Source organism: Roseobacter sp. OBYS 0001 (assembly GCF_019654895.1).
GTDB lineage: Bacteria > Pseudomonadota > Alphaproteobacteria > Rhodobacterales > Rhodobacteraceae > Roseobacter > Roseobacter litoralis.
The window spans coordinates 173,015-230,685 of the sequence record NZ_BPES01000003.1; the positions used below are offsets into that span (position 1 = coordinate 173,015).

The following is a 57,671-nucleotide window of genomic DNA, read 5'->3' on the forward strand; positions in this document are numbered from 1 at the left end:
AAACCTCCAGCAATACCGCTCCTCAGATTTGTAACCGAATAGTTACACCAGTAAGGCCCCGTTGCCTTCAGGATGTCAACGCGCCCGCGGAAATCTCGTTTGAACGGGCATTGCAGCCTCCGGGGAGCGCGACGCAGAGCGGTGGCTTTATCAGGAATGTGATCAGGCATCGGCAAAAATTACCTTATACTGATTGCTTAGCGGCTAAATGACGCCTAATTACGAGAGTACACTCGGCGCGGGTCGTCGGGAGATAACAAGCGTGGTGCACCCAAAAGCGCCCGAAATGAACACGTGGAGGAAGATTTTATGAAAACGCCCGCTATTATTGTGGCAACAGCCTTGCTGAGCCAAGCTGCATTTGCCGATGGTCATGAAGACCGCACGGGATGGCCCGAAAGCTTTACGGTTGCGACCGCGTCTCAGGGCGGCACATATTTCGCATACGGATCGGGCTGGGCGAATCTGGTCGCAGAGGAATTGGGCATTAGTGGCGGCGGTGAAGTCACCGGTGGCCCCGGTCAGAACATGGCGCTGGTGCACACGGGTGACGCGCAATTCGGCATGACGACCATGGGTCCGGCAGCCGAAGCCATCGCGGGCGAGAGCCCGATTGCACCGGGGCTGCAAATGACGAATTCATGCGCGATGTTCCCGATGTATCAAACGCCATTCTCGGTTACGACACTTGCATCCTCCGGAATTACGGCGATTGCCGAAATTCCTGAAGGTGCGCGCATCGGGTTTGGCCCCGCGGGTTCAACGTCTGACACGTATTTCCCGCGCATGATGGACACACTTGGCGTCAACTACGAGCGCCGCAACGGATCCTGGAGCGATCTGGGTGGTCAGCTTCAGGACGGTTTGCTGGACGTTATCGCTTTTGCGGCGGGCGTGCCCGTTCCTGCGGTCAGCCAGCTTGAAGTGCAAACGGATGTGAACATCATCGAGTTCACAGCAGAAGAGCAGGCAACCATTATGGAGACCTTCCCGGTGGCGGCCTATGCGATTGCCGAAAGCACCTATTCAACGCTTCAAGCCGATGCACGCTCGGTTTCGATGTGGAACTTTGCGATTGCCAACTGCGATCTGCCCAACAGCTTTGTCAAAGCGGTGGTCGATATCATCATGTCAGACAATGAGCGTATGATGAACATCCACAAGGCCGCTCGCACGACTGTGCCTGAAAACTGGGACAAAAACGGCGGTGTGATCGCTTGGCACCCAGGTGCCGCAGAGTGGTTCATTGAAAACGCCGGGGCCGACATCCCCGCCGATCAAATCCACAGCAAGTAAACCCACAGCCCCTGAGCTGCGCCGCTGGCGTGGCTCAGGCCGGCCCAAATTTCCTGCACGCATCTAAAAAACCGATGTCGTGCAGACGTCGCTCACAGCGAAATGGAGCCCAGCCATGGTCAGCACCCCCCAGCCAGACAGCGCGGTCGAAAGCCCGATCAACACGCAAGGGGTCGATGACGAACCGCTTGGCAGCAACCAGCGCGTATTCGAGGGGCGCACCAAATTCCTGATCGCTGCTTTTGCGGGGGTCTATGCGTTGTTCCACATGGCGGTTCTGAACGGTTGGTCAATTGGTGGCTGGACGGGTGTTTACATCCCCTACCTTCCCGTTTTCCCGATGGAGACGTGGAACTTCCGGATCGTGCATATCGCCGGGGCGCTGACGCTGGGCTTTTTGCTCTATTCTGCGCGGGGCTTCTCGGACCAGCCACAGCGTCGCAATCACCCGCTTGATATCGTCGCATGTATCGCGCTGCTACCCGCGCTTTATGCCTGTTTCACCGCTTTCGGTTTCGCGCGCGATATCGCGGGTGGCACCATGTGGAACGGCATTGATCCGGCGATCAGGTCCGCTGAAATCTGGCATTATGGCGTGCCTTTGATTGTTGCAACCAGCATTGGCGTTCTCGTCGGCTGGATGCGTGCGCCCGAACGGGGCAGGCTGTCTCCTGCGGACCTCGTGCTGATCATCTGTGCGGCTGGCGTCGCAATTTACCTGATCACGATTTTTGGCACCTTGATGCGCAATGCAACGGGCACCCCCTTTGCCCCCATCGGGATGAGCCTTGCCGCCGTCGCTGGCACCGTTCTTATCATGGAGATGACGCGCCGGGTTGCGGGTCTCGCCCTGATCGTGATTGCCGGTATTTTCCTCGTCTATGTCTTTGTCGGAGAACGCCTGCCGGGATTCCTCAATGCGCCTGATATCACATGGCAGCGGTTCTTTAGCCAGGTCTATACGGATGCGGGAATTCTGGGGCCGACCACGGCTGTGTCTTCGACATATATCATTCTGTTCATCATCTTTGCCGCGTTCCTGCAGGCGTCCAAAGTAGGCGAATACTTTGTGAACTTTGCTTTTGCCGCAGCGGGGCGCGCGCGCGGTGGCCCTGCGAAAGTGTCCATCTTTGCCAGCGGTCTGATGGGGATGATCAACGGAACGTCTGCGGGCAATGTGGTCGCTACTGGTTCACTAACGATCCCGCTGATGAAAAAGGTGGGGTACAAACCGACCACTGCGGGCGCGGTTGAGGCTGCGGCCTCGACAGGCGGTCAGATCATGCCGCCGATCATGGGCGCAGGTGCCTTCATCATGGCCGAGATTACCGGCATTCCTTACACGGACATCGCCATCGCCGCGATCATTCCGGCCGTCCTATATTTCGTGTCCGTCTATTTCATGGTGGATTTTGAGGCGGCGAAACTGGGCATGCGCGGCATGCGTGAAGATGAGCTGCCCAAGTTCCGCGACATGGTGCGCCGGGTCTTTCTGTTCCTGCCAATCATCATCCTGATCGCTGCCCTTTTCATGGGGTATTCGGTCATTCGTGCAGGCACGCTTGCCACAGCCGCCGCCGCCGTGGTGAGCTGGTTTACACCCTACCGGATGGGGATCAAATCGGTCTCGAAAGCCTTTGAACTGGCAGGGATCATGTCCATCCAGATCATCGCGGTCTGTGCCTGTGCGGGTATCATTGTCGGGGTCATTTCGCTGACGGGCGTCGGGGCGCGGTTCTCTTCTGTATTACTGAGCATCGCAGACACAAACCAGCTGCTCGCGCTGTTCTTTGCCATGTGTATTTCGATCCTGCTGGGCATGGGGATGCCGACGACTGCGGCCTATGCCGTTGCCGCCAGCGTCGTCGCACCCGGGCTTGTGCAGCTGGGTATTCCGGCCCTGACGGCGCATTTCTTTGTGTTCTACTTTGCTGTCGTTTCGGCCATCACGCCGCCTGTTGCCTTGGCCAGCTATGCGGCGGCAGGTATCTCGGGCGCAAACCCGATGGCCACATCTGTCGCCTCTTTCAAGATCGGGATTTCAGCCTTCATCGTGCCGTTCATGTTCTTTTACAACTCGGCTTTGTTGATGGATGGCACATGGTTCGAGGTTCTCAGAGCAGCGGTCACAGCCGTTTTGGGCGTCTACCTATTGTCCTCCGGGGTGCAGGGCTGGTGGGCTGCAAAACGTGCGAATGTCGGGATACGAGTCGCGCTGATCGTCGTTGCCTTGTTCATGATCGAAGGCGGGCTTGTCTCTGACCTGATCGGTGTCACCGGGGCGGTTGCGTTGTTTTTTGTGTCCCGTTTTACGGGTCAGAGCACCGCGAATAAGGAAGCGTAAAGCGCAAGCAGTAATCGATTTTCGTCAGGTTTTTCTTGAATGGCGCGATAACGCGCTAAAAATGCGCGTCTGATTCTGATATGATGACATAAATTCGCGTTGGACGTGTGCGGGGCTGGGTCGTTTCGACAATCGCGTTTTTTCTACCGAGAACATTGCGGGACGCTGAGGCCCGCTCCCGACTTAATTTCCCGAATTGCCGGAACCCGGCGGGCCGTACCGCCCTTTGTGCTGGATCACGGTGACGCGTCCGGCGTATGCGATGCTTTTTAAATGCCCGGCCTAAATAGCTAAATGCTTGGTCGACTTCACCAATCAAGCGTACCGCAGATACCGCACTGCCGGTCATCTCAAGGAAACCCTGCGCGCTTCGCAGGTGAGGCATCTACACGCATAAGTCGAAATTACGACTCTTCGTTAAAAATAGCTGCGTGCCAAGGCCTTCAAACGATGACTTTTAGTCAGACGTCACGAGGCGAAAGCCGGGAAATTGGTTGACAGAAGCTTAAGGGCGATGAAGTCTATTAACCAAATTTGGGGCTATTTTCAGGCCCCGCTAGGTTTTTTTGTCCGCATTTAGGCGGATCCAGATATTTTATGAGGGCCCCATGAATTCTCCTTTGACGCCAGAACAACTTGTCAACAGCTTTACCGTCGGAAATCAAAACGAAGCGCGGGTCGAGACACTGGCTGATGGCAGCTATGTGATTGTTTGGGTGTCGACGGGTCAGGACGGGGATCAGGACGGTATATTTGCGCAAAGGTTCTCAGCGCAGGGCGAACGTATTGGCGCGCAGACCCTCGTGAATGAGACAGCCAATGAAATTCAGCGCGACCCGTCGATTGCCGCGACGGATGACGGCGGGTTCGTGATCGTCTGGGAATCCCGCAATCAGGATGTGCCGGGCTCCTTTGACTTTGGCATCTACGGACAGCGCTTTGCGGCGGATGGGTCCAAAGCGGGGGGCGAGTTTCAGGTCAATGCGGTGAACATATCTGTCACGCAGTTTGATCCTGAGGTCGCAGGCGTGCCCGGTGGCGGCTTTGCCGTCGCCTTCACGGATGATTCCGGGGATGGCAGCAGCGATGGAATCCGCGTGCGTTTCTATGACGCTGCGGGCGCGCCTCTTGGTGATGACGTGCAGGTCAATTCGGAAATTTCGGGAAATCAGGGGGAGGTCTCGATTGCTGCTATTGCGCCAAGTGCTGGCGCTAATGGGCTGGCCGCTGGCGGTATTGTCGTGACCTGGACCAGTCCTGCGTCTGGCACAGCGGGCGATGGATCAAGTCAAGGCGTTTTCGCACAGCTTTATGAACCGAACGGCACCGCGATTGGCAGCGAGTTTCTGGTCAATACGACAACGGCGGGCGCGCAGCAGGACTCTGCCGTCTCAGGGTTGGACAGTGGCCGGTTTGTGATTGTTTGGGAAGACACCAGCGCGGCAGATGGCAGTGGCTTTGGTATCTTCGGGCAGGTCTATGAGGGGGACGGTACAGCCGTAGGCAGCGAATTCCAAGTCAATGTTGAGACATCCTCTTCACAATATGATCCGGAGATCACCGCAACAAGCGACGGCGGTTTTGTGGTCACATGGACATCCGCAACCAGCGGCACGGCTGGCGACGGCAGCGGTGACGGCGTTTTTGCCCGACGTTTTGACGTCGATGGCGTCGCCGTGTCGGGTGAGATCCTGTTGAACGAAGAAATAAGCGGCTCTCAGCAGCGGGGCGATGTCTCAGCCCTTGCCAATGGCGATTTCGTGTCCGTCTGGACCTCTGACACATCAGGTGATGCGGGCGACGGGTCAGTGCAGGGTGTGTTCCAGCGTATTTTTGGGGATGAACTGACATTCTCAGCCCCCTCTGCACGGCCTCTGGTCGAAGCCTTTTCCGTGACGCGGACGTTCTCGGAAACGGATGTAAACGCAGCGCCACAACGGTTGGATGTCGATGGCGCGGTCGCGTTTTCGGATGCGGATTCAACGAATTTTGCGGGGGGGCGGATTGTCCTGTCCTCCATCGGGCAGTCTTTGTCCGAAGACGGTTTTTCCGATCAGGATGCCGATGCACAGTTGCAATTGGGATTGGACGGCACAGGGGCTGTCGCGATCAGCGGCACGAACGTTTCTGTCGGTGGGACACTTATCGGCAGCATCAGCAGCGACGGCGCTAATGGTACAGCCTTTGTCATTGACCTGAACACTGCAGCTGATGCCGCAGCGGTCGAGGTCTTGTTGGAACATTTGACCTTTGGCATTGCCTCGGACGACCCGCGCGCGCAGACGACGCTTGAGCTGTTGGTCGAAGATGGCGATGGCGCGACATCTGATCCCGTCCTGATCAGTGTCGAGGTGACACCGGAATCCGACACCGATGGGTTTGTCGGAACCGAGCGGCAGGTCAATACAGTCACGGTTTCAAGCCAGTCGGACTCGGCGATCTCGGCTCTGGCGGATGGCGGTTATATCTCCGTCTGGACGTCGCAGAACCAGGACAATTCGGGCGACAATGACTTGGGCGTTTTTGCACAGCGTTATGATGCGGCGGGTGGCGCAGTTGGCCCGGAATTTCAGGTGAACACGACGGTTACCTCGTCGCAGTTTGACGCGGATGTTGCCGGGCTCAATGACGGCGGATGGGTTGTTGTCTGGGATGACGACACGATCACCGGTGTGCGCCTGAATCGCTATGATGCGTCCGGTGCACTGATTGCCAGCGAGGTGCAGGTTGAGACCGAAACCTCAAGCAGCCAGTTCCAACCACAGGTCACAGGGCTGAGCAATGGCGGCTATGTCGTCACCTGGACCTCGGTGAATTCCAGTACGGCCGGGGATGGCAATTCAAACGGTGTCTTTGGCCAGTTGTTCAATGCTGCAGGCGCGCGTGTCGGCGGCGAAATTGCGATCAATGAACAGACAATCAGCGCACAGGATACCGCTGCGGTTGCGGCCCTCAGCGGCGGTCGTTTTGTTGTGGCTTGGGAGGAGAATGACGTTGCCAATGGGGATGGGTCCTCATCATCCCTATCAGCGCGTATTTTCGATAGCTCTGGCAGCCCGGAAGGCGCGGAATTTCAAGTCAACTCCTTTGTGAACAACGCGCAGTCGGTGCCCAAAGTTGCAACGTTGGACAATGGTGATTTCGTCGTTGTCTGGCGCTCTGAGGGTCAGGATTCCAGTTCTGGCGGGATTTACTATCAGCGCTACAGCGATGCAGGGGTCGCAATCGGTGCCGAAACCCGCGTGAACGATACGGTGATCGGGGACCAGACGTTCCCTGATATCATCGCGTTGGATACAGGTGGCTTTGTCATCGGCTGGACGGATACATCCGTGCCCGCGCCGGGCAATGGTCAGGATGTGTTCGTGCAGGTGTTTGACGCGGATGGGACGCGGCTGGACAGTGAGACGCGGGTCAATACCGAAGTCCTGTCGACGCAAAACGAAATTGCATTGGCCGCCTTGCCCAATGGAAATTATGTCGTTCAATGGACGTCGGAAACTTCGGGTACGGCTGGCGACGGCGATAGCCGCGGTGTTTTCCAGCAAATCATCGGGGATCCGGCCGAGATATCGCAATCTGCGGCTCCTGTGCTTCAAGGATTGCCGCTGATCATCGATATTGACGAAGATGTTGCAAATGTCGGCAGCCAGCTTGTTTTGACGGGTGGCCTGTCTTTGACCGACGCGGATTCCAGCGATCTTGAGGGCGGGGTCGTCCGTCTGAGCCGCGTTGTGACGGAGCCGCTCGCGGACCGCTTCAATGCACCCGATGATCTGTCACAGGATTCGGTGTTTGTCGCTGTTGGCGGCACAGTCACGCAAACCGGCGCGACGCTGCGGGTCGATGGTGTGGCAGTTGCAACGGTGTCTTCCGATGGTTTGAACGGCGCTGATTTGGTTTTGGACCTTCTTGCAGGTGCTACGCCGGACCGTGTTCAATCGTTGCTGAATGCTCTGTCGTATCAGACGGATTCTGATAATCCGCGCGATTCCCGCACGTATTCGCTGTTGATCGAGGATGGCGATGGCGGGCTGACCCAGCCGCGTTCGCTGGAAATCCGCATCAACCCAGTCGCCGAGGCAGGTGCGCCGATGCCGGTTGGACCCGAAGAGCAGGTGAACAGCTTTGTCGCCGATGCGCAGGACCAGCAGGAAGTGGCGGCGCTGACGGACGGCGGCTGGGTTGTTGTCTGGGACTCCAACGGTCAGGACGAAAGCGGTGAAGGTGTCTTTGGCCAGCGGTATAATTCCGAAGGCGCGCGCATTGGCGGTGAATTTCAGGTCAACACCTTAACCTCCGGCAATCAGGCAGATCCGGTCGTCACCGGGCTGGAAGACGGCGGTTGGGTGGTCGTCTGGGAGTCCGGCTTCCTCGATGTGCCCGAAAGCAGCGACCTCGGGATTATTTCGCAACGCTATGCGGCAGACGGCACGCCTGTTGGAGGCGAAACAGTTGTCAACACGACGGTGATATCCACGCAGTTTGACCCCGCCGTTGCTACCATCCCGACCGGCACACCGGGCTTTGCAAATGGCGGGTATGTCGTTGTCTACACTTCCGACGGTGGGGACGGCTCTGCGGATGCCGTTCTGATGCAACGCTTTGCGACAGACGGCACGCCCGTCGGGAGCGAGCTGGTCGCGAATACGACATCCGCCGGCAATCAGGGCACGGCAGATGTGGCCGTCCTGACCGATGGCAGCATTGCTGTAACCTATTTCTCCGGTAACACGGCCTTCGTGCGGGTGTTCAATCCCGATGGCACCGAAGCAGTCGCAGAAACTCAGGTTGGCATTACATCAAGCAGCACGTCTGAGGCGGATATTGCAGCGACGGCGGATGGTGGTTTTGTCATTGCATGGACGGATACGAGCGGCCTTGATGGGTCCGGTCAGGGTATCGCTGCGCAAAGGTATGACGCTTCCGGTGCGCCCGCAGGTGACGTTTTCATAGTCAATGACAGTTTTTCCAGCACCCAAAGCGAAGCCAATGTGATCGGGCTGGACGATGGCACGTTCGTCATCGCGTGGCGTAATTTTGCAGGGAATGCGGATGCAAGCGGCGATGCGGTGCTCGCACAGCGCTATTCGGCGACTGGCGAACGTCTCGACGGGGAGTTCCTGCTCAATCAGGAAACCTTTGTCAGCAGCCAGTTCTCACCTAAATTGGCGGCCTTGCCGGGTGGCAATTTTGTGGCGACCTTCTCATCGGTGACCTCCGGCACCTCGGGCGATGGCAGCAGCAACGGTATCTTTCAGCAAATCTATGGCAACCCGGCAGATTTCACACCCGGTGCCGCGCCAGTTATACAAGGGTTCTCAGACACCGCCGTCTTTGACGAAGCGGATATCAACGCGGGCCTGCAACGTTTGGACGCCGATGCGACTGTTGCGTTTGGGGATGCGGACTCAAATGACTTTGACGGGGGTGTGCTCACGCTCGCGGTTGCGCAGACTTTTGACGATATCGAACAACTCAATCCGGGTGATGATGAAACGCAGGACCAGCTTGGTCTCGTGGCCGGGGATGTCGGAAATGGCGATGTTCAGTTCTCTGGCCTGAACAGGGGTGACACAGTTACGGTAGACGGCGTTACGGTTGGTACGATCACAAACAGCGGGCCGGTTTTTTCAATCACGTTGAATACAAACGCAACCGCTGAGGCCGTTGAGGCTTTGCTGGGCAATCTTGCATACGGCAATGGTTCGGATGCGCCGGTGGCAGCCCGACGCCTGAGTGTCGACCTCACCGATGGCGATGGGCAAAGCACACCCACGCAGCTTATAGAAGTAACAGTGGTTCCCGATGTGGATTCCACACTTGTCGCGAGCGTCGAGCGCGGTGTGAACGCGCACACAGAAAGCAATCAGGACAATGCGCAGGTCGCTGAACTGACCGGTGGTGGTATCATTGTTGTCTGGCAGTCAACCAACCAGGATAACATCAGTGATTTCAACACGGGCGTGTTCGGCCAGCTATATGATGCGAACGGAATTCCCTCAGGTCCGGAGTTCCTCGTCAATGATGTAACTCTAAGTGCGCAAAGTGCGCCCAGCGTTACGGCGACCGCCGACGGCGGCTTCGTCGTTGCGTGGCAATCGACCAATCAGGATAATCCCGGCGACTTTGATCAAGGGATCATCGCGCAGCGCTTTGACGCGAATGGTGTTGAGCAAGGTTCTGAAATTGTCGTAAATACAGCAGTGGCGCTATCGCAGTTCGCACCTTCGGTCGCATCCTTTGCCGATGGCGGATTTGTCGCCACCTATGTTTCGGATGACGGTGATGGCAGTCAGGACGCAATCCTCAGCCAGCGATTTGACGCAAATGGGGTTGCTGTCGGTGCCGAGATCACGGTGAACACGGCGACCGTGACGGGCAATCAGTCGCAACCAGATGTCGCAACGCTAGTGGACGGGGTTGGCAACAATGATGGCCATGTGGTCGTCTTTACGTCCTTCGCGAGCGGGGCCGAAGGGGACGGGGATCGCAACGGTGTTTTTGCGCAGCGCTTTGACGCAAACGGTGCTGCAACCGGCGCGCAGTTTCAGGTCAACACAACAACGAATGATGATCAGTCGCAACCGGCGGTGATTGGTTTGGACGGTGGCGGTTTCGTCGTGGTCTGGACTGATGACCTGCTGGACGGGTCCGCTGGAGGTGTTTTTGCACAACGCTATGACGTCAATGGCGTTGCCGTTGGCGGCGAGTTCCGCGTCAACACGGACCGGCTCAACAGCGAAAGTGATGCGGATATCACGGCCCTGAGTGATGGGGGCTTTCTGGTCAGCTGGACCGCGGGCAGCAATCAGGATGGCAGCAGCGACGGTGTTTTCGGGCAGCGTTTCGACGCCAACGGTGACCGCATAGACGGTGAAATCCAACTGAACGTTGAGACATCATCCCAACAATTCCAATCCGCCGTCACGTCCTTCAACGATGGCTTTGCGGCGGTCTGGTCCTCCTTCACCAGCGGCAATTCGGGCGATGGATCCAGCTATGGCGTCTCGTTGCGTACATTTGAATCCGCACCGAGCGCGAACAACTCTCCTGTGCTTGAAGACGTTGAGCGAGATGTGCAGCTGTTTGCAGATGACATTGTGGGTGGCGCGCAAATTCTGGATGATGGCATCGGGTTTTCTGACCCTGACAACGCCAATTTCAACGGTGGCACACTTGAGGTCTATTACACCGCTGGCAGGACCGCGAGCGATCAGCTGAGCATCGCAACCGATGCCGCCGTCACAATTTCGGGCAGCACGATCAGTATCAATGGCACGGCAATCGGGACCATTGATGCCGCGCAAAACGGGGTCAATGGGGAACCCTTGCGGATCGATTTCAACGCGGCGGCGGATGCGGCAGCGGTCAAGGTGATCATGGAGCATTTGGCCTATGGTTCTACCGATACCGCCCTGAACCTGCAGTTCACCAACCGTGGCATTGGGTTCACCGTGACGGATGGGAATGGCGGTCAGACTGAGCCGGATTCGATCTTTGTGCGGATTGGGGCAGGGGCCTCGACAGCCACCGGGCTTACACTGGATGACTTTGCCGATCCCGAAAACGAAGCGACACAACTTGATGACACGCCAGCGCGCAGCGAGGCTGATCTGTTTAATGCCCCACAACTCATTGATGCAAATATCGACTTTGACGATCTGGCAGGCACGAGCTTTGACGGTGGCTTCTTACAGATTTCGGAAGTGTTCAATTCTTCGGCAAACAAACAGATATCTGTTCAAAACCAAGGAACTGGCGCGGGCCAAATCGGATTTGACGGAACAAATGTGTCCTATGAAGGGACCGCCATCGGTACGATCAACGCGACGTCGAACGGTGTTAACGGCGCGACCTTGCGGGTCGATCTGAATGCAAATGCATCCGAAGCCGGGATCGAGGCCCTCGCCGAAGCGCTGACATTTGGGATTACCGGCGGGTTGAGCAGTACAAATCGCCTCGGCTTTGATCTCACAATCGGCAATCAGGCCGGGAACCAGACCGGTTTCACCCGGATGGAGCAAGAACTTATCCGCGATCTGGTGACGATTGATACCGGCCTCGGCGTCGAATCGCAGGTGAATTCCTTCACCGCCAGCACGCAGCAGGCCCCGCGCATCGCGGAATTGAGCGATGGTGGCTACATTGTCGTCTGGAATTCGACGCAGCAAGACAACCCCGCCTCGGGTAATCGCGGAATCTTTGCACAAAGGTTCAATGAACAAGGCCAGCAGGTCGGCGTTGAGTTCCAGGTGAACGATATCGCTGTCGGTGATCAGATCCAGCCGCGGGCCGAGGGTCTGTCCAATGGGACGTTCGTGCTGCTTTGGAATGATAACACCGGGCGGGATGGCAGCGGGCAGGGCGTCTTTGCCCAGGTTTATCAGAATGACGGCACTGAGGTCGGTTCTGCCTTTCAGGTGAACGAAGAGTTTTCATCGACTCAAAACCAACCAGAAGCGGTTGATCTCGGTGCTGGCCGGTTCATGGTTGTCTGGACGTCAACGGCCTCCGGCACCGCAGGTGATGGCAGTAGCAATGGCGTGTTCGGGCGTGTTTTCGATGCCTCTGGTGCCCCGGAAGGCGGCGAGTTCCAGATAAACTCGACGACGGCTGGCGCACAGCAGCGCGCGCAGGTCACCTTGCTGGACAATGGCGATGTCATGGTCGTCTGGGAAGAGCAGGGCGGCAGCGATGGGTCGTCCATCGGCGTTTTCGCACAGCGTGTAGATACAAACGGTCAGTTGGTGACCTTTGATGGAACCCTCGCCGGTGCAGATGAGCAGCAAATCAATACGACAACGGCGGGCAGCCAATCTCGTCCGGATGTGGCTGCTCTTGGTGCCAGTGCAACACTGCCAAACGGTGGGTTCATCGTCGTATGGCAAAGCCCTGACGCGAGCAGTGATGGCATCTTCGGTCAGGTATATGACAGTAATGGCGTGGCACAGGGCGCTGAATTCCAGGTCAATACATCAACGATTTCATCCCAAGCCGACCCAATTGTCGTGGGCACGCCGGGTGGCGGCTTTACCGTCGCATGGTCAGACTCCAGCGGTGTTGACGGGTCCGGCGTTGGTGTGGTCGCGCAGCGTTTCAACGCGGATGGCTCTTTCGACGGCAATGCGTTTTTGGTGAACGAAGAGATCTCGTCGACGCAAAACCAACCCGACCTCGCCGTGTTGAGCAATGGCACACTGGCTGCTGTTTGGGCCTCGCAGACCTCTGGTACAGCCGGGGATGGGTCCGGGATCGGTGTATTCCAAGCGTTGTTTGATCAACCGACGCCACCCGCGGGGTCGATGGCACCGGTTCTGGCGGGTGTTGAGGAAACAGTGACCTTTGAGGAAAATGCCGCGAATGCGACCCCTCAATTGCTTAATCAGGACGGTGCGCTGTCGCTGACGGATATGGATTCCGCCGATTTTGATGGTGGCAGCATCCTCGTGCAGCGCATCGTGGGCAGCAGCCTCAATGAGGAACAACTGCGCGGCCCCGGCGAAGGCATTGCGCAAGACCTGCTGGGTGTTCTGGACGGCAATGGCGTCAGCGTTTCCGGAACGCAGGTCTCAGTTGGCGGCAGCGTCATCGGGACGATTGTCCAGGACGGCAGTGGCGGCAACCCATTGCAAATTGCGCTCAGTAGCGCATCGGCAACACCGGAAGCGGTGGAAGCGATCATTGCGCAGCTATCCTATCAGAACCTATCAGACAATCCGCTTGAATTACGCCAGGTCGCTGTTCAGGTGACGGATGGGGATGGCGGCTCAACCGGATCTCAAGTCATTGATATCATAGTAAATAGTGAAATAGACAGCACAGTTCTGCCGCAGGGCGACGAAGAGCAGGTCAATACATTTGTGACCGGCAGCCAGAATGACGCGGCTACGTCAGAGATATACGATTCCTCCGGTGCGCAGATCGGATATGTGGTGGTCTGGGTCAGTGCGGATCAGGACCGTGTGCAAGATGCCAGTTCCGGGATCTTCGGCCAGCGCTACGATCTGAACGGTGATCCCGTCGGTGGCGAGTTTCAGGTCAACCTGCATACCGAATTCGCGCAAAGCGATCCCACAGTCACCGGCCTGCCGACGGGTGGTTTTGTCGTCGGATGGAGTGATAACAGTTCTGCGCATCCTGCCGGAGTGCCCGCAGGAGAAGTCGGCGTGGGCACTTTCGCGCAGGTATTTGACGAAGCCGGCGTGCGGGTGGGCGATGAGTTCCTTGTGAACGACATCACCGCAAGCACGCAAGACCAGCTTGATCTCGCCGCGCAATCAGACGGTACGATTGTTGCTGTCTACTCCGACGCCAGCAGTGCGGATGGAAGCGGCTTTGGTGTTTTCCTGAGGCAGTTTGATGATACTGGCGCGCCCCTTGGTGCTTCTGTTCAAGTTAATGAAGAGACCTCATCGACCCAAAATGATGCGTCCGTTACCATTCTGAGCGGTGGGCGGATCGTTGTGACGTGGACGTCTTTCGCCTCTGGAACAGCCGGCGACGGCAACGCAAACGGCGTTTTTGCGCGTCTTTTCGAGGCGAATGGCACAGCGGTTGGCGGGGAATTCCAGGTCAATACTGCCACGCTCAGCAATCAGGACTCCGCGCAGGTCGCGGCCCTCGCAGATGGGTCCTTTGTTGTGGTCTGGGATGATGACAGTGGTGTGGACGGTAGCTCCACCGGCATCCAGATGCAGCGCTTTGACGCAAATGGGGTGGCAATCGGTGGCGAGACGCTGGTCAACGAAACCACTGTGAATGCGCAGTTTGATCCCTATATTATCGCGCTTGATACGGGCGGCTGGGTCGTGGCCTGGTCGGACAACGGCGGGAACGATGGAAGTGGAACCGGCGTATTTGGCCAAATCTATGCAGCTGACGGCAGCCGCATCGACGGTGAGTTCCAGTTGAACACCGAATTCAGCTCCACGCAGAGTGAAGCGCGTCTGGTTGCATTGCCCAATGGTGGTTTTACCGCTGTGTGGACGTCCTTTACGTCGGCCACAGCGGGCGATGGCAACAGCAATGGAATTTTCCAGCAGGTATTTGCCAACGCAGGCGACGTTCAGATCTCTGAGAACCCGGTTCTTGTTGCATTGGATGCGAGCGTCACGCTGGACGAAGCAGATGTGAACGCTTCAGGTCAGTTGTTCGCCACCGCCGCGGGCTTGGGAGATGCAGATTCATCTGATTTTGATGGCGGCGCATTGACGGTGTCGATGGTTGTTAACGATGTGATCCAATCGCAGTTTGCGGCACCGGATGACGCATCGCAAGACAGCCTCGGGTTCGATACGAGCGGTATTGTGTCCATCGCCGGGTCAACACTGTCGGTGAACGGGACTGCCATCGGGACAATCACTTCCGATGGTGCAGATGGCGCCGAACTGGTTGTGCAACTCAACGGTGCAGCCACGCAGCAGCTGGTTCAGGACGCAATCCGGTCCTTGACGTATGCGAATTCCTCGGACGATCCCGAGACGTCGCGTCTTGTCTCTATTCAGGTCAATGACGGTGATGGCGGGCACGTGCGCGAGCTGGTCCAGATTAACATCACGCCAGAAACCGACGGCGCGGTTCCGGTCGGCGACGAAGTCCAGACGAACTCTTTCACGACCAACAATCAATCCGACAGCAAGGTCGCATCGCTTGCTGATGGGGGATACGTTGTCGTATGGTCCTCGGCCAATCAGGATGCTACCGGTGATAACGATCTCGGTGTTTTTGCCCAGAGGTATGACGCTTCAGGTGCACCGGTCGGTGGCGAGATTCAGGTCAACACAAACGCTGCTTTTGCACAAAACAATCCCGATGTGGTTGGTCTGTCCACGGGCGGTTTTGTCGTCGCCTGGGAGGATAACTCCGGCCTGATCGGTGTCGACAATGACGAAGAACTCGCGATGCGGGTGTTTGATGCCAATGGCCAGCCCGTTGGCAGTGAAATCGCAGTGCCGAGCACGACGCATTTCGACGCGGATGCCCCTGCACTTGCAGCATTTGACAACGGTGATTTTGTCCTTGTCCGCAATGGCCGGGATGCGACCAGTCCGTTCATCGATGAAATTTATGTGCAGCGCTTCAATGATCAGGGCGGTGCGGTTGGCACGGAAACTGTGATTGCTCCACTCGGGTCTTCGAGCGCGGTGACACCGGATGTTGCGGTACAGTCGGACGGTACTTATGTCGTCGTCTTTACCGCGACAAATGTAGATAATCCGGGCGACAACGACACTGGTGTTTTCATGCAGCGTTATGCAGCGGACAACAGCCAGATCGGCGGACCGGTGCAGGTCAACACGACCGAGCGTTTCTCGCAGCTTGCGCCAAAGATTGCCGCAACCGAGGATGGCGGCTATGTCGTCGTATTTGAATCTGACGTGGCGGATGATTTCGGGTTTACCACATCCGCGGGCATCTACGCACAGCGATTTGACGGGTTTGGGAACCGTGTCGGGGAAGAGTTCCTTGTCAATGAGGTCGTGGATAATGCTCAGTCCGCCCCTGATGTTGTTGCGATTTCCGGAGGCGGGTTTGCGATAACCTACTCCGACAACAATGGCACAGACGGCAGTGGTGTGGGCGTGTTCCTGCAACAGTACGACGCGCAAGGAAACCGGATTGATGGCGCATTGCAGGTCAATCAGGAATTCAGTTCCACCCAGAACGAAGCCTCCATCGCAGCACTGCCGGGTGGAAACCTTGTGGTGTCCTTTACCTCGCAAACCAGCGGCACGGCTGGTGATGGGAGCAGTGGCGGCATATTCCATCGCATCATCGGGGACCCCGCAGATTTCGCCAGCGGCGGCGACCCGGTCGTCGAGGGGATCAACCGCGAGGTCACATACCTCGAAAACACGCTGAATGGTGTGCCTCAGCTGATTGACGCGGATGGAGCTGCGGCCGTGTCCGACGCGGATTCAGCTGACTTTGACGGCGGGTCCATCCTTGTCTCAAACCTGATATCTTCGGCGCCGTTGATCAATCAGATCAATGCACCGGATGACCTCACGCAGGACCAGCTCGGTCTGCGTCAGACGACCCAGATCACGATTGCCGGTACGGCGGTCTCGGTGGATGGGACAGAAGTGGCCCAGATCATTCAGAACGGTCAGGACGGCACACCGTTTGAGTTGCGCCTGAATGCCAATGCAACGGCCGAGATTGTGGAACTGTTGGTCGAGAACCTGACCTATCGCAACATTTCCGATGATCCGCTGGCGACGCGGGATCTGCGTATTCAGGTGACCGATGGCGATGGCGGCGCGTCAGAGCCGCAGGTCGTCACGATCACCATCACGCCAACGCCGGATTCTGCTCAGCCCGTGGGTGCGGAGCAGATCGTGAACACGACTGACACGGGAAGCGAAGATAACCCGGAAATTGTGACCTTGCCGGGGACCGGTGGCGATTTCATCGTCACATGGACGAGCTTTGGGACGGATGGCAGCCGAGAGGGTATCTTTGGCCAGCGCTTTGACGTGAACGGCAATAAGCTGGCACGCGACGGGACGGGTCTTGCCTCAGGTGCAAGCGATGAGTTCCAGATCAACACGACCACCGCACAAGATCAGGCGTCGCAGGAAATCGCCGCCTTTTCGAACGGTGGCTGGGTTGTTGCGTGGGTGGACGACGCGCTGGACGGAAGTGGCAGCGGCATCGTTGCGCAGGTCTTCAACCCTGACGGGACGCTGAATGGCAGTGAATTTGTTGCAAACGATCTGGTGAGCAGTACACAGTTCAGGCCCGACGTTGCCGTATTGAGTGACGATACATTTGTGATCACCTGGGAATCCGCGAATTCAGCCGGTGCGGGTGATGGCAATGGTAGCGGCATCGTCGCGCGGCATTTCCAGGCGGATGGCACGCCGATCAGCAGCCAGTTCGTCGTAAATACGGAAACGGTCAGCACGCAGTCGGACCCTGCGGTCACTGAACTGAACGATGGTGGCTTCCTCGTTACTTGGCAGTCGTTCTCCAGTGCCGGATCTGCGGACGGCTCCGGCTTTGGTATTTTCGCACAGCGCTATGATGCCAGCGCAGCACCTGTGGGTGCTGAGTTCCAGGTCAATACCGCGACGCGGAGCGACCAGACGGACGCCGAAGTGACTGTTCTGAGCGACGGAAATGTCGTCGTGACATGGACAGACTCTGTCGCGGACCTGAGCGGGACTGGCATTTACGCCACGATCATCGCCGCTGACGGTACACCGCTGGTGGACGAGTTCCGCGTCAATGACCAACGTTTGTCCACGCAGAACGACCCCGTGGTCGCTGCATTGGACAACGGCGATTTCGTTATCGCATGGGTCGATCACGCCGGAACGGATGGATCAGGTCAGGGCGTATTTGCGCAGCAATACGATTCCAGTGGTGCGCGTGTGGACAGCCAGTTCCAGGTCAACACAACCACAAGCGGGTCGCAAAACCAGCCTGATATTGCCGGTCTGCCCGGCGGTGGTTTTGTGATCACGTGGAACGGGTCAGTTCTGATCCAGATCTATGGCAATGATGCGCCGTCGATTTCGCCGGTATCTGCCAATGGCGACGAAGATACGGCGATTGTACTGGATGCCGCGATCTTTGAGGCTGGCTTTGTTGACCCGAACGGCAACACGCTGGAAGAAATCCGCATCGAAACCTTCCCGGTGAATGGCGCATTGGCGCTGAATGGTGTGCCGGTGATTGCAGGTCAGGTTGTGTCGCGTGCGGATTTGCTGGCGGGTAATCTGATTTACACCGGTAATCAGGATTTCAATGGCCTTGATAGCTTCCTGTGGACGGGTTCTGACGGGATTGCCTTCTCGCAAGATCCGCCCGTTGCTGCGAATATTACCGTTGATCCGGTCAATGATGCCCCCGGTCTGGAGGCCGGTGCAGATACGAGTGTCGGTGAAGGCGCAAACCTGAACCGCACCCTGACGCTGACGGACCCGGATACGGACTCGCGTTCTTTCACGGTGGATTATGGTGATGGTTCGCCCGTTGCGACGTTCACCACGTCGTCGCTGTCTCCTGTGCTGAACCATGTTTTCGCGGGCGAAGGCACCTTTACCGTCACGGTGACGGTGGATGACAATGCGGGTGAGGTAAATTCGGTTGAGACCGATACATTCGAAGTGACGGTGGTGAATGCCAACCCGAATGCCACGAATGACTTTGTCAACGTCAGCGAAGACGGCCCCGCAGTGACAGGCAACGCCCTGACCAACGACAGTGATCCGGGCGGGGATGCGCTAACGGTCAGCGCGGTGAATGGTGTTGCGGCAAACGTCGGGCAGCAGATCACGCTGGCGTCGGGGGCGCTGGTGACACTGAATGCGGATGGCAGCTTTGACTATGATCCAAACGGTCAATTCGAAGACCTCGCGGATTTCCAGACCGCTACCGATCCGCTGTCTTACGAGATTTCGGACGGGGAAGGCGGCACGGATACGGCCACGATCAACTTCTTTGTACGGGGTGAAAATGATGATCCCGATGCGGTTGATGATGCCTTTGCCGCCAATGATGACAACCCGATCTCAGGCAATGTGCTGAATGACAACGGCAGCGGCGCTGACAGCGATGTGGACGCGGTCAACACCCTCACTGTGTCCGAAGTCAACGGTCAGGCGGGCGATGTTGGCAACCAGATCACTCTGGCGTCTGGCGCGCTGTTGACGTTGAATGCGGACGGCACCTTTGATTATGACCCGAACGGCGCCTTTGGCACCGGCGGCACCGATAGTTTTGACTATACGCTGTCAGACGGGCGCGGCGGCACAGACACGGCGTCGGTTACGATCTCGATCAACGGGACCAATCCACCTCCGACAGCGCGCGACGACAGTATCGCCGCGGATGAAGAGGTGACAGTCAATGGCGATGTTCTGGCCGATAACGGCAATGGCGCCGATAGCGATGCCGGTGGCGATCCGATCACCGTAACGCAAGTGAACGGCAGCGCCGCCAATGTGGGTGTGGCCGTGCTACTTGCGGGTGGCGGGCAAGTCACCCTGCAAAGCAACGGTCAGTTCAGCTTTGACCCGAACAACGGCTACGAAGATCTCAGCGTCGGAGATACCGCGACCGAGACCTTTGAATACACGATCGAAGATGGCAATGGCGGCAGTGACACAGCGACCGTGACGCTGACGATTGCAGGTGTGAACGATGCGCCGCTTGGCGTAAATGACACGGCCAGCACGGATGAAGACAGCTCGACCTCCGGCAATGTCCTGAGCAATGATACCGATATCGATGCCAACGACACCCTTGTGGTCACCGAGGTTGGGGGATCGACCCTCGCGGTGGGCGTCGCCACCACAACCAGCAGCGGCGGCTCTGTCACATTGGGCTCGGATGGGCAATTCATCTATGATCCTGGCACGGCGTTCAACACGCTGAGCGTGGGGCAGACGGCGACGGATTCGATCAGTTACACCGTGGCGGATGGCAACGGCGGCAGTGCGACCGCGACCCTGTCAATTGTCGTGAACGGTGTAAATGACGCGCCGGTTGCAAATGATGATGCGCTGGCGGTCGGTGAAGACAGCACCCTGTTTGGCAACCTCACGGCGGACAATGGCAACGGGGCCGACAGCGATCCGGATGCCTCTGACGTGCCCTTTGTCAGTGCTGTCAACGGGCAGGCGGCGGATATCGGGCAACAGATCACGCTGGCCTCCGGCGCTTTGCTGACCGTCAACGGATCGGGCACATTCAGCTATGATACCAATGGGGCGTTTGACACGCTGAACGCGGGCGAGACGGCCACCGACAGCTTTGTCTACACCTTGTCGGACGGGAACGGCGGCACGGATACGGCCACGGCGACCATCACGATCAACGGCGATGCAGATGCGCCGGTTGCTGTTGATGACAGTGCCGCGACGGATGAGGCCACGGCGGTCACTGGTGACGTGCTCGCCAATGACACGGATGCAAATGGCGACACGCTGCTGGTCAGCGCCGTCAATGGCGCGGCGGGCGATGTCGGTGTGCAAGTGGCGCTGGCCTCCGGTGCATTGCTGACGTTGAACAGTGACGGCACGTTCGACTACGACCCGAACGGGCAGTTTGAAACCCTGTCTGCGGGCCAGTCGGGAACCGACACGTTTGACTACACGGTCTCTGACGGCAACGGGGGGGCGGATACCGCAACGGTGACCGTCGATATCTCGGGTCTGAACGATTCACCCATCGCGCAGGGCGACTTCTTTACCACAAGCGAAGACGCCGGACTCGTCGGGGTGGACCTGTTTGCCAATAACGGCGGCGGGGTGGACAGCGACATTGATCAGCTGGACATGCTGGTTGTGACGCAGGTCGACGGGCAATCCGCAAATGTTGGCACGCAGGTCCAACTTGCCTCGGGTGCTTTGCTGACGGTGAATGCCGATGGCACGGCTGACTATGACCCGAACGGCGCGTTCGAGTTCCTGAGCGTTGGCGCGACGGCGACGGACAGCTTCACCTATACCATCAGTGATGGGAACGGCGGCACCGACACGGCCACGGTCAGCATTGGCGTGAGCGGCGTGAATGATGCACCGGATGCGGTGGATGACAGCCGTGGCGTAAGCGTCGATGGCGCGCTCAGCGGCAATGTGCTGAGCGACAATGGCAATGGCGCGGACAGTGATATTGACGGCGATACGCTTTCGGTGACCGCGCTGAACGGCTCGACAGTGGCGCTTGGGGTCGCGACGACGCTTGCATCCGGTGCCATCGTGACGCTGAACGCGGATGGGACGTTTGACTACGACCAGAACGGCAGCTTCAGCGGTCTGGGCGCGGGGACAACTGCGACGGACACCTTCGACTACACCATCAGCGACGGCAACGGCGGGACGGATACCGCGACGGTGACGATCACCATTGGCGGGTCGAACCTGCCGCCCGTGGCGATTGATGATGCCTTTGATACCAATGAGGATACGGCCTTTACCACCGGCTCGGTTCTGGGCAACGATGATGATCCGAATACTGATCCATTGTCTGTCACCGGCTTTGATGACACCACGACTGTTGGTATCGTCACAAATAACGGCGATGGCACGTTTGACTATAACCCCAACGGGCAATTCGAAACACTTGGGGTCGGTGAAACGGCGGTTGATACGTTCACCTACATGATCAGCGATGGCAATGGGGGCGTCGATAGCGCGACCGTCAACATCACGATCAACGGCGTAAACGATGCGCCAGTGGCGAGCGATGATGCGCTTGCTGTAACCGAAGATACATCGGGATCAGTGGTCGCTACCGCGAATGACACCGACATAGATGGTGACGACGTCGAGATCACATCGGTGGATGATCTTGCGACCATCGGTGCTGTGCTGGTCGAGGCGGATAATGACACCATCACCTACGATACCAATGGTCAGTTCGAAACACTTGCCCAAGGCGAAACCGCGACAGACAGTTTCAGCTACACGGTGACGGATGGAAACGGCGGCACTGCCACTGCGACTGTCGATGTGACGATCACGGGTGTGAATGACGGACCTGTTGCACAGGATGATACCGTAACGACGGACGAAGATACGGGCATCATTGGCGGCAGTGTGCTTGCGGATAACGGCAACGGGGTCGACAGCGATGTGGACAACGGCGCGGTTCTGAGTATCGCTGCTGTCAACGGGCAGGCGGGCGATGTCGGATCACAGGTCACGCTGGCCTCTGGGGCTTTGCTGACACTCAACGCGGATGGTACGTTTGACTACGATCCAAACGGTGCCTTCGAGGCCCTCGCGCTCGGAGATGTCGGCAGCGACAGCTTCACCTATACCCTGACGGATGAGTTCGGCGCAACGGATGACGCGACGGTCACTGTGTCAATCGACGGGGTGAATGATGCACCTGTTGCACAGGACGACAGCTTTGCGACGGATGAAGACACCGGCGTCAGTGGCAACATCCTGAGCGATAACGGCAGTGGCGCTGACAGCGATGTGGATGCCGGGGATACGCGGGTGGTATCGGCCATAAACGGCACTGCGGCGAGCGTCGGGGTGCAAATCACGCTCGCCTCAGGTGCGCTTTTGACTGTGGGTGCCGACGGTGCACTGGACTATGACCCGAACGGCGCGTTCGAGTTCCTGAGCGTTGGCGCGACGGCGACGGACAGCTTCACCTATACCATCAGTGATGGGAACGGCGGCACCGACACGGCCACGGTCAGCATTGGCGTGAGCGGCGTGAATGATGCACCGGATGCGGTGGATGACAGCCGTGGCGTAAGCGTCGATGGCGCGCTCAGCGGCAATGTGCTGATCGACAATGGCAATGGCGCGGACAGTGATATCGACGGCGATACGCTTTCGGTGACCGCGTTGAACGGTACGGCAGCGGCGCTTGGGGTCGCGACGACGCTCGCATCCGGTGCCATCGTGACGCTGAACGCGGATGGGACGTTTGACTACGACCAGAACGGCAGCTTCAGCGGTCTGGGCGCGGGGACAACCGCGACGGACACCTTCGACTACACCATCAGCGACGGCAACGGCGGGACGGATACCGCCACGGTGACGATCACGATCAGCCCAGAGGGTGGTGATGTCACCGCAGGCAACGATGCATTCGTTGTGTCCGAGGGCGAATTGACGGCTGCTGGCCGTAGCCTGTTCCGGCTTGCTGCAATCGACGATCGGACAGACCTGCTCGAAAACGACACGGGCGCGAACAAGATCATCTCGGTCAATGGTGCGCCGATCAAACCGGGCATTCTGTTTGCCGGTGACAACGGTGGCCAGTTCCGTGTGTTCGAAGGCGGCGTTCTCGACTTCCAGAATCGGGGGGATTTGGTTGCGCCCGGTGATACAACTGGTTTTACTTACACGGTCAGTGATGGCAACGGCGGTACGGACACAGCGACGGTGACCTTGACGATCGGGCCCGACATTGCCGCGGATGATACGTTTGACATCACCGAGGGTGAGTTGAGCGCCGAAGGCCGTAGTCTGTTCCGCCTTGGGGCGATCAATGACCAGACGGACCTGCTCGAAAACGACATCGGCGCGGACAAGATCATCTCGGTCAATGGCGAGCCGATCAAGCCGGGCATCCTGTTCGCGGGCGACAATGGCGGCCAGTTCCGTGTTTATGAGGGGGGCGTGGTTGATTTCCAGAACCGTGGTGACTTCGTGGCTGCGGGGGAGTCCACCGGCTTCACCTACACGGTCAGTGATGGCAATGGCGGCACGGATACCGCGCGGGTGACCTTGAATGTCGGACCAGATATCGCGGATGATGACGTCTTTATGGTGTCTGCGTTCGACCTGGACGATGCTGGCCGCAGCCTGTTCCGCCTTGGGGCGATCAATGACCAGACCGATCTGCTGGAAAACGACTTTGGTGCCGACGAAATTATCTTTGTGAACGGTGAGCCCATTGAACCGGGCATCCTCTTTGCTGGCGATAATGGCGGCGAGTTCCGGGTTTACCCGGGCGGGGTCGTTGATTTCCAGAACCGGGGCGATTTGGTTGATCCCGGAGACACGACCGGCTTTACCTATACGGTCAGTGACGGAAATGGCGGGACCGATACGGCAAGGGTCACGTTGGAAGTGGGCTTACCGGTTGTGACGGAACTGTATATGTATCACAGCTCATCAAGCATGAGCGCAGTAAATATTGTCGTAGATTTCTTTACAATCGATGATCTCACTGACCCATACACTGAGTATTCGTCTGGCTTGACGGTGCCAAACCTTCAACACGACGAGTTGGTGTTCATTGATGCCTATTAAAGCGTCATGCGAAAAACCTGAATCACGTAACGCTGCCTGAAATCAAAGATTTCAACGCGTTACGTGATACTTGATGTTTCAGGTATTTCGTCAGACGCTCTAAAGCACCGCAATATTCTGCCGCTCGTCTGCATGCTGTAAAGGTATACTGTTGGTAAAATGCTTCGACTTGCGGGCCGTGATCAAGGCCCGCAAGATCATTCTACGACGCCCGGTTGATGCCGGTTATTTTAACCGGACTGATCACTCTGCAGGGCAATGACACCTTAGGCAGGCTCAGCAGTATCCTTCCACACCCGGCCATTGCTCTGGTGCGTATCTGTCGCCATGGGCCCATCCAATCGGCAGGATGTCGTCTATGGCGTCTTTGATTTCTTGGGTCATCTCAAACGAGCACCCCTCGACGCACTCGGCCAAATGGGCTGCGCTGCGCGTTCCGGGGATCGGGATGAGGTGATCGCCCTGCGCCAAACACCACGCAATCGCCAGAGTTGCCGGAGAGGTATCAAGCGCCTGCGCGAGCGACTGGAACTGCGATATGAAGGTCATGTTGTGGCCGAAATTTGGCTCTGAAAAACGTGGTGTGCCGGTACGGAAATGACCTTTTTCAAAGGTCGCGGGATCAGGCGGCGTTGGCGTAAACATCCCGCGCCCGAGGGGGGAGAAGGGCACAAAGGCGACGCCGAGTGCTTTGCAGGTTTGGATCATCCCCATTTCAGGTTGGCGGGTCCAGAGCGAGTATTCGCTTTGCACGGCGTCAACGCCCCCCACCGCATTTGCACGTCTGAGCGATGCGGGCGAGATTTCCGAGAACCCAATCCCTCCGATCTTGCCTTCCGCCTTGAACGCCAACAGCGTTTCCATGACGTCTTCAATCGGAATATCCACATCACGGCGGTGCATGTAATACAGATCGACCTGCTCAAGCCCCAGCCGCGACAGGGAGCCTTCAAGCTCGGTACGCAGATAAGCTGCTTGGTTGTTAAATGTACGTGCGCCGGTTGCCGGATCACGCGAGATGCCCGCTTTGGTCGCGATGGTGAAACTGTTCTGGTTGGCCTTTAAGTAAGAGCCGATGACGCTTTCTGACACGCCCATGCCATAGACATTTGCCGTGTCAAGGAAATCGACGCCAAGATCCCGTGCCGCAGACAATGTGCTATGTGTCTCGGTTTCGGTTGTGGGGCCATAAGAGCCCGCAAAACTCCAACATCCCAAGCCGAACGCTGAAACTTTTTTCCCGTCCTGGCGCAGTTGTCGAAAGTGCATGTCTGACCTTTTGGTTTGTGTCGCGTTGGAGATGAGAAGACATTGTTTAGCCAGTCGACTGCAAGCGCAATCAGCAATGGTGCACAAGTACAAGACCGTGGTTCAAGCTGCACGCCTGCCCCATACATCGACTGCCAAAATGGCCGCCTAGTCCTTGGCTTCCTTTAAGGGAAACAAAGTCCGGATTGTCACATAGAATACAGGCGTGAAGAAGAGGCCCAAAAATGTCACGCCTGACATGCCGAAAAACACTGCCGTACCAAGCGCTTGGCGCATCTCCGATCCAGGCCCGGTGGCGATCATCAGGGGGACAACACCCAGAATAAACGCAAATGCGGTCATCAAAATTGGCCTCAGCCTCAGCTTGCTGGCTTCAAGGGCCGCCTCAACGGGGGAGAGGCCGCGTTCTTCCTGGGCCTGTTTGGCAAACTCCACGATCAGGATGGCGTTCTTGGCTGCGAGACCGACGAGCACGATCAGCCCAACCTGCGTCAGGATGTTATTGTCCATACTGCGATACATGACACCGGCCAAAGCCCCCAGAACCGCAAGCGGCACAACGAGGATGATGGCAACGGGCAGGGCCCAGCTTTCGTAGAGGGCGGCGAGGAACAAAAAGGCGAAAAGGATGGAAAAGCCGAAAATATAGGCGGCTGTATCGCCCTGATTACGTTCCTGCAAGGCTAGTTCAGTCCATTCAAAATCAACGCCCGGCGGCATCAGGGATGCGGCCATTTCCTCCATCGCGATAAGCGCTTCACCGGTTGACACACCCGGCGCCGCAGAGCCTTGGACGGGAACAGATACTTGCTGATTGTAGCGCTGCACCAACGCGGGGCCTGCGGTATCAACGATAGACACCAATGTGCCCAGCGGGACCAGTGCACCAGTTGCGGTGCGCACCCTGAGCGCGGTGATGTCTTCTTCGTCCAGTCGGAATTGTTCGTCCGCCTGCGCGCGCACCTGAAACAGCCGCCCCAAGGCGTTGTAATCGTTCACATAGGCAGAACCGAGGTTGATCGCGAGTGTTTCGAAAATTTCGCCAATGGGCACGTTCAGCATCTGTGCTCTGACGCGATCAATCTCCAGATAGACCTGTGGCGAGCTTGCGGAAAACGTCGTGAACACGCCCTGCACCTTGTCGGACTGCGCAGAGGCCCCCATGATGGCATAGGCCGTGCCGAGCACGCGCGACATGTCCGCGCTTTCGTTCTCGCGCAGTTGTAGCTTAAAGCCGCCACCGTTGCCAACGCCGCGCACAGCCGGAGGGGCAATCGCGATGATGAACGCTTCTCTGAGGGATTGCATGCGCCCGAATAGCTGACCGACGATTGCGCCTGCGTCCAGCCCTGATTCAATGCGGTTTTCAAAGCTGTCGAATGTGGTAAAAATCACCCCCTGATTGCTGGCATTGGTAAAAGTTGCCCCTGAGAAACCTGCAAAGGCGACGGCATTTGTCACCCCGGGTGTTTCAAGGGCAATTTCGGTTGCTTGCCGTATGACAGCGTCCGTGCGTTCCAGAGAGGCGCCATCGGGCAATTGCACCACGACAATGGCATAACCTTGATCTGCGTCTGGAATGAAGCCGGTCGGAACCTCCTGATTGATCCAATAGGTCACCCCAAGCAGCCCGGCAAAGGCTACAAATGACAGCGCCAGCATTTTGTATGATCGCACAAGTACCGAGACGATTGCGACATACCCGTTTGTCAACTTTTCAAACCCGCGATTAAACCCATCGGACAGCGGCCGTGTCAAAAGCGTCAGCGGGTTGCGTGACGGTGTGTCGCTGTGGGGCTTTAGGATGCTGGCAGCGAGGGCAGGCGACAATGACAGGGAATTTATCGTTGAAATCACTGTCGCCACGGAAATCGTAACAGCGAACTGCTTGTAGAATTGTCCGGTGATGCCGGGCACCAATGCGGCGGGGACAAACACCGCGATCAGAACCAGCGTTGTGCCGATGATCGCACTTTGCACTTCGTCCATTGTGCGTGCCGAGGCCTGCCGGGGTGTCATCCCGTTCTTGATGTTGCGTTCGACGTTCTCGACGACCACGATTGCATCATCGACCACGATGCCGATGGCAAGGATCAGGCCAAAAAGCGTCAGCAGGTTCAGCGTATAGCCAAGGGCAAACATCACCGCAAAGGTGCCGATCAATGATACCGGGATGGCAAGCAGCGGTATGATGGCTGTGCGCCAGCTTTGCAGAAAGATAAGAATAACCACGACCACCAGTAATATCGCCTCAAACAGGGTCTGATACACGGCGTTGACGGATGCCGATATGAATTCGGTCGGGTTGTAGACGACCTGATATTCAAGCCCGCGTGGGAAATCCTCGGCCAGTTCATCCATGACCGCTATGATCTCATCCGCAGAGGCCAGCGCATTTGAGCCGGGTCGTTGAAAAATGCCCAAGGCCACTGCCGGTTTGTTGTTGAGGTATGAGTTATTTACATAAGACCTCGCGCCGATTTCTACGCGCGCCACGTCCCGCACGCGCACCACGCGGCCGTCTTCGGAGGCTTTTACGATGACGCGGCCGAACTCACGCGGGCTTTCAAGCCGTCCTTGCGTGGTGATGGTGACCTGAAACGCGCTGTTCGTATCGTTCGGGGGCGCGCCGAGCGAGCCGCCGGATACCTGCACATTCTGCTCGCGCAGGGCATCAACCACGTCAGCGGCTGTCAGACTGAGCGAGGACAACCGATCCGGATCGAGCCAAACGCGTGCTGAGAACTCCCGTTCGCCGAAAATCAACAGATCGCCGACACCATCAAGACGTACCAGACGGTCGCGCACCCGTGCCCGTGCGTAGTTCGACACATAAAGCTGATCAAAGGTCTCATCCGGTGACAGCATATGCACGACCATCATCAGATCGGGTGAGGACTTGGTCGTTGTGACACCAAGCGCACGCACCTCTTGCGGCAAGCGCGGTTCAGCGATGGCGACACGGTTTTGAACGAGGACCTGCGCGGCATCAAGGTCGGTGCCAAGCTCGAACGTAATGCTCAGGCTCATCGACCCGTCTGCCGTGGAAAAGGACGACAGATAAAGCATCCCTTCCACACCGTTGATCTCTTGTTCCAAAGGTGTGGCGACGGTCGCAGCGATGGTTTCGGCATCTGCACCGGGGTAGTTCGCACGCACAACAATCGAAGGCGGGGCAATTTGCGGATATTGCTCAATAGGCAGCTGCGTGTAGGCGAGCATGCCGACAATCGTCATGATAACGGACATGACGATGGCAAATATGGGTCGGCTGACGAAAAAACGGCCCATTCTAGTTTTCCGCAACCAGCGGTAATTCCACCCGTTCCGGGGTGACCACGCTGCCGGGGCGGGCGCGAATGATGCCTTCGATTACGATCAGTTCGCTGCCGTCGAGCCCTTCGCGTATCACGCGGTAGCCATCAATGCGCGGCCCGGGACGTACAGGGATGGGCGTGACGTTGCCCTCTGCATCCACGCTCATCACGAGGCGTCTGTTTTGGTCCGCGACGATTGCCGCATCGGGCACCAATATACCCTCGTAGGGCAGCGACCCCGGCACGTTGACACGACCAAACAAGCCCGGCGTTAGCACTTCATCGGGGTTGTCCAGAACTGCGCGCACCCGCATCGTACCGGTTTCTGCGTCGATCCTGTTCTCAGAAAAGTCGAGGTATCCGTGGATCGGGGGGATGCTTTCGTCTGACAGGGACACTCTGACCTTCAACTCGCCGCCGCCCTCTTGCAAGGACGCACCGCGCGCGCGCGCATCGCGGGCGTAGGCAAGAAAATAACGCTCATCAATGTCAAAAAAGAAATAGATGGGATCAGAGGATACGATTGACGTAAGCTCTGTCTGATCGGCGAGAACGAGGTTGCCGGGGTCGACATGGGTCTGATCGATCCGGCCTGACATCGGGGCTGTGATTTTAGTGTATTCAAGGTCCAGTTGCGCCAATTCCAACGCTGCCCGCGCTTGCTCAAGCGCCCCTTGTGCGGCGAGATATGCCTCTCTGCGGGAATCGACTGCGCTTTGCGAGATGTTGCCATTCGTAATCAGGGCTTCGGCGCGTTCCAGTTGATCCTGCGTGAAAATATAGGTGGCCTGTGCCACATCGATCTGAGCCTGCGCCTGTCGCAATGCGGTCAGGAATCGGCGTTGGTCAATTGTGTACAAAAGCTGACCTGCTTCGACCCGGCTGCCGTCATCGAAATGCACCGTTTGCAAATACCCCGAAACGCGGGCGCGCACGATCACTTCGCCTTCGGCTTCAAATCGCCCGACAAACTCATCGTCTTCGATGATGGTTTTGACAACGGGGGTTGCCACGGTGACCGGCGGCGGTCCGTTTTGAGCGTTTGCGCTTACTCCGGCAGAAACAACAATGATTGAAAAGAAAAGTCGCGCCAAGAACGGCATAGGGCAGTGCCTCCGGTTATGCGGCGAAGCTAAACCTATCCCACAGCCCGTCAACGCTTTTTCTATTCAATCTGAAACAGCGGGCTGCGGTTGTGTTTTCTAACGGTTGAATCTGGATAAAATACGCACAAGATGCGATTTAGACAACTTACATGGCCCAAATTACGGATAACTACCTTAGCCTTGTCTTATTCTGGCGGCTCTGTTGCGTCGCAAACATCAAGAAATGCATCGGAAAAGTCGCTCGCGAGCTCAACCCACATTGGCAGATGGTCGCTCATTTTATACGTGCGCCAGTTTTTGTAAGATTGCTCAGAGCGTTGCGGCTGATACGTCTCGCGCTCATCCAGACGGTACACGTGGTCGAAAAAGTCAAAGACGTTCGCGCCATGCACCTTTACATGCGCATACCCCCGGCTGCGTTTCGGTTCCCAGAACGCGATTTGGTCGTAGGCTTTTGACTTATCTACATTCGATCCGGGGATTTGCTTTATTTTCTCTGGCACTTCGAAACCGTTTGCCTCCAGAGCCTGCATCGTTTCGTGTTCCGGGCTGATGATGTTGAAGTCACCCAACACGGCAGTCACGACCGCATTTTCGGGGTTCTTTTTCATCTCTTTTGATGCCCGGTTTCCGATGGCCTCGGTTAGTCTGACAATCTCTCTTCGACGCTGCGCCAGCAGTTTGTCGTCTTCGTTTGAGCCAAAGTAGATGTGAACGGTGGCAAGATCGATTTTTAACCACCCTGCCTGAAAGCTAACCAGAAACGGGGTGCGCGCAAACTGCTTGAAACTCTGGTCGAGGGCATTGCCCGGAAACCTGAGCCGGAATGCGTCGCCTTGGACTACGTCCAGTGGAACATCAACGTTCACTTGACCGCGTGTGTTGGGTGGGCGGGTAACCTCGGTGCCTTTTGTTACTGCCAGCCCGCTGCCATCGGGCAGTTGCAGCATCGTGCCGTCGGGCAAAGGAATTTCCACATCCTGATCCAAACGTACTGTGCTGTTCTTGCGCAGGGACCGTGCGCGGTAGATGCCGGATAAATCCGCCCCTGCGGGGAGTTGCAAGGCGATCCCGTTTTCCAGCTTGATACGCTCTCCGAAACTCGCCAGAACCTTCTTGCCTTCGGGCAGCGTCAACTCACCCGCGATGTTGCGAAACCGCACGCGATTTCGGTTGAACATAAAGACCATCCGCTCGCCGTTTCCGGCAGCGCCATCCGTCACATCTGTCGCGATATAATCCCAATCGGGTCCTAGAATATCCAGCAGTTGGGTGAATTCGCGCATGTCATCGCGCACCTCCTGTATGGCGGCAATATCAAAGTTCGAGATGATCTCGGCCATGTAATAAAGCGGCTCATACGTATCGCGCCCGTCGAATTTTGCATTGCCAAACTCGCGGATGTTCCATGTGCCGATGCGAACCGTCCCCATGCGATCTGTATGGGTCGGAAAATGCTCAGCAAGCGCCAAGCGTAGTCGCCGAATACCGGCAAGCGTGCGCTTTCGCAGTACTTCTTCGGGAGAACCAGCGGGGTAGCTTATGCGTAAATTGCTGTAAAACGGCACGGTGCACGCCTCTCAAAAACCAATGGATAGAATATCCATCAGCCTAGAGATATCTGGTCACAGGTCCAATGTTTCCTGAACAGCCGGAGGGCTGTGGGGAATTCTGGTTAAACCGCAGCGCAGCACGCGCATAATTCAGGACGGCGCGCGGGCCAGAATTGTCTCGATGATGGCCTTGGCGTTATCTGATGCCCAATCTGCGTCGCCGCGCAGCCGTGCAACCTCTTTCCCCTCAGGGTCAATCAGAACGGTGATCGGCAGGCCAAAGATCGCCATCTGGCTTGCCAGCGCCTGTTTCGGATCCTGATGGCGCGGCAGGTTATTGATGCCGATCTCTTCGAAGAACTTCTTGATCCCGGTAGGCGAATTGCGTCCGGTCGCGATGGTGAGGACTTCGAAATCATCTCCGCCAAATTCTGTCTGTAATTCAGACAGGTGGGGCATCTCAACCCTGCAGGGCGCACACCATGTGGCCCAGAAATTCAGCAATACATATTTGCCCCGATAGTTTTCCAGCGTCGTCGTGCCTGCGTCATCGGCCAGAAAGAACTCCGCATTCGACGTGTCCTGCGGGGTCGCATGAAACACCAGTTTCTTCATGTCGCCTTCGCGCATTTGTGCTGCGGCCGCAAGATCGGCATGGGCCGCCGTGCCCACGGTGATTGCACCCAAGGAAAGGGCCGTATAAACGAGCGCGGATACCAGTTTTTTCATTTTCCCTCCAAGGGGTGAACACAGATGACAGACACGCAGAACCCGAAATCCTCCAACCAAATGTGGGGCGGCCGTTTTGCCGACGGGCCCGATGCGATTATGGAGGCAATTAATGCCTCAATCGGGTTCGACAAGCGTATGGCTGCACAAGATATTGCAGGGTCGCGTGCGCATGCCGCGATGCTGGGCGCGACAGGCATCGTTGAGCCTAGCGATGCCGAGGCGATGGGGGAAGGGCTTCTCACGGTCTTGTCAGAAATTGAGACGGGAAATTTCGCTTTCTCGACGGCGTTGGAAGACATTCACATGAATGTGGAGGCGCGTCTGAAAGAGATCATCGGTGAACCGGCGGGGCGACTGCACACGGGCCGCAGTCGCAATGATCAGGTCGCCACCGATTTCAAGCTCTGGGTGCGCGATCAGTTGGATGCGTCTGAGGCTGGATTGCTGGCGCTGATCCGTGCGTTGCTGGATCAGGCCGAGGCCGGGGCGGATTGGGTCATGCCCGGTTTCACGCATCTGCAGACAGCCCAGCCTGTGACATGGGGCCATCACATGATGGCCTATGTTGAGATGTTTGGGCGTGACCTTAGCCGTGTGCGCGACGCGCGTGCTCGCATGAACGAAAGCCCGCTGGGGGCGGCAGCGCTTGCGGGTACGTCCTTTCCGATTGACCGCCATATGACCGCAGAAGCGCTGGGGTTTGACCGGCCCGCCGCGAATTCCCTCGATGCGGTGAGCGATCGCGATTTTGCCCTCGAATTCCTGAGCACGGCCAGCATCTGTGCCATGCACCTGAGCCGTTTTGCCGAAGAACTTGTGATCTGGTCCTCCGCACAGTTCCGGTTTGTGGCGCTGTCGGACCGCTTTTCCACCGGTTCTTCGATCATGCCGCAAAAGAAGAACCCGGACGCGGCTGAATTGATCCGTGCCAAGGTCGGTCGCATTTTCGGTGCCAATACGGCGCTGATGATGGTGATGAAGGGCCTGCCGCTGGCCTATTCCAAGGACATGCAAGAGGATAAAGAGCAAGTCTTCGACGCTGCTGATAACCTCATGCTCGCGCTGGCGGCAATGACCGGCATGGTCAGCGACATGACAGCCAACCGCGAAAGCCTCGCGCAGGCGGCGGGTTCGGGGTTCTCAACGGCCACAGACCTTGCGGACTGGTTGGTGCGCGTACTTGGCCTGCCGTTTCGCGAGGCCCATCACATCACCGGTGCGCTGGTTGCGCTGGCCGAAGCGCAGAAATGCGATCTGCCCGATCTGACGCTGGAGGATATGCGTGGGGTGCACGCAGACATCACAGCGGACGTCTTTGATGTGCTCGGGGTGGAAAACTCGGTTCAAAGCCGTATATCTTATGGAGGAACGGCACCCGTTCGGGTGCGCGAACAAATCGCTCGATGGAGGGCACTGATCTGATGACCCGATGTGTCGTGATGTTGATGTTGGCCGGTACACTGGCCGCCTGCGGTGTTGACGGTGAACCGGTGCGCCCGACAGTCGGTGCATCTGTTGCGGTTGGCTCAGGCGGTGTGAATTCGAACGTTGGGGTTGGTTTGAACCAAGGCCCGCTTTCGATATTCTTGGGGCTTTAGACGCTGTGATGATGCGGCTTGCCCTGATCTTGTCCCTTATCCTCGTATCCGGCTGTACTGGTTCGCAGGTCTCGCATCGGCAACCGGTCGCAGAACCTGCGCAAAAAACGGGTGTAAGCATTTCCGGGTACGCGCGGTACGGCGTGGTCAAAAGGGGCTGAACCAGATATGTTGCGTGTCGTTTTCTTTGCACTGGCGATTTGGGGGTCCATTCACCCCATGTATTATTTCATCAGCTGGTTCAACGCCAACGGCTATGACCTGATGGCCATGGTCGATGCATGGCATGTCAACGCCGCGACAAGCGGTTTGGTCTGGGACCTCACGATCGCCGCCGTGGCGCTGACTGTCTGGGTGCTGGCTGAAACTTTCCGCACGCGCCGTTGGCTGGGCCTGATTGCCATCCCTGCAACCTTTTGCATCGGTGTCAGTTGCGGCTTGCCGCTGTATCTGGCACTGCGGATGCAAAATCGCTGAGGGCTGAGGCTGCATATGCAACTGCCTGTTGGGCCGAAACGCCGCGCGCAGCAAAGGCTGATTGATCTTGTCTGCGCTTTTGCGTAGAGCGCGCACATGGATCATTTTCTCTATCGCGATGGCGTTCTGCACGCCGAAGATGTACCGGTGCCCGAGATAGCGGCCACCGTGGGCACGCCGTTTTACCTCTATTCCACCGCAACGCTTTTGAGGCATTTCCGTCTGTTTGATGAGGCGCTTGATGGGATGGACCACCTCGTGTGCTACGCCATGAAAGCGGCCAGCAATCAGGCGATCCTGAAAACCCTCGCACAGGCCGGGGCGGGGATGGACGTGGTGTCGGGCGGTGAGTATCTGCGCGCCAAGGCCGCCGGGGTGCCCGGCGACAAGATCGTGTTTTCAGGTGTCGGCAAGACAGCCGCTGAAATCCGCCTCGCGCTCGAAGGGGGCATTCGACAGTTCAATGTTGAGTCCGAGCCGGAGATGGAGGTGCTGAATGCCACGGCGCTTGCGATGGGTGTCACAGCGCCGATCACCATTCGTGTGAACCCGGATGTCGATGCCAAAACGCATGCAAAGATTGCCACCGGAAAGTCCGAGAACAAATTCGGGATCCCTATTTCGCGCGCCCATGAGGTTTATGCGCTGGCCGCCTCGTTGAAGGGGCTGGAGGTGATCGGCATTGATGTGCATATCGGCAGCCAGTTGACCGATCTGGCCCCGTTTGAAGCCGCCTACGACAAGGTTGCGGAGTTGACCGAGCAATTGCGCGGGCAGGGGCACAACATCCGGCGTCTGGACCTCGGTGGGGGTCTCGGTATTCCTTACGCGCGGGACAATCAGGCGCCGCCTTTGCCGTCCGACTATGGCGCGATGATCAAGCGCAAGCTGGGGCATCTGGGATGCGAGATCGAAATCGAGCCGGGTCGGCTGATCGTCGGGAACGCCGGTATCATGGTCTCTGAGGTGATTTACGTGAAATCCGGTGAAGACCGCGATTTTCTGATCATTGACGGGGCGATGAATGATCTCATCCGCCCGGCCATGTACGAAGCCTATCACGATATCATTCCGGTGGTTGAGCCTGATCCTGGGATTGAACAGGTGAAATTCGATATTGTCGGCCCTGTGTGCGAATCGGGCGATACCTTCGCGCGCGCGCGGGTCATGCCGCCGGTCGCCGCCGGAGAACTCGTCGCCTTTCGCTCTGCGGGTGCATATGGCGCAGTAATGAGCAGCGAGTACAATTCTCGCCCACTTATTCCCGAAGTTTTGGTGCATGAAGATCAATTTGCGGTTATTCGCCCACGTCCAACCTTTGACGAAATGATAAAACGAGATACCATTCCTAATTGGCTCTGATGGACACTATGCATCCGAGCCTTTGGCAACGGAGCATGACATATGGCGTCTTTTTCCCGACATGATGCGGAAAAAACATTAAAATCAGTCAGATGGCCCCTGCGGTTGACGTGGTTGGGACTGCTGACCGAAGCCGTTGTGCACAGTTTCTGGCCATTGCTGACGGTATGTCTGCTTGTCATGTCGGCGCTGATGTTGGGGCTTCAGGATATTGTCGGCGTCGAAATTGTCTGGGGATCAGCGGTAATTTCCGCTCTCTCGGTCATTGCGGCGCTTATTTACGCCGCCCGAAATTTCCGCATGCCGACAAGAGACGATGTGATCCTGAGGCTTGACGCGAGCTTGCCGGGCAGGCCGCTGCAGGCGCTCACGGACACGCAGACCATCGGGTCCGGGGATGCGGCGTCGACGGCAGTCTGGCGCGCGCACCAGACGCGCATGGCTGCGCGGGCGGTATTGGCCAAACCCGTTCCGGCAGATTTACAAACTCCCAAGCGTGATCCTTATGCGCTGCGTTACATGGCGCTGTTGGCGTTCGGCATTGCCCTGTTGTTTGGATCTATATGGCGGGTTGGTTCCGTGTCCGAAATGACTCCCGGTGGGGCCGGTCTTGCCGCAGGGCCGGTCTGGGAAGGGTGGGCCGAAAGCCCGCGCTATACCGGGCGGCCGACCATTTACCTCAACGACATTGACGCGGGCGAATTGGCGGTTCCGGCGGGCAGCTTGATTACAATGCGGATGTACGGTGAGGTCGGCGCGCTGACCCTCTCGGAAACCGTGTCCGGGCGTACAGATGTCGCTGCCGTTTCCGACCCGGCACAGGATTTCATCGTCGTACAGGATGGGGATATCACCATCAGCGGTCCGGGCGGGCGTAGCTGGCAAGTGGTTGTCATTCCGGATCAACCGCCGGAAATTACGGTTCTGTCTGACCCCAGTGCCTCGGCCATGGGTGAGATGACGTTGCCGTTCTATGCGGTCGATGACTATGCGGTAGAGGCCGGAGAGGCGCGGTTTTCGCTTGATCTGGCCTCCGTCGATCGCCGTTACGGTCTGACGATTGACCCTGAACAACGCCCCGAACTCATCGTGCCTTTGCCAATGCCGATTTCCGGCAGCAGAGCCGAATTTGAAGAGAACCTTATCGAGGATTTCTCTGAACATCCTTGGGCAAACCTGCCCGTGCAGGTCAGCCTGTCGGCGCTGGATGGCGCGGAACAGCAGTTTGAAACAGAACCACGTGCCATCGTGCTGCCGGGCCGGCGGTTCTTCGACCCGGTCGCGGCCGCGGTGATAGAAGCGCGGCGCGATCTGTTATGGTCGCGGGCCAATGGGCCATCCATCGCGCAGGTCATGCGCGCGGTGTCCTATGAGCCACAGGACCTGTTCCGTAAAGAGACCGATGCGTTACGCCTGAAGCAGGTCATCAAGGCGCTGGAAATACACGCAAAGCATGGGATTACGGACGAGAAGCAGCAAGAGCTTGCGGATGATATGTGGGACCTCGCGCTGATCCTCGAAGAAGGCGATCTGGCAGATGCCGCTGAGCGGATGCGCCGGGCGCAAGAACGTCTCAATGAGGCGATCAAGAATGGTGCATCGGACGAAGAGATCGCCGAGCTGATGCAGGAGCTGCGCCGCGCGACCGAAGACTACCTGCAGCAATTGTCCCGTCAGGCGCAACGCGACCAGCAGCAACAGCCGCCAGGGCAGCAGGGCGATCAGCAGAATTCGATGCAGATGACACAGGATGATCTGCAACGCATGATGGACCGCATTCAGGAGTTGATGGAGCAAGGGCGCATGGCCGAGGCGCAACAGGCGTTGCAAGAGCTTCAGGAGATGATGGAGAACATGCGCGTCACCCAAGGGCAGCAAGGTCAGGGCGGTCAAAGCCCGGGCGAACAAGCCATGGAGGGTCTGTCGGAAACGCTGCGCGAGCAGCAAGGGCTGAGCGATCAGGCGTTCCGCGATTTGCAGGAACAGTTCAACCCGAATGCACAAGCCGGCGAAAATCAGGGCAACGAAGGCCGCAATGGCGGTCAGGGGCGCGGCACGGAACATGAAGGCGAAGGTCAGGGGCAGGGCGGTGAACAGGACGGACAAGCCCAGAATGGTCAGCAAGGCGAGGGCGGTGCGCAGGGAAGCATTGCAGACCGTCAGCAAGCCTTGCGCGACGAGTTGAGCCGCCAGCAACAGAACCTGCCGGGTGCCGGGACACCTGAAGGGGATGCCGCGCGCGACGCGCTGGATCGGGCCGGGCGTGCGATGGATGGGGCAGAGGATGCACTGCGCCAGAACGATTTGGCGGAGGCGATCGACAATCAGGGTCAGGCCATGGAAGCGCTGCGCGAGGGCATGCGCGCACTTGGCGAAATGATGGCCGAACAACAGCAAAATGGCCAGCCGGGTCAGGGCACGCAAGAAAGCGACCAGCGTGCCGAGAGCCGCGACCCTTTGGGACGTGAGGCGGGCAATTCGGGTGTGCAGGGCGAAAACAGCCCGCTCGCGCTGAACGATGACGCCTATGGGCGCGCGCGCGAATTGCTGGATGAGATCCGCCGCAGGTCAGGCGACACAGAACGGCCTGAGGTCGAACGCGATTATCTGAACCGTCTGCTGGACAGGTTCTAGACGCCGCGCCGCTTGTTAAGGTGTGCTGCTGCTGCCTGAAACCTGATCAAGCCAGGTCAGCAATGCTTTGACCTGAGTGTCCAGCCAGACACGCCACCCGTCGACCGTCTCTACATAGCCCATCAGTGCGGGCTCTGCCTGCGGTATTTGCTGTGCGATCTGCGGTGCGTAAACATAGACCAGCACGAGACCTGCGACCAAGGCGGCGGCAAGAACGAAACCACGCCGGGCGCTTCGTTTTTCCTGCACCTCGATCTGGGCAGTCTGTCCGGGGTCCGTACTGGCAGAGCGATCACTGTTAGAGCGCAGCGTCGAATTTATCTCTTCGATATCCGGTAACAACTCGCGGCGGCTGGATATGGCTGATGATGCGGCTTTTGCAAAGGTTGCCTCATCCTTCTCGGGATTGGGTGCCGGTCGCGTCTTTTGCTCAGCTTTGCTGTTGTCTTGGGTGCGGCGTTTTTGGGGGGCATCGTCAAGGCCGAGGTCAGGTTGGCTTTCAAGGCTGGACTTTTCAGCCTTGCGCGCTTGTGCTTCCAACTCAGCCTCGGCGCGCAACACGTCCTCGACTGCCGGGTCCAGCGCCCGGCGCACCGGAGGCGTGGGCAGTTCGGGCGTCTCTTCCGGTTCTTCGCGGGTCTGTGCAGGTTCCGGTGTTTTTGGCAGATCAAGCGTTTCTGTCGGCGCATCGTCCGGTGCGTTCGGGTGCTCCTGAAACCACGTCTGGCCACAGTTGGAACACTGCACATCGCGGCCATCCAGCGGCATCACATCTTCGGGCACTTCATACTGTGCGTCGCAATTGGGGCAAATCAACCGCATACTGAACCCTGCTGCATGGTTTCCATGGACCTTTTCATTTTGTGACACCCTATGTGACAGGTGTTTCAACGAAAAGTCTTAACTGAGCATAAACTCGGCAAGTGATGCATTGAAACCAGACCAGACCTGAGGCACAAGAGCCTCAGGCAAGGACCCGGAGGTCACGTGATCGAGCTGGACAACGTCGCTTATAGTTATAGTGGTGGCGCATTATTTTCGGATATATCCCTTACACTTGCGCCGGGCTCTTTTCATTTTCTGACAGGTCCGTCAGGGGCAGGAAAGACCACGTTGCTCAAGCTGTGTTACGGCGCTTTGTTGCCGTCGGTCGGGCAGGTTAGCGCCTTTGGCGCAGATCTCGCAGGTCTTGATCGCGGACAGATGGCCCTGTTGCAAAGGCGCGTCGGTGTTGTGCATCAGGATTGCCAGTTTCTGGATCATCTGTCGGTGGCGGAGAACATTGCACTACCGCTGCATGTGACCGGGCGTGGGGCAGAGGGTGCGCATGACGACTTGATCGAGCTCATGGGCTGGGTGGGCCTGACCCACCGCGCCACGGCAATGCCGCCAGAGCTTTCAGGGGGCGAACGCCAACGTGCGGCTCTGGCACGCGGGGTGATCATGTCACCCGACGTGATCATCGCGGATGAGCCGACCGGCAACGTCGACTGGGAGATGTCACAGCGTCTTTTGCGCCTGCTGATCGAATTGAACAAAATGGGTAAAACAGTGCTGATCGCGACCCATGACCTCAGCCTGATCCGGGCGGCGAAATCTCAGATTCAGGCCCGTGTGCTGCGGATTGCAAACAATCGGGTGCAGCTTTCCGGGGCGGATCTGTGATGGGCGTCAAGGAAATACTGCTGGGGGATCGCGGCGCTGACCGCGTTGTGCCACCCTCAGGGGTCACGGCGCAGCTTATCGTCTTTGCTTCGGGTGCCATGGCCTTTCTGGCGGTGTTCGCACTGGCCCTCAGCCTTGCATCTGGCCGGTTGGCGGCGCGCTGGGGGGATGAGTTGGCGCAATCTGCCACCATCCGCATTGTTGCCCCGTCAGAGCAATTGCAAGACCAGACAGCACTGACGCTGCGCATCCTTGAAACCACGGCTGGCGTTGCCTTTGCCCGCGCGCTGGATGTTGAAGAACAACGCGCTCTGCTGGCGCCATGGTTCGGGCCTGAACTGGACATTGATACTCTGCCGGTGCCGCAACTGATCGAAGTCATTCAGGAAGACAGTGGCTTTGACGCGGCGGGTTTGCGGCTGCGACTGGCGGCCGAGGTGCCGGGGGCAGTTTTTGACGATCATACACAATGGCGCGCGCCACTGGTGCAATCGGCGAACCGCCTCAAGGCGCTTGGCGTCGTGTCGGTGCTGCTGTTGGCCGTTACCATGGCGGCCATGGTGACGTTGGCGGCCAATGCGGCGCTGGCGGCAAATGCGCAAGTCATTCGCGTGCTGCGATTGGTGGGGGCGACCGACCAGTTTATTGCGCGTGCTTTTATCCGCCGATTTACGCTGCGGGCTGTGGCCGGTGCCGCTGGTGGTATGGTGCTGGGCATGGGGGCGGTGTTGCTTTTGCCGCCCGCCTCGGATGCGGGCGGATTTCTCACTGGTCTTGGGTTTCAGGGCGCTCAGTGGCTCTTGCCGCTGTTGATCCCGGCCCTTGCTGCTGCTGTGGCCTTCAGCGCAACGGGCTGGGCCGCCCGCCGCGTCCTCAAGGAGTTGTCGTGATGTTTCAATACCTGCGATCCGTGCTGTTCATTGCGCAAATGTATATTGCGATGCCGATGATTGGTTTGTTGTTCGCGCCTTGGGCATTGGTGGACAAACGCGGTGCCTTTGCCGCTTGCAAAGGCTATTCGCGCTATGTGTTCTGGACGGCGAAGTGGATGGTCGGGCTGCGTTGCGAAGTGCGCGGGACGCCGCCTGAGGGCGAGGCGCTGATCGCGGCCAAGCATCAGTCGTTCCTTGATATCATGATGATCTTTACCGCCTTGCCCTCGGCGAAATTCATCATGAAAAAGGAGATACTCTATACGCCTATCATCGGGCTTTATGCGCGGCGTCTGGACTGTGTATCGGTGGATCGCGGCAAACGTGGCGCGGCCATCGAAAAGATGGTGGCGGATGTGCAAGCCGGGCGCAGCACGCCGGGACAGCTGATCATTTATTCGCAAGGCACGCGTGTCCCGCCGGGTGAAAAGCGCCCGTATAAGGTGGGGACGGGCATTCTTTACGAACAGTTGGGTCAGCCATGTGTGCCTGTGGCCACCAATGTGGGGGTCCTTTGGCCCAAACACGGGCTGTTGCGCAAACCGGGGGTGGCGGTGGTTGAGTTTTTGCCGGTGATCGAGCCGGGCCTGCCGCGTGATGCGTTTATGAAACAGTTGGAAAACGTGGTTGAGACACGTTCCGATGCTTTGATGGCAGAAGCGGGGTTTGGGGATGGAAACGACACCTAGCCGGATCGCCAGCGTTGCGGCGCTGGAGTCGCTTTATGGCACGCCCGGCGCCCCTGCGCTGCGCAAAGTGGCGCGCCGGATGACACCGCTTTATCGCCGTTGGATCATGGCCTCAAAGCTCTGCGTGCTGAGCACGGTGGGGCCAGCGGGAACCGACGGCAGCCCGCGCGGGGATGACGGCCCTGTGGTGCAGGAACTGGACCCCGGAACGCTGCTGATGCCCGATTGGCGGGGCAACAACCGGTTGGATTCGCTGCGCAATATCGTACAGGACGGGCGCATGTCGCTGATGTTCGTGGTGCCGGGGTCGCATAATGTGGTGCGTGTAAATGGCACGGCGTGGCTGAGCAACGACGCTGACTTGCGCGCGCGGTTTGAGCGGCAAGGGCGTCAACCTGCGACTGTCATCGTTGTTGAGATTGCGGAGATTTACACCCAATGCGCCCGGGCGTTGATGCGTGCGGGGCTGTGGTCTGGTGAGGATCTGTCCGAAGATGTGCCCACCGTTGGCGAGATCCTGTCGGAAATGACCGACGGGGCCGAGGGTGGCACCGCCTATGATCAGGCATGGGGCGCGCGGGCCGCTAAAACCATGTGGTAGCCCGCGCGCGTCCTGATCACATGTGAATTGCGCCGCTACCGCAGGCCAGTGCGGCCTCACGGACCGCTTCGGAGTAGGTGGGATGCGCATGGCAGGTCATGGCGAGGTCCTCGGCGGAGGCGCCGAATTCCATGGCCACGCAGATTTCGTGGATCAGATCACCTGCCGCCGGGCCGACGATATGTGCGCCCAAGATGCGGTCAGTTTCTTTGTCGGCGATGATTTTAACAAACCCGTCGCCCGCAAAATTCGCCTTGGCGCGCCCATTGCCCATAAAGCTGAATTTGCCGACCTTATAGGCATGGCCGGCTTCCTTGAGGTTTTCCTCGGTCATGCCGACGTTCGCCACTTCGGGGTGGGTGTAGATGACGCCGGGGATCACGCTGTAGTTCACGTGCCCATGTTTGCCTGCGACCTGTTCGGCGGCGGCCATGCCTTCGTCCTCGGCTTTATGTGCCAGCATCGGGCCGTCGATCACGTCGCCGATCGCATAGATGCCGGCCACATTGGTTTCCCAATGGGCGCTGACCTCGATTTGTCCCCGCGCAGACATCTTGACGCCCAGCGTGTCCAGACCCAGCCCTTCGGTGAAGGGTTTGCGGCCCGTGGCCACCAGAACCACATCGGCATCCAGCACATGTTCGCTGTCATCCTTGCGCAGCTTGTAGTGTACTTTCGCCTTGGTCTTGAGGCTTTCTGTCTTTTGCACAGCCGCGCCCATGATGAATTTAAGGCCCTGTTTTTTAAGCGTTCTTTGGAAGGTTTTTTGGACCTCTGCGTCCATTCCGGGGGTGATCGCGTCGAGGTATTCGACCACCGTGACCTCAGCACCGAGGCGCGCATAGACCGATCCCAGTTCCAGCCCGATCACGCCTGCACCGATCACCACCATCTTTTTTGGGATCTTCGCCAGTTCCAGTGCCCCGGTTGAGGTCACGACGGTTTTTTCATCCACCTCTACACCCGGCAACGAGGCGGGTTCGGAGCCTGAGGCGATGATGATATTCTTGGCTTCATGCACCTCGTCCCCGACCTTGACTTTGCCGGCCTCAGGGATCGATCCCCAGCCTTTCAGCCAGTCGATCTTGTTCTTTTTGAACAGAAATTCGATGCCCTTGGTGTTCTGGCCGATGGTGTCTTCTTTATAGGACATCATCTTTTTCCAATCGACGGACGGGCTTTTACCCATCAGCCCCATGGCGGCGAAATTATGCTCTGCCTCATGCAGCATATGGCTCGCGTGCAGGAGCGCTTTGGACGGTATACAACCGACATTCAGACAGGTGCCGCCCAGCGTGTCGCGTCCTTCGACGCAGGCCACTTTCAGACCCAGTTGCGCGCAGCGAATGGCGCAGACATAGCCGCCGGGGCCTGAGCCGATGATGATCACGTCGTAGCTGGCCATGGTATTTTCCTTTGTTTTCAGGCGTCGGTATCGTGTCGGTGACACGTCGGTATTACGTCGGTGCGCAGGTGGCGCGGTTGGGCATAAACTGGCATCAAATAAGTCCCGCAATCAACAGTGCGGTTGTCGCGGCGACGCCGATCATCCAGATGACCGAACGCCATGGGCTGAGACCGAAGGCATAGGCGGGCACGTAAGCGATGCGCGCAGCCAGATAGACCCAGGCGCAGGCGGCGGTAAAGCCTGTGGACTGCCCTGAGATCGAGACAACCCCCACGGCAATCGAAAAGAGGATCAGCCCTTCGAAGTGGTTGTTCATCGCCCGCTGCAAACGAGCTGCAACGCCGGTGAGATGCACCGGCGTGTCGCGCGGCCCAAAGGCCGTTTTGGCATCAATCTGCATATTGCCCGCCACCGAATAGGCCCCCATCTGGGCCACCTGCAACAGCGCTGCGAGGGCAAGGACCGTCAGTTCAGGTGTCATCGTTTCGGCCTCGTTCCTGTGCGCGCAGATACAGCGCGACGCCCCATGCAGATGTGGCGTAAAGCACGGCAAACCCGGTACCTGTGGCAGAGGCACCCAGAATGATGGCCTTGGTATGGATCAACAGGGCCAGCAGGGTCATGACAGCTGCGATCCGAACCGCGGCTGTTGCGGGCGTTTCAATGCAAAACGCGATGAAGCGCAAGACAGGTTTCAGCAGCGGGGATGCAGGTGGTTCTGGCGGCGTTGATGATTGGGTTGTCACGTGGCCCCCTCAAAGTGACAGGAAGTATAAGAGTGCAGTTGACAGCAAGCCAACCGTCCACGCAAGGCTGCGGATGCCCGTGAGCCCGAAGGCATAAGCGGGCAGGTAGACGAGACGCGCGAGCAGGAATGCCTGACAGGCGAGAAGCGACTGGTTGGTGGCGCTGTCGGTGACAACGATCAGCAGGACAGCAGGCGCGAAAAGCACCATCGCGTGGATCGAGTTGTGCAGTGCGCGTTCCAGCCGCCCCGCGATGCCGGACACTGTGCGCCCTTCATCGCGCGACCCCAACAAGTAGCCCATGCCAAGCTGCGTCATCGCACCTGTCGCCTGCAGGATCAGGGTGAGGATGACCAGAAGGCCGTAGAGGGCGAGGATGGTGAGTTCGGTCATTTTTTCAGGTTCCTTTGAGTTTAATGGCCTGAATCATTCCGTCTGGGGTATGAAAAGTGAAGCGCTGCAACACGCTACAACGGTCTCAGTGTGTAGCCATCGCTGGTCTCGAAATTGTCTTCGCCCACTCTGTAAACAGCGACACATTTTTCTTTACCCGACTCGACGATTTCCAGAGTGATACAAACATCGTCGCCGACGATACGCCAGGAACCACGTTGTATGGGGCTCGCCGGCGACAGGAAGTTCAGAGTACCGTCTTCCTGGATGTCAATTGTGCCCCAGTAGAGATATGAGCCGCGATCGCGGCCACTATATTTAAAGCTTTGCCCGACAAGGTTTGAGCGGAGTTCATCACCGGAGAGCGGATCGGCAGAGCGTTGCGTACAGGCCGCAAGCAACACGATTGCTGTAAATGTACAGTATTTAAAGAAGCTTTTCATTTTATTATCCTTATAGGTCCATCAACAAACGCCGTGGGTCTTCCAGCGCTTCTTTCACGCGCACGAGGAAGGTCACAGCGCCTTTGCCATCCACGATCCGGTGGTCATAGCTGAGCGCCAGATACATCATCGGGCGGATCACCACCTGGCCGCCGATGGCCATCGGGCGGTCCTGAATTTTATGCATGCCGAGGATGCCCGACTGCGGTGGGTTCAGGATCGGCGAACTCATCAGCGAGCCGTAAACACCGCCGTTCGAGATCGTAAACGTCCCGCCCTGCATTTCGGCCATCGACAGCTTGCCGTCGCGCGCGCGCGCGCCTTTCTCGGCAATCGCCTGTTCGATGGCATGGAACGACATGGCGTCCGCATCGCGAATGACCGGCACCACAAGGCCCGTGGGCGTGCCCGCCGCGATCCCCATATGGACGAAGTTCTTGTAGACGATATCCGTGCCGTCAATCTCTGCGTTGACCTCGGGCACCTCGCGCAGGGCGTGGCAGCAGGCCTTTGTAAAGAAAGACATAAAGCCCAGTTTGACACCATGCTTTTTAAAGAACAGGTCTTTGTATTCGTTGCGCAGGGCCATCACCTCGGTCATGTCGACCTCGTTGTAGGTGGTGAGCATGGCAGCGGTGTTCTGGCTGTCCTTGAGGCGCTTGGCGATGGTCTGGCGCAGGCGCGTCATCTTGACCCGTTCTTCGCGGCTGGCGTCATCCGCAGAGACAGGCGCGCGCGGGGCCGCGGGGGCCGCTGCGGGGGCAGGGGCCGCATTGGCCGCAGCTATGGCGCTGCTGACGTCTTCTTTCATAATACGCCCGTCGCGACCTGAGCCTGTCACCTGATCAGGACTTATTCCGGCCTCTGCCATTGCTTTTTTGGCGGAAGGCGCGTCTTCGACGTCCTTGCTGCCACTTGCAGGGGCCGCTGCGGCGGCAGGGGCGGGTGCTGACGCCGGGGCGGCGGATGCACCGTCGCCCGAAGACAGGAGCGCCAGTTTGCCACCAGCCTGAATGGTTGCGCCTTCAGCGGCCAGTATTTCCGTCAAGACACCTGAGGCAGGTGCGGGGACCTCGACACTGACCTTGTCGGTTTCCAATTCGCACAGCATTTCGTCCTGCGCCACGCTGTCGCCGACGGCCTTGAACCATGTGCTGACGGTAGCCTCGGTCACGGATTCGCCCAATGTGGGGACCATGACATCGACAGACGCGGATGCGGCAGCCGGTGCGGCGGCGGCGGGTTTTTCGGCGGGGGCAGCCGCTGTGGCCCCTTCCGCGATTGTCGCGAGCAACGCATTTACGCCGACGGTATCGCCTTCGGCGGCAACGATTTCACCCAATGTGCCAGCGATGGGAGAGGGCACTTCGACCGTGACCTTATCCGTTTCCAACTCGCAGAGCATTTCGTCCACGGCCACAGCCTCACCGGGTTTCTTGAACCAGGTGGCCACGGTGGCCTCGGTCACGGATTCGCCCAATGTCGGTACGCGTACTTCAGTGGTCATTTCTTAGTTTCCTTCAATCGTCAGCGCTTCGTTCACGAGAGCTGCTTGCTGTGCTTTGTGCTGAGACGCCAGTCCGGTCGCGGGCGAGGCGGAGGTGGCGCGGCCAACATAGATGGGCCGCGCGTGTTTGGCTTTGATGCGGCCCAGAACCCATTCGATATTGGGTTCGATAAACGTCCATGCGCCCTGGTTCTTGGGTTCTTCCTGACACCAGACAACCTCGGCCTGTTTGAAGCGTTCAAGCTCCTTGACCGCAGATTGGGCGGGGAAGGGATAGAACTGCTCAACACGCAGGATGTAGATGTCGTCGATCCCGCGCTCGTCGCGTTCCTCAAGCAGGTCATAGTAGACCTTGCCCGAACACATCACGACGCGTTTGATCTTTTTGTCCGGCACCAGTTTGGTTTTGGAGTTGCCCTGCTGCGCATCGTCCCACATCAGGCGGTGGAAGCTGGAGCCGGTGGTGAATTCCTCGGCTGTGCTGACCGCGAGCTTGTGGCGCAGCAGCGATTTCGGGGTCATCAGGATCAGCGGCTTGCGGAAGGAGCGGTGAATCTGACGGCGCAGGATATGGAAATAGTTGGCCGGTGTCGTGCAATTGGCGACGATCCAGTTGTCCTGACCGCACATTTGCAGGAACCGTTCAAGCCGGGCGGAGGAGTGCTCCGGCCCTTGCCCCTCGAACCCGTGGGGCAGCAGGCAGACAAGGCCCGACATGCGCAGCCATTTGCTTTCGCCGGAACTGATGAACTGATCGAACATGATCTGCGCGCCGTTGGCAAAATCACCGAACTGTGCTTCCCAGAGGGTCAGCGCGTTGGGCTCGGCCATGGAGTACCCATATTCAAACCCAAGCACCGCATATTCCGACAGCATCGAGTCGATGACTTCGTACTGGGCCTGTCCGGATTTGATGTTGTTCAGCGGATAGTAGCGTTCTTCGGTGTTCTGGTTCACCAGACCGGAGTGGCGCTGCGAAAAGGTGCCGCGTGTGCTGTCTTGACCCGAAAGACGCACGGGATAGCCCTCAGTCAGCAACGAGCCGAAGGCTAGTGATTCAGCGGTCGCCCAGTCAAAGCCTTCGCCGTTGTCGAACATCTGCTTTTTGCCATCCAGCAGGCGGCCGACCGTTTTATGGATCGGATAGTCGTCCGGTGCTGTGTACAGCGCCTTGCCCACCTCGGCCATCGTTGCCTTGGAGATCGCGGTTTTACCGCGCTGATACTGGTTTTTCTGCTTGTCCAGATGCGACCATTTCCCATCGAGCCAGTCCGCCTTGTTCGGACGGTATTCTTTCCCGGCCTCGAACTCTTCGTTCATATAGGCCTGAAACGCCGCCTTCATGTCTTCGATCTCGCCTTCGGGGATCAGCCCGTCCTTGACCAGCCGTTCGGTGTAAAGGCTGAGCGTGGTTTTGTGGCCCTTGATCTTCTTGTACATCATCGGGTTGGTGAACATCGGCTCATCACCTTCGTTATGGCCAAACCGGCGGTAGCAGAAGATGTCGAGCACCACGTCCTTGTGGAATTTCTGGCGGAATTCGGTTGCGACCTTGGCCGCATGCACGACCGCCTCGGGGTCATCGCCGTTCACGTGGAAAATGGGCGATTCCACCACCAGCGCGTTATCGGTCGGATAAGGCGAGGAGCGCGAGAAATGCGGGGCCGTGGTAAAGCCGATCTGGTTGTTCACCACGATGTGCATGGTGCCGCCCGTCCGGTGCCCGCGCAGACCCGAGAGCGCGAAACATTCCGCCACGACGCCTTGTCCGGCAAAGGCTGCATCGCCATGCAGCAGGATCGGCATGACGCTTGTGCGGTCAGGATCGTTGTTTTGATCCTGCTTGGCGCGACATTTACCCAGAACCACCGGGTTGACCGCCTCAAGGTGGCTGGGGTTGGCGGTCAGGCTGAGGTGCACGGAGTTGCCGTCAAATTCCCGATCAGATGAGGCACCAAGATGGTATTTCACATCGCCGGAGCCGTCGACATCCTCAGGTTTATAGCTGCCGCCCTGAAATTCATTGAAAATGGCGCGGTAGGGTTTGGCCATCACATTGGCCAGCACCGACAGCCGCCCCCGGTGGGGCATGCCGATCACGATGTCGCGCACACCCAGCGCGCCGCCGCGTTTGATGATCTGTTCCATCGCGGGCACGAGGCTTTCGCCGCCATCAAGGCCGAACCGTTTGGTGCCCATGTATTTGACGTGGAGAAATTTTTCGAAGCCTTCGGCCTCGACCAGTTTGGACAGGATCGCCTTGCGCCCTTCACGGGTAAAGGCGACTTCCTTGCCGAACCCCTCGATCCGCTCCTTGAGCCAGCCGGCTTCTTCGGGGTTTGAGATGTGCATATATTGCAGCGCAAAGGTCCCGCAGTAGGTCCGTTTCACGATCGACAGGATTTCGCGCATCGACGCCATTTCAAGGCCAAGCACCTTGTCGATGAAGATCGGGCGATCCATGTCCGACTCAGTAAAGCCGTAGGATTTTGGATCGAGTTCGGGGTGGGGGGTCTGCTCGCGCATGCCCAGCGGGTCCAGATCGGCCACAAGGTGGCCCCGGATACGATAGGCGCGGATCAGCATCAGCGCGCGGATGGAATCCAGCACCGCACGTTTGATCTGCTCATCGGTTACTGCGACACCCTGCTCGGCGGCTTTGGCCTGAATTTTGCCAGCGGCCGCTTTGACCTCGGGCTCCGGCGCCCATTCGCCGGTGAGTGCCGCGGTCAGATCATCGGCGGGTTGCGGCGGCCAGTCGCTGCGCGCCCAGGATGGCCCCGACGCCTCGCGTTTGACCGAGACCTCATCATCGCCCATGGCCTTGAAAAACGCCTGCCACGCCTCATCGACGGCCGATGGGTCATTGGCATAGCGCGCATACATCTGTTCGAGATATTCCGCGTTGTGCCCCTGCATGAAGCTGGAGGCGTGGAACTGGTCGTTGGCGGGATGGTCGGTCATTGGGATACCTCATGTGGGTTGGGACCGTAGGTGTTGGGGCCGGGTTGGGATTTTTTGCACAGCCAAAATAACAAGATGGCGAAAGAGCCTAAAATCAGAAGAATTGCAAAAACTGCGCCCGAAGGGTTTTGTACGGTGATGCCACCCGGGGTATTGAAGCCGGCAAGAAACGCTGTCCAGCCAACTGACATGACAATAACGGCGCCAGTTACAACAAATATCAGCGCAAACGGCATAACTTGCCACCAGCCACTGCGTCCGATGTCGTGTAGACGTCGACAAGCAACCGCAACACCGGGTACAAGTACCGCGAGGCTGAACACATTCGCGAAGATACCGCCAGTGTATATGGTATTGTTGAATGGCTCGACGGTTTGTGTACCGTCTGGCGCTGTCCAAGTGCCTACCCCGATTTCGTGGACTGGTCCAAAAATTGCAGAATTCACAAGTACCAATGCTACGTTGATGAGAAGCCAAAACAGCCAAAACTTCCAATATTCGGACCGAGACGCGCGGCCGGAGAACGTGAAGTATTTTCGAAAGCAGGTTTTGACGGATTCGGTAAGGGTCATTGAGCGCACCTTTTCTCCTGGCGGGTACGGCCGGGCAGCGCCCGAACCGCCCCCACGGGGCGGGCGCTTCGCTTCCCACCCCTCGGTTCGGGCACTGCCCTCTCTGCGCTAGTCCAACGCTTGAGTGCTGGCCGGGGCTCCGCCCGTTCGCCGCTCGAAAGCGCCATTGGCGCTTTCGCCTCGCTTATGCTCGGATCGCGGCTCACCCCTTCGCAATCGCTTCCTGAACCGCTTCGCCCAGTGTCGCGGGGCTGTCGGCGACCACGATGCCTGCGGCGCGCATGGCGTCGATTTTATCCTCGGCACCGCCTTTGCCACCGGCGACGATTGCACCGGCGTGGCCCATGCGGCGGCCGGGAGGGGCCGTACGGCCCGCGATGAAGCCAGCAGTCGGCTTCCAGCGGCCCTTTTTCTTTTCATCTGCCAAGAACTGTGCCGCGTCTTCCTCGGCGGAGCCGCCGATTTCACCGATCATGATAATGCTCTGAGTCTCTGGATCGGCCAAAAACATTTCCAAAACGTCAATGTGTTCAGTGCCTTTGATCGGATCGCCACCGATGCCCACGGCGGTGGACTGGCCCAGCCCCAGATCGGTGGTCTGCTTGACCGCCTCATAGGTCAGCGTTCCGGAACGGGAAACGACCCCGCAAGATCCGCGTTTGTGGATATGTCCGGGCATAATGCCGATTTTGCACGCATCCGGCGTGATAACCCCGGGACAATTTGGGCCGATCAGTCGGGATTTGGACCCCTCAAGCGCGCGCTGAACTTTCATCATGTCCAGCACCGGGATGCCTTCGGTGATGCAGACGATCAATTCCATCTCGGCATCGATCGCTTCCAGGATACTGTCGGCGGCAAAGGGGGGCGGCACATAGATCACGGAGGCGTTGGCTTCGGTCGCGTGTTTCGCCTCATGCACGGAGTTGAACACTGGCAGGTCCAGATGCGTTTGCCCGCCCTTGCCGGGGGTCACGCCGCCCACCATTTTTGTTCCGTATGCAATGGCCTGTTCGGAATGGAATGTGCCCTGTGATCCGGTCAGACCCTGACAGATCACCTTGGTGTTTTCGTCGATAAGTACGGCCATTTTGTTTCCTTTGACTTACATTTTAATGGCGATGGCACTGGTGCCATCATTGAGACAATCGCCACTGTTGCCAGCGGCAGAATAGGTGACGCGGATGAGCATTTGCGTCGCAAAGATCGACAGCCCGTCACAGGGGGCGACGGGTTGGTTTATGTTGCGTTCGGGATTGCCCAGCGTGACCTTGCCCGGAAAGAGCGTTTCAGCAGTGCGCTGGCCCATCTCTTCGGCGATCGCCAGCGGGACATCAGTTGTTTGCATCATGCAATACCCGGCCTTGAAAACGCCGGAAACACCGGGAGCGGTGAATTCGGTAACGCCCTCATCGAGGCCCTTGCCCAGCGTGAAGCCGGTGCTGGAAAACGCAAAGGGCATGTCCTGCGGCGTGCGGTAGTTGCGCAGGCACAATTCAAAGGCGAGCCGCATGTTCTGGGTCGCAACTTTCAAGCTGCCTTGTGCCGCGACTTGCAAGGGCATCAGTGTTACGCAAGTGAGTATGAACAGGGCGGCGCGCCGGATCATTGCACGTCCTCCAGCGGGACGGTTGCGGACACGGTGAACAGCACCTGCGGGGAACTCATTTCGATCAGAATAAGATCAGAGCGCGGGCCAAGTGCCCCTTCGAGAAGGAATTTCCTGTAGGTTTGTGAGATGCCATCCACGTCCCCTTCGGCATCGTCGTTTGGGTCCATCAATGTTATGCGCGTGGGACCACCTGCAAGCCGCATGCTACCGTCAGCAGGCAGGATCTGGCGCAGGGTGGCTTCCATGGCATCAGAGTTGAAGTTGTGATCGGGACTGGTCCGGGCGATCTGGCAATAGACATGCGCCGCTTGCGTGCCAACGGCGACCTCAACGAGGCGATACTGGCCGAGCCCCCAGCGCCCCTGATGACGCCGAAACAGGCGACCATCTGCGGATTGCTCCTGCCTGAGATACTGCAGGTTTGCCGGAGATTGGGCCATGGCAGCCACAGGATTTGCAAGAAACGGCGCGCACGTGCTGGAAAAGTCGTTCCAAAGATCCGTCAGGATCGCGCTGGGCGCCTGCGCTGCGGCAGGACCTGCAAGGCAGAGGGATATAGCAAGGGCGCGGATCATTGGCGCAAAAGATGTTCCTATGGACAATCTGTGTATGGGCATTGGTTGTTCCGGGATGCCTAGTTGTAAATGTATGAGGCGACTTCGCTGCGTGGTACCGGCGTCGATATGAAAAAGATATGGTGGATCCGAATACCTTTTCTACTGGCTTCATGTGACATTACGCTGCCATTCCTGAGTTGAACTGCGAATTGAAAATAAGAACTGGGAAAACGTTCTTTCGCCGCTCCTCCTGTTTGTCGCTCTGCCTTGGTCAGGAATTTCTGCCCAACCGCGGCAAAATCGTCCGGCCCAAGGAAGCCCACACCACATGCTATGGCTGGGCCCTCGGTCCCATGAAGCGCTAATATCGGTTTGGCCCCTTCGGTCTTGTATAACTTTTTGCCATCTTCGTTTGCGGTTAATGTCAATCCTTGGGCGGCCATGACCTGCTCGAACCGGTCGAAGCTCGGCAGCGTCTCAAGGCAGGCTGTCGAAAACAACGATACCGCTACATCGGTTTCTTCAAGGGTGAACGAGGCTTTCTCAACGGCTTCGGGAGAAGGGCCGCAAGCCACCGTAAGAAAAGCCATTGCCACAAGCGAAGCAACCAGACGCGCCCGCGCTTTTCCGGGGTGGTGCATCACCCCTTCACGGCCTTCACGATTTTCTGCGCGCCGTCCTTGAGGTTGTCGGCGGCGATCACATCAAGGCCGGAGTTGTTGATGATATCCTTGCCCTGCTGCACATTCGTCCCTTCGAGGCGGACAACCAGCGGTACTTTGAGGCCGACTTCTTTTACCGCGGCGACGACGCCTTCGGCGATCACATCGCAGCGCATGATACCGCCGAAGATGTTCACCAGAATACCTTTGACCTGCGGGTCGGAGGTGATGATCTTGAACGCTTCGGTGACCTTTTCCTTGGTTGCACCACCGCCCACATCGAGGAAGTTCGCAGGTTCCGCGCCATAGAGCTTGATGATGTCCATTGTTGCCATCGCCAGCCCCGCGCCGTTCACCATGCAGCCGATTTCACCGTCCAGAGCAATATAGTTGAGATCGTATTTGGAGGCTTCCAGTTCCTTGCTGTCTTCCTCGGTGACATCGCGCAATTCGGAAATATCCGCATGGCGGTACATCGCGTTACCGTCAAAAGCCACCTTGGCATCAAGGACCTTGAGATCGCCGCTATCGGTGACGATCAGCGGGTTGATCTCCAGCATTTCCATGTCTTTTTCCATGAACGCATTGTAGAGCAGGCCCATCAGGCCCACGCATTGTTTGACCTGCTTGCCTTCCAGGCCGAGCGAGAATGCGATGCGGCGCCCATGAAAAGCCTGATAGCCGGACGCGGGATCAACGGAGAAAGACAGGATTTTTTCCGGAGTTGAGGCGGCGACCTCTTCGATGTCCATGCCGCCCTCGGTTGAGCAGACAAAGCTGACGCGGCTGGTTTGGCGGTCCACCAAAAGCGCGAGGTAAAGTTCGGTTTCAATCCCCGACCCGTCCTCGATGTAGATGCGGTTGACTTGTTTGCCTGCGGGGCCTGTCTGATGCGTCACCAATGTGCGGCCGAGCATCTTTTTCGCTTCCTCGGCGGCTTCCGCCACGGATTTCGTCAGACGCACACCGCCTTTTTCGCCAGCGTCGGCTTCCTTGAACGACCCTTTGCCACGACCGCCCGCATGAATTTGCGCTTTGACCACCCACAACGGTCCATCAAGCTCTCCCGCTGCCGTCTTGGCGTCTTCAGCCTTGAGCACGACGCGCCCGTCAGAGACCGGTGCGCCATAGCTGCGGAGGAGGGCTTTGGCTTGGTATTCGTGGATGTTCATGTCAGCGTCCTGTCAGATTTCGATTAGCGCAACCTAGATCGAATTCTCAGGCTGAGTGAACCGGATTATCGGTAAAAAGCGGACAAAAATGGTATTCTGTTGCTTTTGTGATCACAGTTTTTCAGCGTGTGATCACAAAAAGTGAAGTGCAGTGTTTCGGCGCTGAGGAAGAATCGAATCACTGCGCGCATCGGCGGGCGGGCCAATGGCAGAGAAAGATGTGCCACCCTGTTTCTACTAAAAATTGATTAAACATCAAAATGCGGGTCGATTTTCTAGTAGAGCGAGAATTCCATTCTAAACTTGCGCTTATGTGCGTTAATTTGTTGTTAACCGCTGCCTTAAAGTGGTTTAATAAACAGTGAAGGGTGCGGTGAATTGTGTCCTCGTTAATTGTGTTCAGCGTCCGGATCAGTGGGAAAAGGCGCTATTACTTGTAGGAGAAATTAAATGAACAAATTTAAATCAGCCACGCTGGCAGCGGGTGTTGCACTGGCAAGCCTAGTTGGCGTCAGCGCGAGTGCGGCAACCATTCCAAACATTACGTTGTCGACTTTCAGCGACACAGCATTCGCGTCAGTTACGAATGGTGGGATCGTCGAAAACTTTGAGAACTTCATTCCCGCCACTCCAAACGTTTGGGACCCAACAACTTCGACATTGGTCGGCAAGTTTCGAAGCGTTGGCGGGACCGGGTCTGGCAGCACCTGTGGTACTCAGTCTGGATCAACGCCATGTATGGACTTGGCGTTGAACACCACACCGATTAATGGTCAAGGTCAGCTCGTCCCAGATAATGGCACGAAGTCGTTGTCGTCGAACGACACCGCTGGAATTGTTTGGGATGTATTCAGCAGCGCAGACCCAACTTTCAAGTTCAATCGAATTGTGTTCGCTGTAGGTGATGCGGCGGACATCAATGGCACTGTCTTCAAAGTGACAGCGGGCGGCGTTGAGAAAACGTTGACAGGTCAAGCGAACAACAACGAACAGCTCGTAGTGATCAACCTCGGCGGTTTTTTTGATACGGCAACCGTGGTAATGGATACAGCAACAAACGACGCGTTCGTCATTGACGGTGCGACAATCTCTGCGGTTCCTGTTCCTGCGGCACTGCCACTCTTGCTGGCGGGTATCGGTGGTCTTGGCTTCATGGCGCGTCGCAAACGTAAAGCGGCCTGAACCAACCTTAAGACTAAATAAAGAATGCCCCGGAAATTTCCGGGGCATTTTTTTGTGTCTGAACTGCGGAGCTTACGACAGGCTGTCGTCGATGCCTTTGCATGCTGCGACCAGTCCTTTGACCGCGCTGACGGAGCTGTCGAACATCGCCTGCTCATCTTTGTTCATCGAGATTTCGACCACGCGTTCAATGCCGCCTGCGCCGATCACGGTTGGCACGCCGACATAAAAGCCCTTCAGGCCATAAGCACCATCAACATAGGCCGCGCAGGGCAGCACGCGTTTCTGGTCCTTGAGGTAGCTTTCGGCCATTTCGATCGCGGATGTGGCAGGCGCATAAAACGCAGAGCCGGTTTTCAGCAAGCCGACGATTTCGGCACCGCCGTCGCGGGTGCGTTGCACGATGGCATCCAGTTTATCTTGTGTGGTCCATCCCATCTTGACCAGATCCGGCAGTGGAATGCCTGCCACGGTCGAATAGCGCACCAGCGGTACCATCGTGTCCCCATGACCGCCCAGAACAAAGGCGGTGACGTCTTTCATGGACACATCGAATTCATCCGCGAGGAAATGCCGGAAGCGTGCCGAATCAAGGACACCCGCCATACCGCACACTTTTTCGTGCGGCAGGCCCGAGAATTCGCGCAGGGCCCAGACCATCGCATCGAGCGGGTTGGTGATGCAGATCACGAATGCATCGGGTGCATGTGCGGCAATCCCTTCGCCGACAGATTTCATCACCTTGAGGTTGATCCCCAGAAGGTCATCGCGGCTCATGCCGGGTTTGCGTGCAACACCAGCGGTCACGATGCAAACATCCGCGCCTGCGATATCGGCATAGGATTGTGTACCCGACATTTTGGCATCAAATTTGGCGGATGGGCCGCTTTCGGCGATATCCAGCGCTTTGCCTTCCGGGACGCCTTCGGCGATGTCGAAGAGGACGACGTCGCCCAATTCCTTGAGGGCTGCGAGGTGGGCGAGCGTGCCGCCGATCTGGCCTGCGCCGATCAGTGCGATTTTGGGTCTTGCCATTTTGAAGATGCTCCGCGTTCGGTTGATTTCGTAGCCCTGCTAGCGAATGAACGCGGCTTGCGCAAGTTTACTTAGAGGATCGAACCAATCATTGGCCCCCGCTGATAGCATTGGACAATGCTCTGTGTATGGGTCTTAAAGGCAGGGATGCTGACACTCGACCTGACATTTTTCCTGATCGCAGGACCGGCCGTTATATTCGCGGGGATTTCCAAGGGGGGATTTGGATCAGGCGCCGCCTTTGCCTCGGCGAGCATTCTGGCACTGGTCGTGGAGCCCGGCCTCGCTCTGGGGGTGATGCTGCCTCTGTTGATGCTGATCGACGCCAGTACGCTGCGGCCGTATTGGCGCAAGTGGGATATGCAGGCAGCGATTTTGCTGATTCTGGGCGCACTGCCTGGCGTGGCACTTGGGGCAGCTTTGTACAAACTGACCGAACCGGATGTTTTCCGCGTGCTGATTGGCGTGATCTCGGTTGGGTTTGTGATCTGGCAGATCGCGACCGCGAATGGTTTCATTAAAGCTGCAACCAAGATGCTGTCCCCCGCGGCGGGCGTTTTCGCGGGTGCGGTTGCAGGATTCACAAGCTTCGTGAGCCACGCGGGGGGGCCGCCCGCCGCGATTTACCTGCTGTCGAAGAAACTAGGCAAAACGGAATATCAGGCAACCACGGTGCTGGTGTTCTGGGCCGTGAATATTGCGAAATTCATTCCCTATGCGTTTCTTGGCATGTTCACCTTGCAAACGGCGACCGCCAATCTGGTGCTGGCCCCCTTCGCATTTCTGGGGGCCTGGCTTGGTGTCAAAGCACATGCTGTGGTGCCCGAACGCGCGTTTTTTGCGCTGACGTATGTTTTGCTGACCGTCACGGGCACCAAGCTGATTTGGGACGGGCTGACCTGAGCCAAGGCGACGCCGGCATCGATGGGAGCCTTATCCGGCTGCGCCATGCAAGACTGAAGCGCCGTATCAGAGTGACGCGGTTACACGTCTTCGCCTTTGACTGGCAGGACTTCGTCAAGTTGTTCAAATGACTGCCCTGATGCCACCAGACACGTCAGCCCATTGGGCGTTGTGACGGTGATCGTCCAAGTGCCGGTTCGCT

36 protein-coding genes (2 of these 36 running past the window's edge) are annotated in these 57,671 nt (G+C 57.9%); 14 read left to right on the forward strand and 22 right to left on the reverse strand.

Going from position 1 to position 57,671, the window contains the following annotated elements:
• A protein-coding gene (locus K5Q35_RS08680) for a GMC family oxidoreductase (protein ID WP_220799267.1) crosses the window boundary here: on the reverse strand, positions 1-13 show its start. 1,628 nt of this gene lie to the left of the window's left edge; the window shows 13 of its 1,641 coding nt (coding positions 1-13); the start codon lies at positions 11-13; the stop codon falls past the left edge of the window.
• A gap of 296 nt (positions 14-309) precedes the next feature.
• On the opposite strand from K5Q35_RS08680, the gene K5Q35_RS08685 reads away from it, so the two are divergent.
• From K5Q35_RS08685 to K5Q35_RS08695, 3 genes are all read left to right on the forward strand, one after another.
• Positions 310-1,296 carry a TAXI family TRAP transporter solute-binding subunit gene (locus K5Q35_RS08685; protein ID WP_220799268.1) on the forward strand — a complete coding sequence of 329 codons (987 nt, stop codon included), beginning with the start codon at positions 310-312 and terminating at the stop codon, positions 1,294-1,296.
• Between the two features lie 115 nt (positions 1,297-1,411).
• Positions 1,412-3,640: a TRAP transporter fused permease subunit gene (locus tag K5Q35_RS08690; protein ID WP_220799269.1), complete on the forward strand. Its 2,229-nt coding sequence runs from the start codon at positions 1,412-1,414 to the stop codon at positions 3,638-3,640.
• 608 nt (positions 3,641-4,248) lie between these two features.
• Entirely contained in the window at positions 4,249-24,378 is a 20,130-nt protein-coding gene (locus K5Q35_RS08695; RefSeq protein WP_220799270.1) for an S-layer family protein, read from the forward strand.
• 276 nt (positions 24,379-24,654) lie between these two features.
• On the opposite strand, the gene K5Q35_RS08700 is transcribed toward K5Q35_RS08695, so the two are convergent.
• From K5Q35_RS08700 to K5Q35_RS08720, 5 genes are all read right to left on the reverse strand, one after another.
• Positions 24,655-25,647 carry an aldo/keto reductase gene (locus K5Q35_RS08700; RefSeq protein WP_220799271.1) on the reverse strand — a complete coding sequence of 331 codons (993 nt, stop codon included), beginning with the start codon at positions 25,645-25,647 and terminating at the stop codon, positions 24,655-24,657.
• Positions 25,648-25,794: 147 nt separating this feature from the next.
• Positions 25,795-28,938, reverse strand: coding sequence for an efflux RND transporter permease subunit (locus K5Q35_RS08705; protein WP_220799272.1), 3,144 nt, complete (start codon positions 28,936-28,938; stop codon positions 25,795-25,797).
• A gap of 1 nt (position 28,939) precedes the next feature.
• Positions 28,940-29,977: an efflux RND transporter periplasmic adaptor subunit gene (locus K5Q35_RS08710; protein WP_259650501.1), complete on the reverse strand. Its 1,038-nt coding sequence runs from the start codon at positions 29,975-29,977 to the stop codon at positions 28,940-28,942.
• Positions 29,978-30,255: 278 nt separating this feature from the next.
• Positions 30,256-31,638, reverse strand: a complete 1,383-nt coding sequence (locus K5Q35_RS08715; RefSeq protein WP_220799274.1) for an endonuclease/exonuclease/phosphatase family protein — start codon at positions 31,636-31,638, stop codon at positions 30,256-30,258.
• A gap of 135 nt (positions 31,639-31,773) precedes the next feature.
• Entirely contained in the window at positions 31,774-32,352 is a 579-nt protein-coding gene (locus K5Q35_RS08720; protein WP_220799275.1) for a TlpA disulfide reductase family protein, read from the reverse strand.
• 24 nt (positions 32,353-32,376) lie between these two features.
• Between K5Q35_RS08720 and argH the strand changes: the two genes are divergently transcribed.
• From argH to K5Q35_RS08745, 5 genes are all read left to right on the forward strand, one after another.
• Entirely contained in the window at positions 32,377-33,777 is a 1,401-nt protein-coding gene (argH, locus tag K5Q35_RS08725; RefSeq protein WP_220799276.1) for an argininosuccinate lyase, read from the forward strand.
• Positions 33,777-33,953: a hypothetical protein gene (locus K5Q35_RS08730; protein ID WP_259650502.1), complete on the forward strand. Its 177-nt coding sequence runs from the start codon at positions 33,777-33,779 to the stop codon at positions 33,951-33,953. Before argH ends, K5Q35_RS08730 begins: the two co-directional genes overlap by 1 nt.
• A 168-nt stretch (positions 33,954-34,121) precedes the next feature.
• On the forward strand, positions 34,122-34,430 hold the full coding sequence (locus K5Q35_RS08735) for a DUF2834 domain-containing protein (protein ID WP_220799278.1): 309 nt from the start codon (positions 34,122-34,124) through the stop codon (positions 34,428-34,430).
• Between the two features lie 96 nt (positions 34,431-34,526).
• Positions 34,527-35,792, forward strand: a complete 1,266-nt coding sequence (lysA, locus tag K5Q35_RS08740) for a diaminopimelate decarboxylase (protein ID WP_220799279.1) — start codon at positions 34,527-34,529, stop codon at positions 35,790-35,792.
• A gap of 42 nt (positions 35,793-35,834) precedes the next feature.
• Positions 35,835-38,426 carry a TIGR02302 family protein gene (locus K5Q35_RS08745; protein ID WP_220799280.1) on the forward strand — a complete coding sequence of 864 codons (2,592 nt, stop codon included), beginning with the start codon at positions 35,835-35,837 and terminating at the stop codon, positions 38,424-38,426.
• Positions 38,427-38,441: 15 nt separating this feature from the next.
• Here the strand turns inward: K5Q35_RS08745 and K5Q35_RS08750 are convergent, their stop codons facing one another.
• Positions 38,442-39,248 (reverse strand): zinc-ribbon domain-containing protein, encoded by an 807-nt coding sequence (locus K5Q35_RS08750; protein ID WP_220799281.1) that lies wholly within the window; start codon positions 39,246-39,248, stop codon positions 38,442-38,444.
• A 165-nt stretch (positions 39,249-39,413) separates the two neighbouring features.
• Between K5Q35_RS08750 and K5Q35_RS08755 the strand changes: the two genes are divergently transcribed.
• From K5Q35_RS08755 to K5Q35_RS08770, 4 genes are read left to right on the forward strand one after another with little or no spacing between them, the layout of a single operon-like run.
• Positions 39,414-40,091 (forward strand): cell division ATP-binding protein FtsE, encoded by a 678-nt coding sequence (locus K5Q35_RS08755; protein WP_220799282.1) that lies wholly within the window; start codon positions 39,414-39,416, stop codon positions 40,089-40,091.
• Positions 40,091-40,981, forward strand: coding sequence for an ABC transporter permease (locus K5Q35_RS08760; protein WP_013962973.1), 891 nt, complete (start codon positions 40,091-40,093; stop codon positions 40,979-40,981). Before K5Q35_RS08755 ends, K5Q35_RS08760 begins: the two co-directional genes overlap by 1 nt.
• Positions 40,981-41,712 carry a 1-acyl-sn-glycerol-3-phosphate acyltransferase gene (locus tag K5Q35_RS08765; protein WP_220799283.1) on the forward strand — a complete coding sequence of 244 codons (732 nt, stop codon included), beginning with the start codon at positions 40,981-40,983 and terminating at the stop codon, positions 41,710-41,712. The genes K5Q35_RS08760 and K5Q35_RS08765 overlap by 1 nt, the downstream gene beginning before the upstream one ends.
• On the forward strand, positions 41,696-42,313 hold the full coding sequence (locus K5Q35_RS08770; RefSeq protein ID WP_220799284.1) for a pyridoxamine 5'-phosphate oxidase family protein: 618 nt from the start codon (positions 41,696-41,698) through the stop codon (positions 42,311-42,313). Before K5Q35_RS08765 ends, K5Q35_RS08770 begins: the two co-directional genes overlap by 17 nt.
• 16 nt (positions 42,314-42,329) lie before the next feature.
• Here K5Q35_RS08770 and lpdA read toward each other — a convergent pair whose 3' ends face one another.
• The 13 genes from lpdA to sucC all read right to left on the reverse strand — a co-directional run bounded on the left by lpdA (position 42,330) and on the right by sucC (position 54,349).
• The gene (lpdA, locus tag K5Q35_RS08775; RefSeq protein WP_220799285.1) at positions 42,330-43,718 is read right to left on the reverse strand and encodes a dihydrolipoyl dehydrogenase; all 1,389 of its coding nucleotides are present in this window, start codon (positions 43,716-43,718) and stop codon (positions 42,330-42,332) included.
• A 94-nt stretch (positions 43,719-43,812) separates the two neighbouring features.
• Positions 43,813-44,202: an MAPEG family protein gene (locus K5Q35_RS08780; RefSeq protein WP_013962969.1), complete on the reverse strand. Its 390-nt coding sequence runs from the start codon at positions 44,200-44,202 to the stop codon at positions 43,813-43,815.
• Positions 44,192-44,467 (reverse strand): hypothetical protein, encoded by a 276-nt coding sequence (locus K5Q35_RS08785; protein WP_013962968.1) that lies wholly within the window; start codon positions 44,465-44,467, stop codon positions 44,192-44,194. Before K5Q35_RS08785 ends, K5Q35_RS08780 begins: the two co-directional genes overlap by 11 nt.
• A gap of 9 nt (positions 44,468-44,476) precedes the next feature.
• Positions 44,477-44,860 (reverse strand): MAPEG family protein, encoded by a 384-nt coding sequence (locus K5Q35_RS08790; protein WP_220799286.1) that lies wholly within the window; start codon positions 44,858-44,860, stop codon positions 44,477-44,479.
• A 74-nt stretch (positions 44,861-44,934) separates the two neighbouring features.
• A complete protein-coding gene (locus tag K5Q35_RS08795) occupies positions 44,935-45,303 on the reverse strand; it encodes a hypothetical protein (RefSeq protein WP_220799287.1) in 369 nt (122 codons plus the stop codon).
• A 10-nt stretch (positions 45,304-45,313) separates the two neighbouring features.
• Positions 45,314-46,810 carry a 2-oxoglutarate dehydrogenase complex dihydrolipoyllysine-residue succinyltransferase gene (gene odhB / locus K5Q35_RS08800; RefSeq protein WP_220799288.1) on the reverse strand — a complete coding sequence of 499 codons (1,497 nt, stop codon included), beginning with the start codon at positions 46,808-46,810 and terminating at the stop codon, positions 45,314-45,316.
• Between the two features lie 3 nt (positions 46,811-46,813).
• Complete coding sequence (locus K5Q35_RS08805; RefSeq protein WP_220799289.1) at positions 46,814-49,774, reverse strand: 2-oxoglutarate dehydrogenase E1 component; 2,961 nt, start codon at positions 49,772-49,774, stop codon at positions 46,814-46,816.
• A complete protein-coding gene (locus tag K5Q35_RS08810; protein ID WP_220799290.1) occupies positions 49,771-50,346 on the reverse strand; it encodes a DUF805 domain-containing protein in 576 nt (191 codons plus the stop codon). Before K5Q35_RS08810 ends, K5Q35_RS08805 begins: the two co-directional genes overlap by 4 nt.
• 202 nt (positions 50,347-50,548) lie before the next feature.
• The gene (gene sucD, locus K5Q35_RS08815; RefSeq protein ID WP_013962963.1) at positions 50,549-51,436 is read right to left on the reverse strand and encodes a succinate--CoA ligase subunit alpha; all 888 of its coding nucleotides are present in this window, start codon (positions 51,434-51,436) and stop codon (positions 50,549-50,551) included.
• A 15-nt stretch (positions 51,437-51,451) separates the two neighbouring features.
• A complete protein-coding gene (locus K5Q35_RS08820; protein ID WP_013962962.1) occupies positions 51,452-51,955 on the reverse strand; it encodes a hypothetical protein in 504 nt (167 codons plus the stop codon).
• Positions 51,952-52,533 carry a hypothetical protein gene (locus tag K5Q35_RS08825; protein ID WP_220799291.1) on the reverse strand — a complete coding sequence of 194 codons (582 nt, stop codon included), beginning with the start codon at positions 52,531-52,533 and terminating at the stop codon, positions 51,952-51,954. Before K5Q35_RS08825 ends, K5Q35_RS08820 begins: the two co-directional genes overlap by 4 nt.
• A 59-nt stretch (positions 52,534-52,592) precedes the next feature.
• Positions 52,593-53,156: a hypothetical protein gene (locus tag K5Q35_RS08830; protein WP_220799292.1), complete on the reverse strand. Its 564-nt coding sequence runs from the start codon at positions 53,154-53,156 to the stop codon at positions 52,593-52,595.
• Positions 53,156-54,349: an ADP-forming succinate--CoA ligase subunit beta gene (sucC, locus tag K5Q35_RS08835; RefSeq protein WP_220799293.1), complete on the reverse strand. Its 1,194-nt coding sequence runs from the start codon at positions 54,347-54,349 to the stop codon at positions 53,156-53,158. The genes K5Q35_RS08830 and sucC overlap by 1 nt, the downstream gene beginning before the upstream one ends.
• Before the next feature lie 450 nt (positions 54,350-54,799).
• Between sucC and K5Q35_RS22640 the strand changes: the two genes are divergently transcribed.
• Positions 54,800-55,531, forward strand: coding sequence for a VPLPA-CTERM sorting domain-containing protein (locus K5Q35_RS22640; protein WP_259650503.1), 732 nt, complete (start codon positions 54,800-54,802; stop codon positions 55,529-55,531).
• A 72-nt stretch (positions 55,532-55,603) separates the two neighbouring features.
• Here K5Q35_RS22640 and mdh read toward each other — a convergent pair whose 3' ends face one another.
• Positions 55,604-56,566 (reverse strand): malate dehydrogenase, encoded by a 963-nt coding sequence (gene mdh / locus K5Q35_RS08845; protein WP_220799294.1) that lies wholly within the window; start codon positions 56,564-56,566, stop codon positions 55,604-55,606.
• 147 nt (positions 56,567-56,713) lie between these two features.
• On the opposite strand from mdh, the gene K5Q35_RS08850 reads away from it, so the two are divergent.
• On the forward strand, positions 56,714-57,469 hold the full coding sequence (locus tag K5Q35_RS08850) for a sulfite exporter TauE/SafE family protein (protein ID WP_220799295.1): 756 nt from the start codon (positions 56,714-56,716) through the stop codon (positions 57,467-57,469).
• Positions 57,470-57,549: 80 nt separating this feature from the next.
• Here the strand turns inward: K5Q35_RS08850 and K5Q35_RS08855 are convergent, their stop codons facing one another.
• On the reverse strand, positions 57,550-57,671 hold the 3' end of the coding sequence (locus tag K5Q35_RS08855; protein WP_013962955.1) for a hypothetical protein. Its footprint extends 211 nt past the window's final position; only the last 122 of its 333 coding nucleotides appear in the window; its start codon lies off the right edge, out of view; its stop codon occupies positions 57,550-57,552.

What these genes read in the sequence shown, in the direction of transcription:
- K5Q35_RS08770 (WP_220799284.1), top strand. Translation starts at nt 41,696, where the DNA reads ATGGAAACGACACCTAGCCGGATCGCCAGCGTTGCGGCGCTGGAGTCG.
- K5Q35_RS08695 (WP_220799270.1), top strand. Translation starts at nt 4,249, where the DNA reads ATGAATTCTCCTTTGACGCCAGAACAACTTGTCAACAGCTTTACCGTC.
- K5Q35_RS08790 (WP_220799286.1), bottom strand. Translation starts at nt 44,860, where the DNA reads ATGACCGAACTCACCATCCTCGCCCTCTACGGCCTTCTGGTCATCCTC.
- K5Q35_RS08765 (WP_220799283.1), top strand. Translation starts at nt 40,981, where the DNA reads ATGTTTCAATACCTGCGATCCGTGCTGTTCATTGCGCAAATGTATATT.
- K5Q35_RS08685 (WP_220799268.1), top strand. Translation starts at nt 310, where the DNA reads ATGAAAACGCCCGCTATTATTGTGGCAACAGCCTTGCTGAGCCAAGCT.
- sucC (WP_220799293.1), bottom strand. Translation starts at nt 54,349, where the DNA reads ATGAACATCCACGAATACCAAGCCAAAGCCCTCCTCCGCAGCTATGGC.
- K5Q35_RS08750 (WP_220799281.1), bottom strand. Translation starts at nt 39,248, where the DNA reads ATGCGGTTGATTTGCCCCAATTGCGACGCACAGTATGAAGTGCCCGAA.
- K5Q35_RS08805 (WP_220799289.1), bottom strand. Translation starts at nt 49,774, where the DNA reads ATGACCGACCATCCCGCCAACGACCAGTTCCACGCCTCCAGCTTCATG.
- K5Q35_RS22640 (WP_259650503.1), top strand. Translation starts at nt 54,800, where the DNA reads ATGAACAAATTTAAATCAGCCACGCTGGCAGCGGGTGTTGCACTGGCA.
- K5Q35_RS08700 (WP_220799271.1), bottom strand. Translation starts at nt 25,647, where the DNA reads ATGCACTTTCGACAACTGCGCCAGGACGGGAAAAAAGTTTCAGCGTTC.
- K5Q35_RS08830 (WP_220799292.1), bottom strand. Translation starts at nt 53,156, where the DNA reads ATGCACCACCCCGGAAAAGCGCGGGCGCGTCTGGTTGCTTCGCTTGTG.
- lpdA (WP_220799285.1), bottom strand. Translation starts at nt 43,718, where the DNA reads ATGGCCAGCTACGACGTGATCATCATCGGCTCAGGCCCCGGCGGCTAT.
- K5Q35_RS08705 (WP_220799272.1), bottom strand. Translation starts at nt 28,938, where the DNA reads ATGGGCCGTTTTTTCGTCAGCCGACCCATATTTGCCATCGTCATGTCC.
- K5Q35_RS08720 (WP_220799275.1), bottom strand. Translation starts at nt 32,352, where the DNA reads ATGAAAAAACTGGTATCCGCGCTCGTTTATACGGCCCTTTCCTTGGGT.
- K5Q35_RS08760 (WP_013962973.1), top strand. Translation starts at nt 40,091, where the DNA reads ATGGGCGTCAAGGAAATACTGCTGGGGGATCGCGGCGCTGACCGCGTT.
- odhB (WP_220799288.1), bottom strand. Translation starts at nt 46,810, where the DNA reads ATGACCACTGAAGTACGCGTACCGACATTGGGCGAATCCGTGACCGAG.
- K5Q35_RS08795 (WP_220799287.1), bottom strand. Translation starts at nt 45,303, where the DNA reads ATGAAAAGCTTCTTTAAATACTGTACATTTACAGCAATCGTGTTGCTT.
- argH (WP_220799276.1), top strand. Translation starts at nt 32,377, where the DNA reads ATGACAGACACGCAGAACCCGAAATCCTCCAACCAAATGTGGGGCGGC.
- K5Q35_RS08745 (WP_220799280.1), top strand. Translation starts at nt 35,835, where the DNA reads ATGGCGTCTTTTTCCCGACATGATGCGGAAAAAACATTAAAATCAGTC.
- K5Q35_RS08690 (WP_220799269.1), top strand. Translation starts at nt 1,412, where the DNA reads ATGGTCAGCACCCCCCAGCCAGACAGCGCGGTCGAAAGCCCGATCAAC.
- K5Q35_RS08850 (WP_220799295.1), top strand. Translation starts at nt 56,714, where the DNA reads ATGCTGACACTCGACCTGACATTTTTCCTGATCGCAGGACCGGCCGTT.
- K5Q35_RS08735 (WP_220799278.1), top strand. Translation starts at nt 34,122, where the DNA reads ATGTTGCGTGTCGTTTTCTTTGCACTGGCGATTTGGGGGTCCATTCAC.
- K5Q35_RS08825 (WP_220799291.1), bottom strand. Translation starts at nt 52,533, where the DNA reads ATGATCCGCGCCCTTGCTATATCCCTCTGCCTTGCAGGTCCTGCCGCA.
- K5Q35_RS08820 (WP_013962962.1), bottom strand. Translation starts at nt 51,955, where the DNA reads ATGATCCGGCGCGCCGCCCTGTTCATACTCACTTGCGTAACACTGATG.
- K5Q35_RS08780 (WP_013962969.1), bottom strand. Translation starts at nt 44,202, where the DNA reads ATGACACCTGAACTGACGGTCCTTGCCCTCGCAGCGCTGTTGCAGGTG.
- K5Q35_RS08730 (WP_259650502.1), top strand. Translation starts at nt 33,777, where the DNA reads ATGACCCGATGTGTCGTGATGTTGATGTTGGCCGGTACACTGGCCGCC.
- sucD (WP_013962963.1), bottom strand. Translation starts at nt 51,436, where the DNA reads ATGGCCGTACTTATCGACGAAAACACCAAGGTGATCTGTCAGGGTCTG.
- mdh (WP_220799294.1), bottom strand. Translation starts at nt 56,566, where the DNA reads ATGGCAAGACCCAAAATCGCACTGATCGGCGCAGGCCAGATCGGCGGC.
- lysA (WP_220799279.1), top strand. Translation starts at nt 34,527, where the DNA reads ATGGATCATTTTCTCTATCGCGATGGCGTTCTGCACGCCGAAGATGTA.
- K5Q35_RS08810 (WP_220799290.1), bottom strand. Translation starts at nt 50,346, where the DNA reads ATGACCCTTACCGAATCCGTCAAAACCTGCTTTCGAAAATACTTCACG.